The organism is Streptomyces sp. NPDC044002 (assembly GCF_056434525.1).
In genome coordinates, this window is the sequence record NZ_JBWKEZ010000010.1 from 68013 (window position 1) to 115075 (window position 47063).

A 47063-nucleotide genomic window follows, 5' to 3' on the forward strand; every position below is an offset into this window, starting at 1 on the left:
GTCCTCCCCCCCCCCCCCCCCCCCTCCCCCCCCCCCCCCCTCCCCCCTTTCCCCCCCCCCCCCCCCCCCCCCCCCCCCCCCCCCCCCCCCCCCCCCCCCCCCCCCCCCCACCCCCTGGGCGCCGGGGGAGCGGGACGGCCCGGACGCCCGCGGCCTGCCTGGCAGTTCGACGCGGCGACCGGGTGGCACCCCCGCGACGACCCGGAACCGGGCTGGAGCCGCGGCGAGGCGTGGCTGCTCCTGGCCGTGGCCGACGCGCTGCTCCACCCGGAGGTGGCCCGCCACCGGCCGGACCGGCTCGACCGCGCGGCGGAGCAACTGCTGCTGAGTCCGGGAGCGTTGACGGGGCGGCTGGTCCCGCCCGACCGGGCGTCCCGGCCGCGGGGGCCCCTCGACACCTCGGCCGCCGCGATCACGGCCGTCGCCCTGCTCAAACTGTCCCGGTCGCGGACGCCCCTGGCCGGGGCGTGCGCGCCCCGGGCCGAGGCGATCCTGCGCCGGCTGGCCGGGGCCCACCTGACGGGACCGGGTCCGGGCCGCCCGGCCGGAATGCTCCTGGACGGCTGCTACGACGCGGCCAAGGGCCTTGCGGTGCGCCACGAACTGGTCTGGGGCGACTTCTTCCTGGCCCTCGGACTGGCCGCCCTCGACGGCCTCGTGGACCTCACCCGCGTGTAGGCGCGACGCTTCCCCCGCCGTAGCCGCGCAGCACCCTGCGGGCCACCGAGGTGACGTGCAGCTCGTCCGGACCGTCGAGCACGCGGGCCGCCCTTCCCGCCCGGAACAGGGCCGGCAGTGCCGTGTCCGGGCCGAGGCCGGCGGCGCCGTGGACCTGGATGGCGGAGTCCGCGACCTGCTGCAGCATCCGCGCGGCCGCGACCTTGGCCAGCCCCACCTCGGTACGGGCGTCCCGTCCGGCCGCGATCAGCGCGACGGCCTCGTGCACCAGGGGGCGGGTGGTGCGCAGCGCGAGCAGTGCGTCGAAGACGTGCTGCTGGACCAGCTGGTGGCCGGCGAGCGGTCCCCGGGACCCGTCGCGGGTGGCGGCACGTTCGCACATGAGGTCGAAGGCCCGCTGGGCCTGACCCAGCCAGCGCAGGCACCGCAGGGTACGGCCGAGCGCGAGCCGCTCGCCCGCGATGTCCAGGGCGTCGCCGCCCGTACCGAGGAGGTGGTCGGCGGGCACGGACACCCGGTCGAACTCGATCTCGTACTGGCCCGCCGCCCCGAGGACGGGGAGTTCCCGTACGACGCGGAAACCGGGCGAGTCCGTCGGGACCAGCAGGAGGGACAGCCCCTCGCGGTCGCCGGCCGCGCCGCCCGTGCGCGCCATGACGGTGACGAGACCGGCGCCGGCGGCCCCGGAGGTGAACCACTTGCGGCCGCTGACGCGCCAGCCGCCGCCGGGCCGGGCCTCGGCCCGGGTGGCGGTGCGCAGCGGGTCGGTGCCCGGCACGTCCGGCTCGGTCATGGCGTAACAGGCGCGCAGCTCGCCCGCCACCAGCCGCTCCAGGTACGCGCCGCGCACCCGGTCACTGCCGTGCCTCTCCAGCATGGTGACGTCGAGCAGCGGGGCCGAGCCCAGCGCGGCGGGACCGTGGTCGCTGGCGCCCTCGGCCTCGGCGAGCGCCGCGTACGCGGGGAAGGCCAGACCGCCGCCGCCCAGCTCCGCGGGGAGCGGCAGCGCCCACAGCCCGGCGGCCCGCGCCCCGTCCCGCAACCCTTCGAGGACGGCGGCGGCGTCCTCCCCGCCCGTGTCCAGCACCGGCTCGGACGGGACCACCCGGGTACGCACGAACCTGCCGACCCTCTCCCTCAACTCGGCTGTCTCCGCGTCTAGTTGAGACATCCCTCCGTATGCCGCGCCCGCATCCGTCACCGCGTTCCTCCTCATTTCCCGGGAACCCATGGGAACTGCCGTCCGACTCCCTGTCCGAGGAACTGGTCGGGTGCGCACCCCTCGGAGTTCCCGCGTTCCGTTCGACCTGGGCGACGGCCACCGCCGCGCCGGGAGAGGAGAGGCATGGCGTCCCCCGCAACCACGCAGACGGTCCGGCCGCTCGCCGCACTGGGCTTCGCCGTCTCGGGGCCCCCGCAGATCACCGACGTCGTCGCCGAGCACCTGCGGCTGCTCGGAGCGGACCGGGACGGGCCCGCCGCCGACGGCCCGGAGGGCGGCATCACGCTCTCCGGAGGCGGCTTCGAGCCCGCCCGGGCCACCGTCCGCTGGGCGGACCCCGGCAGCGGGCTCGTCGACGAGGCCACCGTGCAGGCCGCCACCGGCATGATGGCGGTCCACGGCCGGCGCGACGGCGCCCCGCGCGGCCTGGCCGCCGACTACGCGGCGACGGCCACCGCCGTCCTCACCGTCCAGGGACTGCTCGCCGGCCTGGTCGGACAGGCCCGCGGCGCCGGGCCCGCCCACGTCACCACCACCGCCGACCGCGCCGGGCTGCTCACCGTGTCCCAGTACCTCGCCGCGGCCGGCGCCGACGAGGGCGAGGCCGCCGAACTCGCCCCGGGAGGACCGCCCTTCACCTCGGCCGAGGGCGTGCTCTTCGAGCTGGAGACCCTCGACCCCGGTGCCTGGGCCGGGTTCTGGCGCGCCCTGGGGGCCCCGGCCGACGCCATGCGCGCCGGATGGCGGCCCTTCCAGTTCCGCTACGCCACCGCCTGCGCCCCCTTCCCGCAGGCCCTGCACACCGTGACCCGCTCCCATCCCCTCCCGCGGATCCGGCAGGCCGCGGCGGCCTCCGGCGCCGAGGTGTGCGTCCTGCGCACCCTGGCGGAACGCGCCCTGGAAGCCGACGGCGCCGCCCCCTGGTCGCTGCGGCCCCTGCCGGGCGGCCCCGCTCCCACGGGAGCGCCCGGCACGGCCGCTCCTTCCGCCCGCCGGCCGCTGGCCGGGCTGACGGTCCTGGAGGCGGGCCGCCGCATCCAGGCGCCCCTCGCGGCGCACCTGCTGGGCCTGCTCGGAGCGGAGGTCGTCAGGATCGAGCCGCCGGGCGGCGACCCGCTGCGCGGCATGCCGCCCGCCTGCTCCGGGATCTCGGCGCGCTGGCTCGCCCTCAACCGGGGGAAGCGGGCCGTCGAGATCGACATCAAGGACGGGGCCGACCGCCGCCGGCTCCGCGAGATGACCGCCGAGGCGGACGTCTTCCTGCACAACTGGGCGCCGGGCAAGGGCGCCGAACTCGGCCTGGACGCCGACGACCTGGCCCTCGTCAACCCCGCCCTCGTCTACGCCTACACGAGCGGCTGGGCCGGCCGGCTCCGGGACGCCCCCATGGGGACGGACTTCATGGTGCAGGCCCGGACCGCCGTCGGCGAGGCGGTACGCCCCGAGGGCGAGCCCCCGGCACCCTCACTGATGACCCTGCTCGACGTACTCGGCGGCCTGCACGGAGCCGAGGCCGTGCTCGCCGGACTGCTGCTGCGCGAACGCACCGGCCACGGCGTCCGGGTGGACTCCTCGCTCCTCGGCGCCGCCGACACCCTGACCGGCCCCGCCCTGCGCCGGGCGGCACGCGGAGAGGACCCGCGGCGGCCCGCCCGCTTCCGGTACCCGCTGCCGACGGCCGACGGCTGGATCGCCCCCGCCGACCGGAGCGCGGCGGCCGCGGCCGCGTACGACCTGCGCGACCTCCCCACGGCAGACGCCCTGGACCTGCTGGACGCCCACGGCCTCGCCGCCACCGCCGTCACCACCGACCTCGCGGACCTGCACCACGACAGCCGCCTCGGCGGCCCGGTCAGCCGCGACGCGCACGGCGCCCCCGCCGTTCCCGACCCCTGGAGCTTCGCATGACCGTCGACCTGCACGACCTGCTGCCCGCCGGACTCCGCCGCTCCTGGGTGGTCGACGGCACCTGCCCCGACCTCGACCTCTACAGCCTCTTCCGGGCCCGCCAGATCGCGGACCTGCACCACACGGCCGTCGTGGACGCCAAGGGCACGCTCTGCTACACCGCACTGGACCGCAAGGTGCGATGTCTGGCCACCGGCCTCAGAGACCTCGGCATACGCGAGGGCGACGTGGTCGCGGTACAGCTGCCCGACACCAGGAACGCCGTCGTCGCCGACCTGGCCCTCGCCGCCCTCGGCGCCGTCGCCCTGCCCTTCCCCGTGGGCCGCGGCACCCTGGAGGCCGAGTGCCTGCTGCGCCGGGCCGAGGCCGTCGCGGTCATCGCCGCGACCGAACACCGGGGGCTGCGCCACGCCGCCGACCTGCAGGCGCTCTCGCGGGCCCTGCCCGCCCTCCGGCACGTCGTCGCGGCCGGCCCAGGCCCCGCACCCGCGGGGACGGTCCCGTGGCAGGCGCTGGTGCGCCGCGATCCCGCGGGCTTCGTCCCCGCCCGCCCGGACCCGGACGGCGCGGCCCGGATCCTGGTCTCCTCGGGCTCGGAGGCCGAGCCGAAGATGATCGCCTACTCGCACAACGCGCTGGCCGGCGGGCGGGGCAACTTCCTGGCCTCCCTCATCCCCGACGCGACCCGGCCGCGCTGCCTGTTCCTCGTACCGCTGGCATCGGCCTTCGGGTCCAACGGGACCGCCGTCACCCTCGCCCGGCACGGCGGGACGCTGGTCCTCCTCGACCACTTCTCGCCCGACGCCGCCATCGCGGCGGTCCGCGAGCACGGGCCGACCCACGTCCTCGGCGTGCCCACCATGGTCCGCATGATGATCGAACGCCTCGACGCGACGGGCGAGCGCCTGCCGGCACCGACAGCGCTGGTCCTGGGCGGCGCTCCCCTCGACGAGACGACCGCGGCCGCCGCAGCGGAGGCGTTCGGCTGCCCGGTGGTCAACCTCTACGGGTCGGCCGACGGGGTCAACTGCCATACGGGACTGGCCCGTACGGTCCCCCCGACCGACGCGTCGGGCGTCGTCGCGGGCCACCCGGACCCCAAGGTGGCCGAGATCCGCATCGCCGATCCCGAGACCCACGCCCCGCTGCCCGACGGCGACATCGGGGAGATCGTCTCCCGGGGGCCGATGACACCGCTGTGCTACGTGGGCGCCCCCGACCTGGACGCCCGGTACCGCACGCCCGACGGCTGGGTCCGCACCGGGGACCTGGGCTACCTCGACGCCGACGGCGTCCTGCACGTCGTGGGCCGCCTGAAGGACATCGTGATCCGCGGCGGCGCCAACATCAGCCCGGCCGAGGTCGAACGCGAGCTCAGCTCGCACCCGCAGGTCCGCGACGTGGTGTGCGTGGGCGTCCCCGATCCGCTGATGGGGGAGCGGCTGGCGGCCTGCGTGGTGGCCCGGGGACCGCAGGCTCCGGACCTGGACTCCCTGGGCGAGCACCTGTCCGGGCGGGGTCTGGAGCGGCGCAAGCACCCCGAACGGCTGCTGGTGCTGGAGTCGGTACCGCTGACGGCGGCGGGCAAGCCGGACCGGGCGGCCCTGCGGGAACGCCTGACGGGAAGCGGGCCGGGGGCCCTCCACGGGCTGCCCCGGGCGGTGCCCCTCGCCCAGGCCGGATGACCGACGGGCCCGGCAGCCAGGGGCTGCCGGGCCCGTCGAGGTGGGGCGCCCGGGTCAGGAGCCGCCCATGGCCTTCTTCAGCTCGGCCGCCGCGTTGCGGTAGACGGGCAGCAGGTCGAGGTCCTCGCCCGGGTAGTTGACGATCTTGACCTGCCGGGCGCCGGAGTCGGGCAGGACCGTCCCGGTCGACATGTGGGCGTTGTCCAGGACGAGGGCGGGCCTCTTCGCCGAGAGCTCCGCGAGCTGCGCCGGGGTGACCGCTTCGGGTCCGTACGTGCCGGCCACCGTGGCGCCCGCGAGCTTCGCCGACCACGCCGTGAAGACCTGGGAGACGACGGCGGGGCTCTTCCCGCCGGGCCAGGCGGCCTGGAGGTCCTTGTTCAGCTTGCCGTACTCGGTGTCGAAGCCGGTCTTCCACCGCGTGGCGGCGTCCGCCGTGCCGAAGAGGGCACCCAGCCTGCCGACCTCGGCCTTGACCTTGTCGGGGTCGTTGTCGAGGCCGACCTCGACCAGCTTCGCCTTGGAGCCGGCGGCTTCCTTGATCTTCGCGGCGTACGGCTCGAAGGGTGCGTAGAGCACGAAGTCGGCCTTCGCGACGGCGGCGAGGTCGGAAGGCTTCGGGTCGTAGTCGGGAGCGTGGTGCACCGACTGGGGGACGATGACCTTCACGTCCTCGGCCCCGGCGGCCTTGGCGAAGGCACCTTCCCAGGTGGTGGTCACGACCACCACGGGCTTGCCCTTCCCCGGCTCGCCACCGCTCTCGGCCGGCGCGTCGCCGGAGGCCTTGTCGCTGCCGCACGCCGCGGTCAGCAGGAGTGCCGCGCTCAGTGCGACGAGGGCAGGGATACGGACGCGGGTGCGCGCCATGAGCTGATTCTCCGTTCGGGAATGAAGTGCACGGCGAGGACGAGTGCCCCCGCCGTCAGGACGAGGACCGGCCCGGGCGGCCAGTCCAGCCACAGGGCCAGCAGGAAACCGGCCAGGTTGACGACGACGCCGATGCCCATGGCCCAGAGCGTGATCGACTTCAGGGAGCCGCCCAGGCGGCGGGCCGCCAGCGCGGGCAGCAGGGTCAGGGCGTCGACCAGCAGCGCACCGGTCAGCTTGATCGCTCCGGCGACGGCGATGGCGACCAGGACGAGCAGGGCGGCGGTCAGGGCCCGGACCGGTACGCCCGAGCACTGGGCGAGCTCACGGTCGTGGAGCAGCAGACCGATCTCGCGCCGACGCCACCAGAAGAGGCCCGGCACGGCGACGGCGAGCACGCCGAGGACGACCAGATCCGGCGTCCCGACCGACAGGACCGATCCCCAGAGCAGGGCGAAGGCGCCGGACGCGTTGACCCCCGACACCGCCATGAGGAGCAGAGCCGCGGCGATCGCCAGGCTCATCAGCAGACCCATCGCACCGGACATCCCGTCCGGTGTGCGGGCCAGCGGCGCGACGCCCGCACCGGCGAGGGCGCACGCGACGAGCGCGCACAGCATGGGGTCGAGACCGGTCAGCAGGCCGACGGCGATGCCGAGCAGGGCGACGTGCATCATCGCGAACCGCACCGGCATGATGTCCAGCCCGACGATGACCACCCCGATCACGGGCAGCCCGACCGCCGCCAGCAGCAGGGCGGTCCCGGCCCGCTGGACGGGGACGAGCTGCAGCAGCGCGCCGAGGTCGGCGGTGGCCAGGGTCACCGAGGTCACCGGACCTCCCGCAGCCGGCCCGCGGCCATCTCCAGGACCCGGTCGCAGCGGTCGGCCAGGGCCCGGTCGTGCGTGACGACGACCAGGGTGACGGGGAGGGACAGCAGGACGTCCGCCGCCTCCGCCTGCCCGTCGAAGTCGAGGGCGGCGGTGGGTTCGTCGGCCAGCAGCAGCTGGGCGCCCGCGGCGACGCAGCCGATGGCCCGGGCCAGGTACATCCGCTGCAACTGCCCGCCCGACAGGGTGTGCAGGGGGCGGTCGGCCAGCGCCCCGACACCCAGCCGGGCGGCGGCCTCGTGCGCCGGCCCGGGCGCCGTGCTGCTCGCCAGGAGCTCGCGCCCGAGCAGCGGGAAGCGGCCCGCGGCCGGCTTCTGGGGTATCCAGGCGCAGGCGCGCCGCCGCCAGGCCCACTCGGCGGCGGAGCCGGTCTCCCGGCCGCCGACCGCGATGGAGCCGCTCGTCCGGCGGTGCAGCCCGAGCACCGCGCGCAGCAGGGTGGTCTTGCCCGAGCCGTTGGTCCCGGTCAGCGCCACGCGCTCACCGGCGGCGATGTCCAGATCCACGTCCGAGACCGCCTCCACCCGGCCGTGCCGGCAGGCCACCGCCCTCATGCGCACGTCCAGGCCGCCCATCCCGTACCTTCCCGTCGTTCCGCCCCGCGTGGAGCGACGGGTGTTCGCCGCTCACGTACGGGTAGTCGGGCGGCCGGGGGCGGGAGTTCCCGCGGACCGGGATCTCGTGCGCGGGACCGTCAGCTGCCGGTCAGGCCGGTGCCGAGGGCGGTCGTGGCGGCCGGTACGTCGCCCGCCCAGTCCACGATGCGCACCGCCGCGCCGGCGGCCTCCGTGCCGCGGCACTGCGCGTGGTGGCGCAGGGCGATGCCGTCCAGGTCGAGGTGGGGCGCGAAGGCGGGGTGTGCCGCCAGGCGCCGCGCGTACGCCCACACGTACGGGTGGTCGGTGAGGCGGTACACCGCGGCCGCGTCCAGGTGCCAGCGGTGAACGGTGTCCAGCTGTACCAGCGTCACCCACAACTGCACGTCGGCGGCGGTGAGTTCGGTACCGAGCAGGTACTCGGCGCAGGAGAGGCGGCGCTCCAGGGCGCCCAGCGCGCGCAGCAGGGTGGTGAGCGCGGTGTCCCGCGCCGACGGGTCGGTGCCCGACTGGCCGGCGTGCTGCGCCGCCGCGTTGATGCCCTGCTCGCAGAGGCGTCCCACGGCCTCGATCCGGTCGTCGGTGCCGGCCGGGTACAGGTGCCGGCCGCCGGTGTCGAAGAGCCGGCCCATGTCCTGCAGGATGTCCGGGGCGTGCGTGCTGACGATCCGTCCGGTCCAGCAGTCGGCGAGTACGGGTGCCACGGCCGGTCCGGGGTACCGGTGGGAGCTGGCCTGGTAGAGCGGGCGCAGTGCCAGGTGGCCGCCGTCGGGTGCGTCGGGCACGGCGGGGAGCAGCGTCATCGGGAGGGCGTCCCGCAGGCCGAGCAGGCTGTGCGTGACCGCGATGCGCAGACAGGACGGACCGGACGGGGAGAGGTGGAGGCGGTAGCGGTGGGGGACGGCGGGGTAGCCGCTGCGCGCGTCACGGCCGATCCTGCTCCGGAAGGACGGGCCGGCTGTCGGGCGAGTGGTGGACATGCTTCTCCCTGGGAGTGCTCGGGCACGGGGCATGCGACGACGACTGCGACGGCCGGCGCCGGATGCGGCGCGGCCGGGACCCTGGGGGTGGGTGGGCGCGGGTCAGCGGAGGGCGGGCGCGGGGCCGCCGGGGTGCGGGGGATTCGCCGCACTGCACACGCGCAGGAGGTCGATGTGGCGGCGGGAGGTGAGCAGCGGGAGCGCGGGCGCGGCGGCGCGGACGCCGTCGGTGCCGCGGTCCAGCGCTGAACAGCCCATGATTCCCTACCGGTTCACCAGGATTCGCCGTTCTGGAGTGTCGGTGCGCGTGCGGGCGGGTGTCAAGGCCGCCGTCCGGTCCGCGCACCTGCCGCGGCCACGCACGACGGCACCGGCCCCGGGAGGCCGTTGCCTCGGTGGAGCCGGTGCCGTCGTACGCGGTGTGCCGGGGACCTACTTGGCGCCGAGGCCGGCGTCGGAGACCTCGGGCTTGCCGGCGGCCTTGAGGACCTTGTTCAGGAGCGTCAGGTCGTAGATGCCGGCCAGGTCGGGCTTCTCCAGGAGCTTGGCCTTGACGGCCCAGTCCGACTCGGTCTTCAGCGTGCTCGCGAGCGGGTCGTCGGTGACGAGGATGGACTGCCAGGCCGGGTCGAGGACCTTGGCTTCGAGCTCCTTGCCGCTCTCGGCCTTGAGCTTGGCGTTGGCGGAGGCCTTCGCCTTGTCCGGGTTGGCGTTGATCCACTCGTTGGTCTTGACGGTGCCCTTGAGGACGGCCTCGACGACGTCCGGGTGCTCCTTGAGGAACTTCTGGGACACGATGATGTTCGTGATGACGAACTTCTTGTCGGGCCACAGGGCGGTCTCGTCGAGGAGGACGGAGCCGCCGTCGGAGACGAGCTTGGAGGCGGTGGGCTCGGGGACCCAGGCGCCGTCGATGGAGCCCTGCTTGAAGGCGTCGGGGGTGACCTTGTTGTCGGTGCGGACGACGGAGACGTCGCCCTTGCCGGACTCGGGGTCGACCGTCCAGCCCTTCTCGGAGATCCAGTTGAGGAACGCGACGTCCTGCGTGTTCCCCTTCTGCGGGGTGGCGATCTTCTTGCCCTTGAGGTCGTCGAGGGTCTTGATCTTGTCCGGGTTCACGACGAGCTTGACGCCGCCGGATGCGGAGCCGGAGATGATCCGCAGGTTGGAGCCCTTGGACTTGACGTAGCCGTTGATGGACGGCGAGGGGCCGATGAAGCCGATGTCGAGGGAGCCGCCGTTGAGGGCCTCGATCTCGGAGGGGCCGGCGTTGAAGGACTGCGGCTTGACCTTGGTGCCGCCCAGTTCCTTCTCGATCAGGCCTTCCTGGAGGCCGACCAGGGCGGTGGCGTGGGTCAGGTTCGGGAAGTACCCGATGCGGACCTCGGACGCGGACAGCTTCTGACCGCCCCCGGAAGCCGTGGCGCCGGCCGGCTTCTCGTCCTTCTTCTCGGCCTCGGAGCCGTAGCCGCAAGCGGTGAGCAGCAGGGGGAGCGCGGCGGTGGCGGCGATGGCGCGCAGGGCGGTGAGCGATCTTGCGGCAGACACGGAGGTGTCCTTTCACGGGATGGGTTCAAGAGCTGAGACAGGCGTCTCAAAGCCACCGGTACACACGGCACCCGCGCGCGGCGGTCGGTGGCCGGATCACGGTCGCAGGCTGGGGAACGGTGGGCCGTCGGGCGGCCCCGGGAATCGGGGTCCGGCCGGCGTGAAGAGCGGGCGGCACGGCACCGGCTGTGCCCGGCCGCCGGGTCGGGCCCGGTGGGGGCGGTGAGGGCGGTCAGGCAGGCTGACAGATGGCGCTGGACGTGCGGACCAGATCGATGTGCCGGCGGGAGATCAGCGACGGCGTCCGGTGTACGTGGTGCAGTGTGCGCACGGCCGTCCTCCCCCCGGATCCCTAGTTTTCCCACCTGGTTGGTAGGCATCTTGGCAGACCGGGGCACCCGCCCCAAGAGGTTGACCAGATGATGGACGCCGCCGTCTCGTGCTGCGAGAAATCGCAGGTCAGTGGCTAGGGATTGGTCCAGGCGCCGGGGGCCTGCGTCAGCGCGGACACCGAGGCGGGCAGCTCCGAGGACGCGACGTCGGCGATCGAGACGCCGTCGAGGATCTCGCGCACGTTGGCCCGCAGCGCGATCCACAGGGGGAGCAGCGACTGGGCGGGGCCGGTGTAGGAGAGGTCGGGCGGGCGGACCCCGCGGACCGAGACGAGCGGTCCGTCCACCACGCGGATGACGTCCGCGATGCTGATGGACCGGGCCGGCCTGGCCAGCCGGTAGCCGCCGTTGCCACCGCGCTGGCTGAGCACGAGGCCGCCCCGGCGCATGTCGTTCAGGATGCCTTCGAGGAACTTGTGCGGGATGTCCTGGGCGTCGGCGATGGCCTCGGCCTTGAGCGGCCCGTCGTCCTGCGACGCGGCAAGCTGCAGCGCGGCCCGTACCGCATAGTCCGCCCTGGCTGAGATCCGCATGCGGACATTATCCCGTACGGCTCCGGCCGTCGTAGCGCGCGGGCCCCGCGTCAGCGGAAGGCCGCCGCCACCGCGCGGTGGGAGCCGTTGAGGTAGTGCTCGCCGATCGAGCGCAGCCGGTGCGCGACGGGGCGGTGGGCCGTCAGGACGCGGGCGTTGCGCCAGAACCGGTCCAGGCCCGGGGCGTCGGCGAATTCCAGCACCCTGGCGGTGATGTGCAGGGCGGCCTGCGACGTCACCGTCTCGGCGGTCGCGACCAGGGCGGCGACCCCCGCGGGATCCTCGGCGTCGAGCTGCTCGCCGGCGTCGAGGGCCTGCGCCATCACCTCCGTGGCCCGGTCGACCACCGCGGTGGCGGTCTGGGCGGCGGAGGCGAGCTCCCCGTAGGCGAGGAAGAGGTCCGGGTCCTCGCCGGGCAGCCGGTGCGCGCGGCCGCCCCTGCTGAGGTCGCGCGCCTCGGTGAGGGCGCCCTCGGCGATGCCGAGGCCGACGTGGCAGAGGGCGAGCCGGAGCGCGGGCTCGGCGAGCGCGGTGAACGGCGGGGTCGACTCCTCGTCGTGCGGCCGGCGGCCCAGCACCTGCCCGGGCGGGACCGCGACGCGGTCGAACACGACGGCGCCCGCGCCCGCGACGCGCTGGCCGAGGCGGTCGTGGGCGGGTTCGAGGGTCACGCCCCGCGCGCCGGGCGGGATCCGCACGACCAGGACGTCCCCCGTCACGGCGCACACGGCGTCCACCGCGATCTGGTCGGCGGCGGCCACCGCCGTGTCCACGGGGCGGCGCCCGCTCAGCACGTACCCCGGGCTGCGCGGCCGCAGCGTCAGGTCCGGCCGGTCGGCTTCGCCGCCCGGCGCGGGAGCGCGCACCGCGCCGGTCCACAGCCACTGCTCGCGCGCCGACTCCTCTTCGAGGGCGGTGGCGCGGTGGTCGGCCGCGTAGAAGCGTCCGCCCCACGTGTGCACGTAGTGGCGGGCGAGCACCTCGCCGAGCGAGCTGTCCGCCGCGCCGATCTCCCGTATGACGGCGCATCCGGTCCGCCAGTCCGCGCCGCGCCCCGGCCGGGGCGGGGTGAGCGCGGCGAGCAGCCCCGCCTCGCGCAGCCGGGCGGTCTCGTCGACCGGCGGCCTGCCCGCCTGCTCACGGGTCACGGAGTCGGCGGCCAGGTCCTCCGCCACGTCGCGGGCGGTGCGCAGGAGTGCGCGGCGCCGTGCGGCGTCGGACGGCTGGCCCGTGGTGTTCGTGGTGTTCGGGGTGGTCGGCACCGGCGTCACCGACAGACCCGGACGCCGCGGCACCGCGCGGGGGAGGGGCGTGGGGTGTTGCCGGGAGGGAGGGCGGTGGTCATGTCGGCTGCTCCGGGACGTTGTCGGTGGCGCCGGCCGGTGGCCGGGAGGCCTGGGCGCGCACGAGGGGTGGAAGCCGGGCGGCGCCAGATCCCCACTTTTCCCATCGGATTGATAGGAATACTTGCCCGGAAGCGCCGTCCCGGCAAGACCGCGACCGGATCGTGGACAAGCCGGTCTCGCGATGAAAGACATCGCAGGCAAGAAGCCTGCTGCGGCCGTCGATTGACGGAGCGGCCGTACCCGCCCGGACGGGGTCGCGCGCCGGCAACACGACTGCCAACTTCCCTTAACAGGGCGGTCATTGTATGGCGCAACGGCCGGACATAGCGTTTTCGGCGGATATCCCGACAGGAATCGGCCACCTCCGCGCGGCCGACCGGAAAGCCGCTACCGGAAAGGCGTAATTCGACGTGCCCGCATCCGCATCCCCATCGGCGGCTTCCGAACCGCTGCACCTCGCCGTCGCGCTCGACGGCGCCGGCCGGCATCCGGCCGCCTGGCGCGAACCGGGTGCCCGGCCCGGCGAACTCCTCACGGCCCGCTACTGGGCCGACCTCGTGGCCGAGGCCGAAGCCGGACTGCTCGACTTCGTCTCCTTCGACGACGCCCTCACCCTCCAGTCGTCCTCCCCGGACGGGCCCGACGGACGTACGGACCAGGTCCGCGGCCGGCTGGACGCGGTGCTCACCGCCGCCCGCGTCGCACCGCTGACCCGGAACATCGGACTCGTCCCGGCCGTGACCGCCACCCACACCGAGCCCTTCCACATATCCAAGGCCATCGCCACCCTCGACCACGTCAGCCGTGGCCGTGCGGGCCTGGCCGTCCAGGTGTCGCAACCGGCCCACGAACTGCGGCACTTCGGACGGCGCGCGGCCGCCCTGCCCGAGGCGGAGGCCTACGGCGAAGCCGCCGACCACGTCGAGGCGGTCCGGCGGCTCTGGGACAGCTGGGACGACGACGCCGAGATCCGGGACGTGGCCACCGGCCGCTTCGTCGACCGCGACAGGCTGCACCACATCGACTTCGAGGGCCGCCACTTCAGCGTGCGGGGACCCTCGATCACCCCCCGCCCGCCCCAGGGACAGCCGGTGGTCGCCGCCGCGGGCGCCGCCGCCGCGGCGTACGGCCTCATCGCCCGTTCCGCGGACGTGGGCCACGTCCCCGCGCACGACACCGACGGCGTGCGCGCCGCGGTCGCGGAGGTCCGGCGGGCCCGGGAGGCCGCCGGACCCGCGGCGGAGCCCCTGCACCTCTTCGGGGACCTCACCGTCTTCCTGGACGAGGACGCCCCTACGGCCGGCGCCCGCAAGGAACGCCTCGACGCCCTCGCGGGCACCCCGTACGGCGACGGTGAGGCCGTCTTCACCGGGACCCCGGCACAGCTGGCGGACCTGCTCCAGGACTGGCGGACGGCCGGCCTGACGGGCTTCCGGCTGCGGCCCGGCGGCATCTCCCACGACCTGCCCGCGATCACCCGGGCCCTGGTGCCCGAGCTCCAGCGGCGCGGGGTCTTCCGCCGCGCGTACGAGGCGGCCACCCTGCGCGGACTGCTGGGCCTGGAACGCCCGGCCGGCCGGTACGCCGCCCGCCCCGCCGCCTGATCCGGACCCGGAAGGACCACCATGAGCACCAAGCCGCTCAAGCAGATCCACCTCGCGGCCCACTTCCCCGGCGTCAACAACACCACCGTGTGGAGCGACCCGGCGGCCGGCAGCCACATCGACTTCGACTCCTTCGTCCACTTCGCCCGCACGGCCGAGCGTGCGAAGTTCGACTTCCTCTTCCTCGCCGAGGGACTGCGACTGCGCGAACAGGGCGGGCAGATCTACGACCTGGACGTCGTCGGCCGGCCCGACACCTTCACCGTGCTCGCCGCGCTCGCCGCCGTCACCGAACGCCTCGGCCTGACCGGGACCATCAACTCCACCTTCAACGAGCCCTACGAGGTGGCCCGGCAGTTCGCCACCCTCGACCACCTGTCCGCCGGACGCGCCGCCTGGAACGTGGTGACCTCCTGGGACGCCTTCACCGGGGAGAACTTCCGGCGCGGAGGGTTCCTGCCCCGCGAGGAGCGCTACTCCCGCGCCAAGGAGTTCCTGGCCGCCGCGACCGGGCTGTTCGACTCCTGGGACGGCACCGAGATCGTCGCCGACCCGGACTCGGGCACCTTCCTGCGGGACGCCCGGGCGGGCGCCTTCACCCACCGCGGACCGCACTTCGACATCGAGGGCCACTTCAACGTGCCGCGCAGCCCGCAGGGCCGGCCCGTGTTCTTCCAGGCGGGCGACTCCGACGAGGGCCGCGAGTTCGCCGCCGCCCGCGCCGACGCGATCTTCGGCCGGTACGGCACGCTCGACGCGGGGCGCGCCTTCTACGCGGACGTCAAACGCCGCCTCCCCCGGTACGGGCGCACGCCCGGCCAGCTGAAGATCCTGCCCGCGGCCACCTTCGTACTCGGCGACACCGACGCCGAGGCACACGAGACCGCGCACGAGGTGCGGCGCCTCCAGGTCAGCGGACAGACCGCGATCAAGTACCTGGAGCACGTCTGGAACCGCGACCTGTCCGCCTACGACCCCGACGGGCCGCTGCCCGACGTCGACCCCGACCCCGGTGAGAACACCATCGCCCTCGGCCGGGCCAGCGTCCGCCAGTTCCGCGACCCGATCGGGACCGCCCGGCAGTGGCGCGAGCTCGCCCGCGCCAAGAACCTCTCGATCCGCGAACTCGTCATCGAGACCACCGCCCGCCAGACCTTCGTCGGCTCCGCCGCCACCGTCGCCCGGGCGATCGACGACCTGGTGCAGGCGGACGCCGCCGACGGGTTCATCCTCGTCCCCCACATCACCCCCGGCGGCCTCGACGCCTTCGCCGACACCGTCGTCCCCCTGCTCCAGGAGCGCGGCGTCTTCCGCACCGAGTACGAGGGAACCACCCTGCGCGACCACCTCGGGCTCTCCGTGCCCGCCCCCGCCCACCCCGACCTGTAAGGAGCCCGGCATGTCCGGCATCCCCCTCGGCGTCCTCGACCTCGTCCCCGTCCCGTCCGGCTCCACCGCGGCCGAGGCCCTGCACCACAGCATCGACCTCGCCCGGCAGACGGAGGCCTTCGGCTACGCCCGCTACTGGTTCGCCGAGCACCACCTCAACCCGGGGGTCGCCGGGACCTCGCCGGCGGTCCTCCTCGCGCTCACCGCCTCCGCGACCACGACCATCCGCCTCGGCTCCGGAGCCGTGCAGCTCGGGCACCGCACCGCCCTCTCCACCGTCGAGGAGTTCGGCCTGATCGACGCACTGCACCCCGGCCGCCTGGACCTGGGACTGGGCCGCTCCGCCGGCCGGCCGCCGCAGCGCGTCCCCGCGGCACCCGAGCCCTTCGAGGGGTGGACGCCGAACGGGCTGCGCATCCCGCCTCGCTTCTCCTTCGCGCACCTGCTGGGCCACCCGAGGGTCGCCCTCCAGCAGCGGCTGCTGAACCTGCCCGGCGCCCGGCCGCAGGAGTACGCCGAGCAGGTCGACGACGTCCTCGCGCTGCTGCGGGGCGACTACCGCTCCCCGGAGGGCGTGGAGGCGCACGCCGTCCCGGGGGAGGGGGCGGACGTACAGGTGTGGATCCTGGGGAGCAGCGGCGGGGTCAGCGCGGAGACCGCCGGCCGCAACGGGCTGAGGTTCGCGGCCAACTACCACGTCAGCCCCGCCACCGTGCTGGAGGCGGCGGAGGGCTACCGGGCGGCCTTCAAGCCGTCGGCCGAGCTGGACCGCCCGTACCTGACGGTGTCCGCCGACGTCGTGGTCGCCGAGGACGACGCGATCGCCCGCGAACTGGCCGCCGGATACGCGCCCTGGGTGCGCAGCATCCGCACCGCCGAGGGAGCCATCCCCTTCCCCACGCCCGCCGAGGCGCGCGCCCTGCCCTGGACCGAGGCCGACCGGGAACTCGTCGCGGACCGGGTCGACACCCAGTTCACCGGCTCGCCGCGGACCGTCGCCGACCACCTGGAACGGCTCCAGGAGGCCACGGGAGCGGACGAACTGCTGATCACCACCGTCACGCACGACCACGCGGACCGGGTCCGCTCCTACCGCCTGCTGGCCGAGGAGTGGCAGCGCCGCTGACCTGCCGCCCGGCGTCCTGGTCGAGGCACCGCCCGCGGACTCGTAGACTCGACGGTTGTGGCGGACACCCAGTACGAAGACCTGTTGCGGCATGTGCTCACCTCCGGGACGGCGAAGGCCGACCGGACGGGCACCGGCACCCGAAGCGTGTTCGGGCACCAGCTGCGTTACGACCTCTCCCAGGGGTTTCCCCTGGTCACCACCAAGAAGGTGCACCTGAAGTCGATCGTGTACGAGCTGCTGTGGTTCCTCCGCGGCGACTCGAACGTCGGCTGGCTCCAGGAGCACGGCGTCACCATCTGGGACGAGTGGGCCGACGCCGACGGCGAGCTCGGACCGGTCTACGGCGTGCAGTGGCGGTCCTGGCCCACCCCCGACGGCCGGCACGTGGACCAGATCACCGAGGTGCTCGACACGCTGCGGCGCGACCCGGACTCCCGCCGGATGATCGTCTCCGCCTGGAACGTCTCCGAGCTGGACCGGATGGCGCTCGCCCCCTGCCACGCCTTCTTCCAGTTCTACGTGGCCGACGGCAAGCTCTCCTGCCAGCTGTACCAGCGCAGCGCGGACCTGTTCCTCGGCGTGCCGTTCAACATCGCCAGCTACGCCCTGCTCACCCACATGGTGGCCCAGCAGACTGGCCTCGAACCGGGCGACTTCATCTGGACCGGCGGCGACTGCCACATCTACGACAACCACGTCGAGCAGGTGACCGAGCAGCTCTCGCGCACCCCGTACGACTTCCCCGGACTGCGCCTGCGCAAGGCCGACTCGATCTTCGACTACGCCTACTCCGACGTGGAGGTGCTCGACTACCGGCACCACCCCGCCATCAAGGCACCGGTGGCGGTATGACCGTCGGACTGATCTGGGCGCAGACCCTCGACGGCGTCATCGGCGCCGGCAACACCATTCCGTGGCGGCTGCCCGAGGACATGGCGCACTTCAAGGCCACCACCCTCGGCCACCCCGTGGTGATGGGCCGCAAGACCTGGGACTCGCTGCCCCCGCGCTTCCGCCCGCTCGCCGGCCGGCGCAACATCGTCGTCACCCGAGACCCGCACTGGCAGGCCGAGGGCGCGCTGCGCGCCGGCTCGGTCGCCGAGGCCCTGGAGCTGGCGGCCGGTGCCGACGAGACGTGGGTGATCGGCGGCGGCGAGATCTACCGGGCCGCCCTGGAGCACGCCACGGTGCTCTCGGTGACCGAGATCGACGCGTCGGTGGACGGCGACACCCACGCCCCCGTGCCCGGCCCGGAATGGACCGCGGGCGCGGACGACGCCTGGCACGCCTCGACGTCCGGGCTGCGCTACCGCATCCGCCGGTACACGCGGTAGCGGGACCGCGGGCGCGTCAGCGCCCCCCGTGCCGCGCGGCCTCCTCGCACAGGGCCCGGACGAGGGCCGCGACGCGGGGCCGGCCGCCGCGGCCGAGCACGGCGGCCCCGATGTGGCGGACCGGGCCCGGCGCCGCGACCGGGACCGCGCACAGGCCCGGGACCTCCGGGCCGAGCGCGATGGACGGGATCAGGGAGATCCCCAGACCCGCGGCCACGAGCGAGCGCGCGAAGAAGTAGTCGGTGGTGGTCCCGCGCACCTCGGGATCGAAGCCGGCGATCCCGGCGTACCGGCGCAGGTACGCCTCGGTGCGCAGGCAGCCGAGCACCCAGGGTTCGCCCGCCAGCTCGGAGAGGTCCAGGGCGTCGCGCCCGGCGAACCGGTGCTCCCGCGGCAGGACCACGTACAGCGGGTCCTCCATGAGCGGGGTCCACTCCAGGCCGGAGCCGGCCCCGGGCCCGCCGGGCAGCGGGCCGTCGAAGCGGTAGGCGAGGGCGAGGTCCACGGCGCCCTGGCGGACCAGCGGCAGGGTGTCCTCGGGTTCGCCCTCCCTGATGTGGATCACCGTACGGGGATGCTCCGCCGCCAGCCGGGCGAGGGCGGCGGGCAGCAGCAGCCTGCCCCCGCTGGTGAACGTGGCCACGGTGAGCCGGGTGAGGCCCGTGCCGAGCCGGTCGACCTGCTGCCGCGCGTGTTCGAGCTCGGCCGCGACGGTCTCGGCGGCGCCGACCATGATCCGGCCGGCCCGGGTGAGGGTGACGCCGCGCGTGCTGCGGTCGACGACCTGCGCGCCGATGCCCCGCTCCAGCGCGGCGATCTGCTGGGAGACGGCGGAGGGGGTGAGGCGCAGGGCCGTGGCCGCCCGGTTGAAGCTGCCGTGCTCCGCCACCGCCCGCAGGACGCGCAGCCGCTGTACGTCGATCAACAGTTTTCCTTACTGCGGGATCAGCAGATCATGACTTCTGCTGGTGACGATAGGCCTCCACGATGAGGGCATGCAAAAGATCATCGTCATCGGCGGAAGCCGGTACTTCGGAAGGCTCCTGGTCGAGCGCCTGCACGCCGCGGGGCACCGGGTCACCGTGGTCAACAGGGGCTCCACCCCGCCGCCCGAGGGGGTCGAGCACCTCGTCGTCGACCGGAACGACGAGGCCGCCCTGACGGCCGCGCTCGACGGCCGGACCTTCGACGTCGTGGTCGACCAGGTCTGCTACACCCCGGTGCAGGCCGCCATCGCCGCCCGCGCATTCGCCGGCCGCACCCGGCGCTACGTCATGACCTCCACGATCGAGGTCTACGACCCCGCCACGGCCGCCCTCCCGGCCGTACCCGCCGGGACACCGGTGCCGGAGCCGGCCGTCGACCCGGCCGCCTGGCGGGTGGCACTCGACCTCCCCTGGCACGACCCCGCCTACCTGGAGGACCACTACGCCGAGGGCAAACGCCAGGCGGAGGCCGTCCTCACCGGCGCCGCCGGCTTCGCGTTCGCGAGCGTACGCAGCGCCCACGTGCTCGGCGGCGGCGCGCTGGAGTTCACCGGCCGGCTGGCGCACTACACCGGCCGCATCGCCCGCGGCGAGGAGATCACCGTGCACGCCGAGCCGCTGCCCACGGTCTTCATCCACCACGAGGAGCTGGCGGACCTGCTGCTGTGGGCGGCCGCGGCCGACTTCACCGGCCCCGTCAACGCCTGCTCCGACGGCCCGCTCGACGTGCACGGCCTCCTTGCCGTCATCGCCGCGCAAGCCGGCCGGGAGCCCGTCCTGCGGACCGTCCCGGCGGGCGCGGACGCCTCCCCGTTCTCCTTCGACCGCCACTACTCCATGAGCAACTCCCGCGCGAAGGAGCTGGGCTTCCGCTTCTCCCGCACCGCCGACTGGCTGCCCGGGGCCGTCGCCGAAGCCCTCACCGCCTGAACGAACGGAGCCACCATGCGCTACCGCACCATCGGCCGCACCACCGTCAGCGCCGTCGGCCTCGGCGCCATGCCCCTGTCCATCGAGAACCGCCCCGACGAAGCACGGGCCGTCGCCACCGTCCACGCCGCCCTCGACGCCGGCGTCACGCTCATCGACACCGCCGACAGCTACCACTGGCACGCCGGCGAGGAGGGCCACAACGAGCGGCTGATCGCCCGCGCCCTGGCCCGCTACGGAGGCGACACCTCGGGCGTCCTGGTGGCCACCAAGGGCGGCCGCGGCCGCCCCGGCGACGGCAGCTGGACCGTCGACGCCACCCCCGCACACCTCAAACGCGCCGCCGAAGCCTCCGCCCGGCGCCTGGGCGCCGACGCCATCGGCCTCTACCAGCTGCACAAACCCGACCCGGCCGTCCCCTGGGCGGAGTCCGTCGGCGCGCTGCGCGAACTGCTCGACGCCGGCACGATCCGCGCCGCGGGAATCTCCAACGTCACCTCCGCCCAGATCCTCCAGGCCCACCGGATCCTCGGCGACGGACTCGTCTCCGTGCAGAACCAGTACTCGCCGGCCGTCCGCGACAGCGAGGAGCAGCTGCGGCTGAGCACCCGGCTGGGGCTGGCCTTCCTGCCCTGGAGCCCGCTCGGCGGCATCTCGCGCAGCTCCCTGGACGGCCCCTCCGGCGCCACCTCCGCCGGCACCCCGTTCCACCGCGTCGCGGCCGGGCGCGGCGTCAGCCCCCAGCAGGTCGCCCTGGCCTGGCTGCTCGCCCGCTCCCCGGCCGTCATCCCGGTACCGGGAGCCGGCCGCCCGGCCTCGGCCACCGACTCGGCCGCGGCGGCCGAGCTCACGCTGACCGGCGAGGAGCTGGCGCGGCTGGACGCCTTCAGGAGTGCAGCCGGCTCGTCCAGTCCTGCGGGACCCGCTCGGAGGGACCCGGCGCCGGCTGGGTCGGCGGGTGCTCGGACGGCGGGGTGAGCGCCGGGCCGCCCTGGAACAGGGCGTTCGTGGCGTAGTTCCAGAACCAGTCCTCGCCCGGCTCGAAGCTCTGCACCAGGGGATGGCCGGTGGCCTTCCAGTGGGCGGTGGCGTGCTGGGCCGGCGAGGAGTCGCAGCAGCCGATGTGGCCGCACTGGGCGCAGCGGCGCAGGTGGAACCACCAGCCGTGCACCTCCTCGCACTCCACGCAGCCGGTGCCGGAGGGCGCGGCGCCCGGGTCGATCCCGTCGATCTCGGTCATGCGGTCTCCTCGGGGGTGTCCGGCGGCGTCAGCGGCAGCAGCACCTGGAAACGGGTGTCGCCGGGGACGGATTCGACCTGGAGGCTGCCGTGGTGCTTGCCGACCACGATCCGCCAGGAGATGTCCAGGCCGAGCCCGGTGCCCTCGCCGACCGGTTTGGTGGTGAAGAAGGGGTCGAAGATGCGGCTGCGGATCTCGGCCGGCACCCCCGGGCCGGTGTCGCGGAACTCCACGAGCAGCCGGTCCCCCTCCCGTGCCGTGCGGACCGTCAGCGTGCCCCCGCCGCCGGTCTCCGCGATGGCGGACACGGCGTTGTCGATCAGGTTCGTCCACACCTGGTTGAGCTCGGCCGGATAGGCGGGCACGTCCGGCACCGAGCGGTCGTACTCCTTGACCACCCGCACCCCGGGCCCGATCTTGCCGGACAGCATCACCAGCGTGCTGTCCAGGAGCTCGTGGACGTCCACGACCCGGTGCGGGGCCCGGTCGAGCTGCGCGTACTGCCTGGCCGCGTCGACGAGGTGGGAGATGCGGGCCGTGGAGTCCTCGATCTCGGCCATCAGCAGCTCGGTCTCGACCGTGTAGCCGAGCCAGCCGACCGCCGCCGGCAGCAGGTCGCCGGACACCGCCGCCGCGACCTGGTCCAGCCAGTCCGTGTCCAGCCCGGCCTGCACGAAGGCCGGCGCGACCCGCCAGCCCTCGGGGAGGCCGTGGTCCTCCAGCCAGTCCGCCAGCTCCTCCTCCCGGTCGGAGGCCTCCAGCGGGCTCAGCGCCGGGGCCTTCGCGACCCGTTCGACCGTACGCTCCTGGATCTCGATGAGATCGGCGATCGCCTCGCCCGAATAGCGGCCCTGGGAGATGTGCGCCAGCTTGTGCCGCACCTTGCCGACCCGCTCGCGCAGCGCCGCGGTGGCCCGGACGGCCGCCGCGGCCGGGTTGTTCAGCTCGTGGGTGAGCCCGGCGGACAGCGAACCGAGCGCCAGCAGGCGTTCGCGCTGCCCGATGGCCCGCTGGGTGTTCTTCGAACCGAAGAACAGCCCCTCCAGCAGGTGCGCCGCCATCGGGAACCACTCCCGCATGACGTCCGCGAACGACTGCGCCGGCAGCACGAAGAACCGCGTCGGCTCCGTCACCCGCATGGAGTTCGTGTACGTCTGCGGCACCCGCTCGCCCAGATAGGCCTGCATCGCGCCCGAGTACACCCCGCGCTGCGAGGTACGGCTCACCTCGACGTCGTCGCCGCCGACCCGCCGAGACAGGACCACGGTCCCCTCGATCATCACGTAGAAGCAGGTGGCCGGCTCCCCCTCGGCGTACACCGGACCCGCCTCGAAGCGCTCCACCCGCCCCTCGGCGCACAGCCGCCCCAACTGCTCCGGGGACAGCTCCTCGAACAGGAACAGCGACGCGATCTCGTGCGGCGCGCAGGGCATGACCTGCCCGCCGCCGCCCCGCCCGTTCACGACTGCTCCAGGTACCGGTGGACGAGCATGACGGCCATGGCTCCCTCTCCGACGGCGGACGCGACGCGCTTGGCCGACTCGGCGCGGGCGTCGCCCGCCACGAACACGCCGGGAACGCTGGTCTCCAGGTGGTACGGCAGCCGGTCCGGCTCCCACCCCTCCGGCGGCCGGCCGTCCGCCGTGAGGTCCGGTCCCGCCAGGATGAAGCCGTGCCCGTCGCGCAGCACCGTGCCGCCCAGCCAGTCGGTCAGCGGGGCCGCGCCGATGAACACGAACACGTACTGGGCGTCGACGAGTTCCGTCGCGCCGCCGTCCACGTCCCGCAGCACCAGCCGCTCCAGGTGGTCGTCACCCTGCGCCGCCTCGACGACGGTCCGGGTGCGCACCGTGATGTTCGGGGCCTCCTCGATCTGCTGGACCAGGTAGTGCGACATCGACGCCGTCAGCGACTCCCCGCGCACCAGCAGCGTCACCGACTTCGCGCCCCGCGCCAGGTACACCGCCGCCTGCCCGGCCGAGTTCGCGCCGCCCACGACGTACACGTCCTGCCCCGCGCAGGAGGCCGCCTCCGTGAGGGAGGAGCCGTAGTACACCCCCCGCCCGGTCAGCTCCTCGCAGCCGGGTGCCCCCAGCTGCCGGTACGAGACCCCGGTCGCCAGGATCACGCTGTGCGCGGCGACCGCCGAACCGTCGGAGAAGCGGACCACCCGGGCCGGCCCCCGGACCTCCAGGCCCGTGACCTCGCGGGCCGTGAGGATCTCGGCGCCGAAGCGGGCGGCCTGGCGGCGGGCGCGCTCCGTCAGCTGGGCGCCCGAGACGCCGTCGGGGAAGCCGAGGTAGTTCTCGATGCGGGAGCTCTGGCCGGCCTGCCCGCCGGTCGCCGACCGCTCGACCAGCACGGTACGCAGCCCCTCGGAGGCCCCGTACACCGCGGCGCCGAGCCCGGCGGGGCCGCCCCCGACGACCACCAGGTCGTAGAACTCGGCCGCCGGGGTGGTGGCCAGCCCCACGTGGGCCGCCAGCTCGGCCGTCTCCGGCTCGATCAGCGCCTTGCCCTCCGGGGTGACCACCAGCGGCAGGCGCTGCCCGTCGGCCCCGGCCGCCTCCAGCAGCCGCCGGCCCTCGGGCTCGTCGGAGGAGTACCAGCGGTACGGCACCTGGTTGCGGGCCAGGAACTCCCGCACCCGCGAGGACGGCGCCGACCAGCGGTGCCCGACCACCTTGGTGGCGGGCACGGGCCGGTGGTCGCTGGAGCGCCAGGCCGTGAGCAGGTCGTCCAGGACCGGGTAGAGCTTCTCCTCCGGCGGGTCCCAGGGCTTGAGGAGGTAGTGGTCGAGGTCGACCACGTTGATCGCGTCGATCGCCGCGTTCGTGTCCGCGTACGCGGTCAGCAGCACGCGCCGCGCGCCCGGGTACACGTTCAGGGCCTGTTCGAGGAACTCGATGCCGTTCATCCGCGGCATGCGGTAGTCGGCGAGGATCACGGCCACCAGGTCGCCGCGCAGCTTCAGCTCGCGCAGCGCCTCCAGCGCGGACTCGCCGGACTCGGCGCGCACGATCCGGTACCCGCCGCCGTAGTGGCGCCGCAGGTCACGGGCGATGGCGCGGGAGACGCCCGGGTCGTCGTCCACGGTCAGGATGACGGTCCGCGCGCTCTCCACGGCCTGTGCCATACGGCCCATCGTAGGGTCGGCGGGCCGTGACCGCTCCGGAACCGCTCCCGGGACGCGGCGGGCGCCCGGGCCCGGTGGTGCGGGTGCCCCCGACACCCGCACCGGCCCGGCCCCGGGCGCCCTGGTTCCCCGTCCTGCGCGGCCCGGCCCTCAGGGGCTGTTCCGGCAGGCCGGGGCGCTCTCCAGCCTCACGGCGGTCAGTGTGAACCCGGGCTGCACCGGGGCCCAGGTCTTCCGGGGGCCGATGCAGGTGGTGTACGACCTCCCGCCGTCGAGGAAGCGGATCCGTACCAGGCTGCCGCGGTTGTTGACGACGGCCTTCGCCCCCTTGCCGCGGGCCCCCAGGGTCACGAAGCCGCTGGTGACGTCCCGGTACGTCGCGGTGGGGCGGTTGGCGTCGTAGTCCGTCTTCTTCAGGTAGAAGCAGACGGACCCCGAGGCGCAGCCGTGGGGCGCGGCCGCCGAGGCCGGAGCCGCGGCGAGGGCCAGCAGGCCCGCGGCGGCGGCGATGCCGGCCGTGGCGAAGGCGGTGGTGCGGATGGTGTTCACGACGGTGTTCTCCTCCGGAAGGTCGCGGTCAGCACCGGTAGGCGGCGCTGGGGTGGGCGGGCTCGCAGTAGCGCACGTGCAGGTGGTTGTCGTGGCCGGCCCACGAGGTGGTCAGGCCCTCGGAGATCAGCTGGGGGTCGTTGAAGAAGACGGTCTTGACGTGCCCGGGCGCGGCCCGGCGGATCTCCTGGACGAGGCGGCGGGTGGCCGCCCGGTCGTAGGCGGCGGACTTCCACGTGATCCGGGCGGCGGTGCACTGCGCGCCGTCGTCGCGGACGGGCCACAGGTCCGCGTCCAGGCCCTGCTCGTGGCTGGCGTGGCCGGGGATGTTCCCGCCCAGTTCCAGCCCGAGGTCGCCCACCGGGACCCGGCCGCGGCCGGCGGAGGCGAAGGCGCGTCCGGCGGCCTCCAGCTGGGCGACGGCCGCGGCCGTGCCCCAGTTCGCCGTCTTGTTCCCGTCCGGGTTCTGGTCGCACAGGTTGTTCCCGGAGAAGGTGACGCGCTCGTAGTGCCAGAGCAGGTTCTTCCAGGTAGCCGGGCCCACGACGCCGTCGGCGGTCAGCCCCGCCGCGGTCTGGAACCTGCGCACCGCCGCCTTGGTCCCGTCCCCGAACTTCCCGTCCACGCCGAGGCCGGCCCCGGCCTTGGCGTTGAGCTCGCTCTGCAGGGCGGACACGGCGGGCCCCGAGGCGCCCTCCCTCAGCGTGGGGGCCAGCGCCGCCCAGGTGGCGGCGCCGACGATGCCGTCGGCGGCGAGCTTGTGCGAAGCCTGGAAGCGCTTGACGGCCGCCGTGGTCGACGCCCCGAACACCCCGTCGGCCGGGGCGGACTGCCCCTTGGCGGCGAGCAGCCGCTGGAGGGCCAGGACGTCGGTGCCCCGGTTGCCCGCGGACTGCGCGGGGTACTGGGCGCGCCCGTAGGCGAGGGACTCCTGGGCGGGCCCGGCCAGCGCCATCAGGACGGCGGCCGGGACGACGAGCGCGGCCGCCCTCCGGGAGGTTCGGGACCAGCGCATCGCGGTCACCGGCTGGCCTCGGCCGTGCAGGCCGCGACGCCGCCGCAGAAGGTGATGTCCCAGTGGTTCTTGTTCTTCTCCCAGGTGTAGACGTTGCCCGCCGAGGACCGGTAGCGGGGGTAGGTGCCCCTGGGGGCGAGGCGGGTGAAGCTGCGCTCGATGTAGTTCTTCAGGCAGTCGTTCGGAGTGCCGATGTCCACCTTGTAGCCCTTCTCGTGGCTGTACCGGAAGGTGCGGTCGTGGCCGACCTCCGTGGCTCCGGTGACGTTGATCGCGCACCTGCTCGCGCTCTTGAGGGTCTTGAGCCCGGTGACGGAGGCCTGGTTGATCTGCTCGAAGGAAGTGCAGGTGGGGTTCTGCCGGTCCGTGCAGTTGCCGCTGGAGGACCAGGTGACGCCGGCCGCCCGCAGCTGGGAGGCCGCCTGGGACTGGGAGAGCTTGGAGACGGCGAACGCGTTGCCGGGCAGGGCCAGTACGGTGGCCGCGCCGATGGCGCCCGCGGTCACGGCGAAGCGGTGCAGGGTGCGCATGGAGTACTCCTCGGATGGTGTGGTCGGGGTTCGTGCGGAAGGGCGGAAGGGCTAGTACCAGTGCGGTGAGCGGGACTTCCAGGCCTTGTACGCGTTGCAGGGCGTCCCGTACCGGTCGTCGATGTACTTCAGGCCCCACTTGATCTGGGTGGCCGGATTGGTCTTCCAGTCGGCGCCGGCGCTCGCCATCTTGGTGGCCGGCAGCGCCTGCGGGATCCCGTACGCACCGCTGCTCGGATTGGTGGCGTACACCCGCCAGCCGCTCTCGCCGTTCCAGAGGTCGTTCAGGCAGCCGAACTGCGCCGCCACGGTCCAGCCGTGCGCGCCGAACTGCTTCTGCGCCGCGATCCTGACGGTGCGGGCCACCCCCATCGCGGACATCGTCGCCGGCCCCGCGGTCCCGTCGGCGCCGAGCCCGTGGGAGCTCTGCCACCGCTTGACGGCCGACCTGGTGCCGGCCCCGAAGACCCCGTCGGCCGCGACCCCCGCCCTGGCCTGCACGGCCTCGACCTGCCGGTGCAGGGCGAGTTCGCTTCGGGCGCCGTACTTGCCGTCCGCGTCGAGGCCGTTGTAGCCCTGGAAGTCCCGCAGCGCGGACCGCGTCGCGGGGCCGTCGACCCCGTCCACCCGGTCCGCGGCCAGGTAGCCCAGCCCCGCCAGGTTGGACTGCTCCACGCGGACCGGGTCGGCCGCGTTCGCGTCGTGCGCGCCCAGCATGGTGACCAGCAGGGCCGCCGTCGCACCCCCGGAGGCCAGGAACGGTATTCGGACAGCGGAAATCGGCCTCACTCGTGGCTCCTCGGGAAGGGGACCGGGACCTTCGGCCCCGGTGGCCGCCGGACTTGACGGTGAGAAGGCTAGGAGCGGGCCCCCCGCCCGGACGTCCGCTGACGGTTTGAGCTTCGCGACGCCCGCCGTCAGCCGAGGAGTTGACGTCCGGGCCCGCCTCAACCCGGCGGTTGACGTCCGGGGCACACCCCCGGGTTGACGTCACCGGTCCGCCCCGCCGCCCCCGCCGGGATCAACCCCACGGTGGACGACGCCCCCGCCGGATCCGCATACCTTCCAGCGATGAGCACCCGGTCACGCCTGCGGCAAGCCCTCCTCGACAGCGCGCTCCCCGTCGTCCTCGCGGTGGGCGGGTGCGTCGCGGGGGAGGAGTACCCCCACGCCGACTGGGCGCCGTTCGACGTCCCGGCGTACCTGCTCACCTGCCTCACGGCGCTGCCGCTGATCGTCCGGCGGGCGCGGCCGATGACGGCGCTGGCCGTCTGCTGCCTCGGGTACTCGCTCTACCTCGCCGCCGGCTACCAGCCCTCGCTGAACTGGTGGGCGATCCCCGTCGCCCTGGTCAACGCCGCGTCCAGGTGCCCGCTGCGGGTGTCGGCGCCCGGCGCCGGCCTCGCCGCGGCGACCGTCCTGTTCAGCGGGTTCGCGGGCGGCCTCAGCCCGCTGCTGGTCCTCGCACAGGCGGTGATCGTCCCCGTCGTCTGCCTGGTCTTCGGCCGCGGACGGCGCCAGGTCGCCCTGCAGAACCTCGAACTGGTCAGGCTCACGGAGGCGCTCGCCCACGAGCAGCGCGAACGGGCCCGGCGCGCGGTGGTCGACGAGCGGATCCACATCGCGCGCGAGCTGCACGACGTGGTCGCCCACCACATGTCGGTGATCTCCGTCCAGGCCGGACTCGCCGACTACGTCTTCGCCTCGGACCCCGCCACCGCCCGGTCGGCCCTCACCACGATCGCGGGCGCCAGCCGCGACGCGCTGGGCGAACTGCGCCGGCTGCTCACCGTGCTCCGGGTCGACCTGGGCCCGGCGGGGGACCCGTCGTCCGCACCGCTCGGCCCGCTGCCGGAACTCAGCCGGGTGGACGAGCTCGCCCGCCGCGTCGGAGCGGCGGGAGTGAGCGTCGACATACGGACAACGGGTGTGCCCCGGAAACTCGATCCGGGCCTGGAGGTGTGTGCCTACCGGGTGCTCCAGGAAGCCCTCACCAATGTGGTGAAACACGCCCGTTGCGCCCGCGTGGAGGTACGGATCGCCTATCTGCCGGACCGGCTGGCCATCTCGGTGCGCGACGACGGGGGCGAGGGGAAACCGGCCATTGCCGCTCCGGGGTCCGGACACGGGTTGATCGGCATGCGGGAACGGGTGAGGATCTGCGGCGGCAGGCTGTCCGCCGGGCCTCTGGGTGAAGGGGGATTCGAGGTCCGCCTCTCCCTTCCGACCGGCTCGGAGCTCCCGGAGGACGCGTAGCGCCCGGCCGTGACCGGACATGAGGGGGACGACAGTGACGGACGTGCTCGTTGTCGACGATCAGGACCTGATCCGGGGAGGCATCGCCGCACTGCTGCGCGCCGCACCCGGGTTCACCGGGGTCGCGGAGGCCTCGGACGGCGAATCCGCGGTGGCCGCCGCACTGGCCCACCGGCCCGACGTGATCCTCATGGACATCCGGCTCCCGGGCATCGACGGCATCACCGCCGCCGAACGCATCCTCGCCGGCCAGCAGGGCACCCGGTCGCGCATCATCGTGCTCACCACCTTCGACGTGGACGAGTACGTGTACGCGGCACTGCGCGCGGGCGCGAGCGGCTTCCTCCTCAAGGACACCCCGCCCGAGCGGCTGATCTCCGCGGTGACCACGATCGCCGGCGGCGACATGCTGTTCGCGCCCGCCGTGACCCGGCGCCTCATCGAGGCCTACAGCGCGCGCACCGAGGGCCCGCGCGGCGACGACCGCACCCTGTCCCGGCTCACCAACCGGGAACAGGACGTGCTGCGGCTGGTGGCCAGGGGGCTCGGCAACGACGAGATCGCCGCCGAACTCGTCGTCACCGAGGCCACCGTCAAGACGCACCTGCACCGCACGATGACCAAGCTGGGCCTGCGCAGCCGTGCCCAGGCGGTCGCCGTCGCGTACGAAGCCGGACTGGTGGTTCCCGGCAGGCCCGTCGGCCACCCCTGCTGAGCCGCTGCCGGGGTCCTTTCCGGGCCCCCCGCCGCCGCGCCGAAGCGGAAGGGCGGGGCGGCCCGCACCCCATGGCCGTCCTTGATCATCAAGGCGGAAGCGGAAGCCGGCGGCCGTCCCAATCCGGCTGCCCCGCAAGCGCGTTGGGGGAAGCGTCCCTTTGTGCGCACCTCGGTGACATGACCAGCAGGTTCGTGTGTTCCGCCAGTACGAAGTCCCGTCGCCCACGGAGCAGACTTCCCGCCGAGGGCCGCGGCTCGTCATGGGAGCCGACGCCATAGAACGATGGGGGAACCACTGCGATGAGTGGTCAGCTGTACGACGGAATCGGCGAAGCGTTCGAAGGCTTCAAGACCCTGCCCATCATCCGCTACGCCGAGGTACCGGGTTTCCTCGGCCTGGTCGGCGACGTCACCGGCAAGTCCGTGCTCGACATCGCCTGCGGCACCGGCTTCTACAGCCGTGAGCTCAAGCGCCGCGGCGCCTCGCGCGTCTTCGGCTTCGACATCTCCGGCGCGATGGTGGACGCGGCCAAGGCGATCGAGGACGCCGAGCGCCTCGGCATCGACTACGAGGTCGCGGACACGACCACCCTGCGCGAGTTCGACGAGCCGTTCGACGTGGCCGTCGCCGTGCAGGCGTTCAACTACGCGGGCGACGTCGCCGAGATCGAGCAGATGATGCGCAACATCCGGCGCAGCCTCGTGCCCGGCGGCGCGTTCCACCTGTTCGTGCAGGACCCCGGCTACGACTTCGGCGGCCCGTCGCTGGAGAAGTACGGGTTCCTGCTCGAATCGACCGGCAAGGACAACGAGATCGGCGTCGGGATCCGGCTCACGGCCCTGCTCGAACCGCCGGTCTCCTTCGAGGCCACCGTGCCCTCGAAGGAGACGTACGAGCAGACCCTGAAGGCGGCCGGGTTCACCGGGGTCGAGTGGGTCACCCTCGAAGTCTCGGACACCGGCCTGGAGAAGTACGGCGAGGAGTACTGGGCGGACTACACCTCCAACCGCCCGCTGACGATGATCCGCTGCACCGCCTGACCGAGGTACCGGACACCGGCCCGGCCCCCTCGGGGGCCGGGCCCGTCCGCCGTTCCGGGGGCCGCCGTCATCCACTCCCTGCCTGTCCAGCGGCATGGAGGGCTTCTCCGACCTCGCCGAGTTTCGCCGGGGACAACACGCCCGCCCGCTCGACCAGGTCGTCCCGGGCCACAGTGGTCAGCCACGTGCAAGGAGTGAAGCCCGGACGCGGGAGCGCGAACCGCAGCACGCCTTCGAAGGGCACTCCTTCCAGGGGGCCCACGGCCACTTCGACGGCGAGGCCGCCGATGTCGACGCCCGCCGGAGCGACGACCTGCATCGCTCGGAACCCGGACGACTCCTCGTCCGACAGCAGCACGACCGGGCGTCGCTCGTCGAAGTCGACCCACCAGATTTCGCCGCGTCGCATGTGTCCTCCTGGCCCGAGCCGGCGGGTGAACGCCGTGTGCCCCGAGTGGGACACGGAAGGGATGTGGCCCAGCTTCGCACGTCGTGACCGGGCCCTGGCCGGCCACTGCCACCGGCAGGCCGTGAACCGGACATGAAGATCACGGTCTACGGCCGGGGCACTAGGCTGGTCCGGTGACCATGGAGCTGACCACCCTCACGACGGTCGCCTTCCGGGGCAGGGAGATCACGGCACCCCGGATGCGGGCACTGATCGCCCTGCTCGCCGGCGAGTTGCGCGCCGGATGCGGTACCGCGCGGCTGATCGACGGGCTCTGGCCCGACGAGCGGCCGGCGCATCCGGTCAAGGCGCTCCAGGTCCTCGTCTCGCGGGCGCGCACGCAGCTGGGGCCCGAAGCCATCGCCAGTACGCCGGGCGGCTACCGGCTCGCCCTCGGGGCGGAGCGGGTCGACGCCTCGGCCGTCCTGCTGCACACCGCCGCCTGCGCGACGAAGTCCCGCTCCGGCGACCACGCCGGGGCCCTCGCCGAAGCCGAAGCGGGGCTGGCGCTCTGGGGTGCGGGCGGCCCCGGGCACGGGGAGCCCGTACCCGGCGATCCGCTGTCCGCCCTCAGGGCCGGACGCCGCCCGGCCCACCGCTCGCTGCTCCGCGCCCGGGCACTCGGACTCGCGCGCACCGGCCGGGAGCCCGAGGCGCTGGAACCGCTGGCCGAACTCGCCAGGGAACTGCCCCGGGACGAGGAACTCCTGCTGGAACTGGTCCGGTGCGAGGCCGCCACCGCGGGCGCCCCCACCGCCCTGGCCACCTACGACCGCCACCGCCGCGCACTCCGCGACGACCTGGGCACCGACCCCGGGCCGGCCCTGCGCGCCCTGCACCGGGAACTGCTGCGGGCCGGCACCCCGGCGGTACGCCGCGGAGTACCTCACGAGCCCAACGAACTCCTGGGCCGCGCCGAGGACATCGCCGCGGTGGCGCGGCTGCTGCGCACCTCCCGCGTCACCTCGATCGTGGGACCCGGCGGGCTCGGCAAGACCCGCCTCGCCGCCGCCGTCGCCCGGGACGCGCCCCACCGCACCGTCCACCTGGTCGCCCTCGCCGGTGTCACCGGCGACGCGGACGTGGCGGGCGAGGTCGCCTCAGCCCTCGGCGTCGCCGAGCCCCGTCCCGGCGGGCCCCCGGGCCGCCCCGGCCCGCGCGCCGACCTGCCGGCCGGCATCGCCTCCGCCCTCGGCCCCGGCCCGGCCCTGCTGGTGCTGGACAACTGCGAACACGTGCTGGACGGCGCCGCCGAACTGGTCCGGGCCCTCGTCGCCATCACCCGTGACCTGCGGATCCTCACCACCGGCCGGGCACCGCTCGGCCTGTCCTCCGAAGCGGTCCACCCGCTGCCCGAGCTCGATCAGGCCACGACGGTCCGGCTGTTCGAACAACGGGCCCGGGCCGCGCGCCCCGGCGTGGAACTCCCCGCCCGGCAGGTCGGGGAGCTCTGCCGCCGCCTGGACGGGCTGCCGCTCGCCGTGGAGCTGGCGGCCGCGCGGGTCCGGGTCATGTCGGTCGCGGACATGACCCGCCGCCTGGACGACCGGTTCGGGCTGCTCCGCGGCGGCGCCCGGGACGCGCCCCCGCGCCACCGCACCCTGCACGCCGTCGTCGACTGGAGCTGGAACCTCCTCGAACCCGCCGGGCGGACGGCCCTGCGCGCCCTGTCCGTCTTCCCCGGCGGCTTCACGGCCGAGGCCGCCGCGCACGTGCTCGGTGACGGCCTCCCCCCGGCCCCGGAGGTCCTGGACGTCGTGGACGTCCTGGCGGACCTGGCCGACCAGTCCCTCCTCAAGGTCACCGACACCGGCACCGACACCGACACCGGCACCGGCACCGACACCCGCTTCCGGATGCTGGAGACCGTACGGGAATTCGCCGCCGCGCACCGGGACCGGGCCGGCGAGACGGAACACGTCACCGGGCGGTTCCTGCTCTGGGCGCGCGGCTTCGGCCTCGCCCGGCACGACGCGCCCTTCGGCCCCGACCCGTACACCGCGTGGCGGGGGATCAAAGCCGAGCACGACAACCTCGTCCTCGCCCTGCGCCTCGCCCTCGCCCGCCGCGACACGCCCACCCTCGCGGCGGCCGGCGCCGCGCTGTGCAGCGTGTGGGCCACCGAGGGGAACTACGCCCGGCTGATCCCCCTCGCGGCCGAAGCCGGCGCAGCGCTCTCGCACCACCGGCCGGAACCCACCCACGTCGAGGCCGCCCGCACCGCCGCGGTGCTGCTCGCCGTCGGCCCGCTGCTGGGCGGAGCCCCCGCCCCGCCCCGCCTCCTCGCCCTCCTGCGCCGCCTGCCGCCGGCCCCCGCGGACACCCTCCCCAGGGCCCTCGCCACCCTCCTGCGCGCCGCCCCCGAGGTGTTCGGCAGCGACCGCGGGCGGCTGGACGCCTTCCGCGGCAGCGGCGAGCCCCTGCTCGCCGGGGTGGCCGAGGGACTGGCCGGATACCTGTGGGAGAACGAGCACGAACCGGAGCGGGCCCTGGCGGCCGCCCGGCGGACGCTCGCCGCCGTCGAGGACCACCGCATCCCCTGGCTCCAGGTCACCGCCCTGTCCCGGCTGGGGGAGCTGTGCCTGCGCGCGGAGCGGGGGGAGGAGGCACTGCGCCACCTGGCCGAGGCCGTACGCGTCCTCGACCCGCTCGGCGACTGGCCCGACACCCTGGGCCTGCGCTGGGGCATGGTGCTGGGCCACCTCCAGACGGGGGACGTGGACGAGGCGGAACGGTGGCTGGAGCCGGCCGCGCGGAACCGGCCGGAGGAGACGGGAGACGTACCGACCCCCGAACTGGGAGCCCGTGCCGAGATCGAGCTCGCGCGGGGCGGGACGGAGCGGGGCCTGACGCTCTGGCGCCGTGCCGCGGCCCTCCCCGGGCGGGCCGGCGGACCGGTCCTCGGCCTCGACGTGGACCTGGAGCCCTGGGCCCTGGAGCTGCGCGCCGCCGCCGTGGCCGCACACGCCCACCACGGCCGGCTCGGCCCGGTCGAGGAGCTCACCGCCCGCCTCCCGGAACGCGCGCGGGACCGGCTGGAGCGGGGCGCCCCGGCGGACCTCCCCGTCTGCGGCGCGCTGCTGCTCGCCCTGGGGACGGCCGACCTCGTCCGGGGAGCCGCGGAGGACCGCGCGGCCACGGTCGGCGTCGGCGTACGGCTGCTCGCCCTGACCGAGTCCTTCCGGTGCCTGCGGACCTTCCAGCCGACCATGTCCTCCGCCCGCGCCCGGGAGGCGGCCCGCCGCGCCGACCGGGCGGCGTACGAGGACGCGAGGTCCGGGTACGCCGCCCTGGACCGGGACGGACTGCGCCGGGCGGCCCTCGGCCTGCTGCGGGAACGGGAACGGGAACGGGAAGAGGAAGGGGAGGGGGCGGGGGAGCGCGGCTGACCGGCTCACCCGGCCGGGTTCACAGCCGCACCGGCAGCCGCACCAGGTGGAAGCCGTCCCCGGGCCAGTGGCCGAACTCCAGCTCCTCGCGGGCGACGGCCAGTTCCGGCACGGGCCGCCGCACGAGCAGCCGCTCGAACACCACACCCGTCACCAGGCTCCCGAGCGCGGCGCCGATGCAGAGGTGCGCACCGTGCCCGAACGCGAGGTGGCCCCGGCCCCGCCCGGGCTCCCTGGTGACGTCCAGCCGTGCGGATGCCTCCCCGTACACGGCCGGGTCGTGGTTCGCGGCCAGCAGCGCCACGGTCACGGAATCGCCCCTGCGCAGACCGGTACCGGCGAAGGCGAAGTCCTCGGTGGCGTACAGCGTGGCACCGATCCGCAGGAGCGTGACGTGGCGCAGGAGTTCGGGCACGGCCCGGCCGAGGAGTTCCGGTTCCGCGCGGAGCCGGGCCAGCTGGCCGGGGTGGTCGAGCAGGGCCAGGACCGCGTGGGCGAGGAAGAGGGCGGGAGGGGTGATCCCGGTGTTGATGAGCAGGAACACCATGGCGGTGATCTCCTCCTCGTCGAGTGCGCCGGCGCCGCCCTCGCCGGCCCCTTCGAGCAGGGAGCTGATCAGGTCGTCGGCCGGATCGGCCTTCCGCCTCGCGATCAGCGACCTGACGTACTCGACGACACCGGCGAGCCCGTCGCCCATCCTGCTGCCGTCGCCGTAGGCGAAGTCCCGGATCCAGTCGCAGACCCGGGCCCGGTCCGCCCCGTCCACACCGACCAGCTCGCAGATGACGGAGGTGGCCAGCGGGTACGCGAACTCGTTCAGCAGGTCGGCCTCCTCCCGGCCGGCCAGCTCGCCGATCAGCCGCGCGGCGCTCTCCTCGACGAAGGGCCGCAGGGCCGCGACGCGCCGGGCGGTGAAGGCACGGGTGAGCGGGGTCCGCAGGCGGGCGTGCTCCGCGCCGTCGAGGAAGGCCAGGTGCGCGGAGACGTAGCGCGCGTACTCGGGCGGGAGGTCACCCAGCGGCTCCAGCAGCTCGTCCTGCGCGTCGGGCCCGTCCGTGCCGCCGGGCACCTTGCTCCGGTCCCGGATCAGCCGGGGTTCGGTGAGCGCGGCCTTGACGTCCTCGTAGCGGGTGACGAGCCGTACCGGCGTACGCAGGCCCGGGAGGACGACGCGGGGCAGGCCGTCCCCGCCGTCGAGGCCGGCGTAACCGGTCGCGGGGTCCTGGAGCCGGTCGGGGGACAGGTGGTGGACGGTCTCGTTCATGGCGGCCTCTCGTGGCGTCCGTCGGATGTCCACGGAGCTTGCGGCCCGCCGGCTTCAGCGCGGCTTCACGCCGGTTTCATCGATGCCGCCCGGGGGAACGCGGCGTTGGTTAGGGTTTTGGCGTGTTTGGAATCGTGCAGAAGGACCGCGGGCCGGCTCCCGCGGTGGTGCCCCCGTCGTTACGCCTGTGGCTCGGGCTGATCGCCCTGCTCGCCGCCCTGGCGGTCCTCGGGCTCGGGGTGCTGTACGCGGACGCCGGCGAGCCCGGCGCGGTGGACGAGCGGATCGGGGCGGCGGTGTACGGGGTCGGGCCGTCCTGGCGGTACGTCGCCCTGGCGACCGACTTCCTGGGGGAGCCCGTGGGAGCCGCGGTGCTGGTCGGGGCCGCCGTGACCGGCTGCCTGCTGCTCCGCAGGCCCCGCGCGGCGGTGCTCGTCGTGGCCGGCGCCGCGCTGGCCGTGGGGACGGCGACGCTGCTCAAGTCCGTGGTGGGACGCACCATCCACGGCGACAACCTGTCCTTCCCCAGCGGGCACACCGCCTTCGCGACCGCGCTCGCCCTCGTGGGGGCCCTGCTGGCGAGCGGCCGGCTCGGCCTCGGCAGGACGGCCGGCACCTCGCTCGTGCTCGCCGCGGCGCTGCTCGCCGGCGCCGCCATGGGCTGGGCGCAGGTCGCCCTGGGCGCCCACTACCCGACCGACGTGCTGGGCGGCTGGTGCACCGCTCTGGCGGTGGTCCCGGCGGCCGCGTGGCTGGTCGACCGGACGGCCGACGCCGGCCGGCGCGAGCGCCGCTGACGCCACGCCACGCCACGCCCGCCGCGCCCGCCGACCGCCTCACCTCACCTCACCTCACGGAACCTCACACCAGGCGGCGGAACACCGGCTTCACCGGCCGTCCCCCCAGCCAGGGACCGGGGTCGCCGGCGTCCAGCGCCTTGCGGTACACCGCGCACGCCTGGGCCACCACGTCGACGGTGTGGTCGATGTCGGCGTCACTGAGCGCGCTGCTCACCACGAACGACGGGGCCAGCACCCCGCCCGCCAGCAGCCGGCGCAGGAACAGGGTGCGGTACTCCTGCGACGGCTGCCCGTTCTCGTCGAGGGTGGCGAAGACCAGGTTGCTGGCCCGGCCCCGGACGACCAGGTGGTCGCCGACGCCCATGCCGGCCGCGGCTTCCCGGACACCGGCCGCCAGCCGCTCGCCGAGGGCGTGCAGCCGCGCCGTGACCCCCTCCTCGGCGTAGGCGGCCTGCACGGCCATCGCGGCCGCCAGGGAGTGCGTCTCCGCGCCGTGCGTGGTGGACAGCAGGAACACCCGGTCGCCGGAGTGCCGCAGTCCGCCCCGCTCCATCAGCTCGCGGCGCCCGGCCAGCGCGGAGACGGCGAACCCGTTGCCCAGCGCCTTGCCGAACGTGGAGAGGTCCGGGACCACGCCGTACAGGCCCTGGGCGCCGGCCTCGGACCAGCGGAAGCCGGTGATCATCTCGTCGAAGACCAGGACGCAGCCGTGCCGGTGGGCCAGTTCGCGCAGCCCGGCGAGGTATCCGGGCGGCGGCTCGCTGTGGGTGGCGGGTTCGAGGATCAGACAGGCGACTTCGTCCCGGTACCGGCTGAGGACCTCCTCCGTGGCGGCCAGGTCGCCGTAGGGGAACCTCACGGTGAGCTCGTTGACCGAGTCGGGGATGCCGGCGGACATCGGCGTGGTGCCGATGAACCAGTCGTCCGTGGAGAAGAACGGATGGTCGGCGCAGATCGCCACCCGTCGGCGCCCGGTGGCGGCGCGGGCGAGGCGTACCGCGGCGGTGGTGGCGTCGGAGCCGTTCTTCGCGAACTTCACCATCTCGGCGGTCGGCACCGTCGCGAGGAACCGCTCCGCGGCCTCGACCTCCACCACCGACGGCCGTACGAAGTTGCCGCCCCGGTCGAGTTCGCGCCGTACCGCCTCGGTCACGCGCGGGTGGGCGTGCCCCAGGCTGACCGACCGCAGGCCGGAGCCGTACTCGACGTAGCGGTTGCCGTCGACGTCCCAGACGTGGGCTCCGCGGCCGTGGCTGATGACCGGGGCCAGGTCCTCGGGGTACTGGTCGTCGCCCTTGGCGTAGGTGTGCGCGCCCCCCGGGACCAGGGCGTGCAGGCGCTCGTTCGCCGCCCGCGACCGCGGCAGCGCGAACTCTCGGATGTCTTCGGTGTCCACGCCGGCCTCAGCTCTCGTTCTGCTTCAGGACCTCGGCGAGGCTCGGCGCCTCCCGGTCCCGCTGGGACATCAGGGTGACCGGCAGCGGCCACGGAATGGCCAGCTCCGGGTCGTCGTAGGCGATCGTCACGTCCTCGGCGGGATCGTGCGGACGGTCGATCCGGTACGAGGTGTCGGCGGTCTCGGTCAGCGCCTGGAAACCGTGCGCGCACCCCGCCGGGATGTACAGGGTCGCCTGCGTCTCGCCGGACAGCTCGAAGAAGGCCCGGCCCAGGTACGTCGGGGAGTCCGGCCGCAGGTCCACGACCACGTCGAACACGCTCCCGTACGAGCACCGCACCAGCTTGGCCTCGCCGGCGCCGGAACGCAGGTGGAGGCCCCGCAGCACGCCCCTCACCGAACGGGAGACGCTGTCCTGGATGAACGCGTGCGGGTCCAGGCCCACCGAGCGGACCACGTCGGCGTCGAAGGTGCGGCAGAAGAAGCCGCGCTCGTCGGCGTACGGCGTCGGTTCGAAGAGGTACGCGCCGGCGATCGCCGGGACTTCGGTCGCTTTCATCGGGTCTCCCGCGTGGCGTGGGCGTGGGCGTGGGCGTGGGCGCGGCCCCGGGCGGCGCGGCCGGCCGCCGGGAACAGGGCCGCGGTCAGGGCGGCGAACTGGTCCTTCAGGAGCCGGGACGCGACCAGGTTCCGTTCGGCGAGGGTCTCCCGCAGCTCCTTCGACCGCTCCTCCAGCTCCCGGAACTGGCCGAGCAGCCGGTCGGCGTCGACCTCGCGGGCCGGGTGGCGGAACGCGTCCAGCCCCATCCGGGCCATCAGCGCGTCGCTCTTCGCCGCGTAGCTCACCGCGAGCGTCGGCGTACCGGCCTTCAGCGCGCAGACCAGGTTGTGGTAGCGGGTCGCCACCACGGCGTCGGCCGCCGCCGCCTCCCTCATCAGGCCGTCCAGCGAGGCCGCCCCGGCGGCGGTGACCAGCGGCGAGTCCACCGCTTCGAGGACCGCCTCGACCACCGGGACGTCGCACGCGTCGCCGGTGAGCAGCCGGACCGGCCTGCCCTCCGCGACCAGCGCGCGGACGAACCGGATCGTCCCGTCCAGGTAGCGCCGGTGGATCTCCGCGGCCCGCGCCCGGTCGTCGTTGCCGCCGTGGAAGTCCATGACGCCGACGCACACCACCCCCGGCGCCCCGGATGGCGTACCCGCCGGCGGCGTCGGCAGGGCGAACGCGAGGTCCGGGTAGACCTCGTCGCGCGAGGTGTCCACGCCCATCTCCCGCATCGCCTCGCGCGACAGGCCGTCCCGGTACGACCGGTACGCGGCCAGCCGCGCCGACCAGCGCACCACCGCCCGGGTCGCCCGGTCGCCGATCGGGGCGGCCCCCACGCCGACCAGCGCGACCGGGGTGCCGAGCAGCCGCCCGCTCGCGCACAGCAGCAGCAGCGAGTACGGGAAGCCCCACGGCCGCAGCGGCAGCGTGGCCTCCAGGACGCCCATGCCCGGCACGATCACCACGTCGTGCCGGCGCACCCAGGCGGCGGTCCGGACGACGTCGACCAGCTTGCCCAGCCCCTTGCCGGCGACCGCCCCCGCGCGGGACGCGGTCCGGTACTCGCCCCGGTACCAGTGCAGCCGCGTCGCGGGGATCCCGTACCGGGCCGAGACGACCTCGGGCCCGCCGCACAGGGCGTCCACGGCCGCCTCCGGGTGCGCCTCGCGCAGGTACCCGAGCACGGCCTCCAGCGACCCGTCGTTGCCGAGGTTCCCGGAGCCGAGCAGCCCGAACACCCCGACCCGCACCGGGGATCCGCCCGCGGCGCTCACGCCCCCCTCCCCTCACGGCCGGCGACGAGGTCGTCGACGGAGACCGCGAGGCGGGCCGGGACGACCGGGGCCCGGTCCTCGACCCGCTCGCCGGCGCCCGGCCGGGCCCGGCTGGCCATCCACACCGCCAGGTGGCGGTAGCAGGCCCGCCGGTCGGCCGCGGACAGCGGCGCCCGCCCGATCGCCCCGAGGAACCCGAGGACGTACTCGGCGAGCAGCCGGGGCGTCGGGTGCAGCGCACCCGCCCGGCGCGGGTCCAGGTTGACGCACCGGGAGCGCTTGCCCGGGTTCGCCCGCTCGGCCCGCGTGGGGTGGTCGCGGCGGAAGTACAGCAGCTCCGGCACCTGGTGGAAGGGCCCGTTCAGGACGATCTCGGCGACGAAGGTGCGGTCCGCGTGGTGGTAGCTGTCGTGCGGTTTCACCCGGCGCAGCACGTCGGCCCGCATCACCCCGTAGAAGTCGTCGCCGCCGGGCTCGAACAGGAAGCTGCGGAAGCGCTCCGGCGCGCTCGGCGAGTCGGTGGCGATCCCGTACTCGTACGGGACCTTCACCCGGCCGTCGCCGTCGATGACGGCCTGGCCGCTGTGCGCGAGGATCACGTCCGGCCGCTCGTCCAGCGCCTCCACGCAGCGCTTCAGGAGGTCCCGGGCGTACAGGTCGTCGTGCGAGGCCCACTTGAACAGCTCGCCGCGGCACTCGGTGAACACGTGGTTGTGGTTGGGCGCGGCGCCGATGTTGCGGGGCAGCCGCAGGTAGCGGATGCGCGAGTCCCGCGCGGCGTACTTGAGACAGATGTCCCGGGTCCCGTCGGTGGAGGCGTTGTCGGAGATGACCAGCTCGAAGTCCTCGTAGGTCTGGCCGAGGAGGGCGTCGAGCGACTCGGCGAGGTACTCCTCGCCGTTGTAGACGGGCAGGCCGATGCTCAGCCTGGGACGGTCGTTCATGAGGTCCTCACTTCGCGGATCGAATGCGTGCGCTCGCGCAGGGCGGACCGCAGGTGCAGCCACCACACGGCCGAGCCGCAGGCGGTCGCGGCGGCGACGCCCCAGGCCGAGCCGACCGTGCCGGCCAGGGCGGCACCGCCGAGCCCGCCCGCGGCGTAACAGGCGGAGGCGAACAACTGGCTGCGCAGACTGCGCCGGGCCGCGCCGAGCGCGCGTAGCCCGGCCGCCGCGCCGGTGCCGAGGCCGGCGCCCGCGACGCCGAGGGTGGCCGGCACGATCAGCTGCGAGGCCCCCTCCCAGACGTCGCCGAGGACGAGCCCGCCGAGCCCGTCCGGCACCAGCAGCAGGGCCGCGCCCCAGAGCAGCGCGGCGACGGCCTGCACGCCGCCGAGCAGGAGACAGAACACGCCGAGGCGGTGCGGGGCCCGCCGCAGCACCCGGGCCGCCTCGGCGACCGTGACCAGGGACAGCCCCATCAGCACGGCGAGGAACGGTCCGAGCAGCAGCTCGGCGCCCCGGACCACGCCCACCGCGCTGACCCCGACGATCGCGCCGAGCCCGTACGCCCGCAGCTGGCCCGCGCCGCTGACGCAGGTGTTCTCGACCAGGTACCGGTAGCCCAGGTCGCGGTGGTCGCGGACCCACTCGCGGGCACCGGCCAGGCGGGGCCGGATCCCGGACTGGAGGCAGCCGTACGCCGCGGCCACCGCGGCGGACGCGCCCCAGGCGAGCACGAACGCGGCCACGCTGCCCACCCGCGCCGCGACCACCATGGCCGGGACGAGCGCGACGCCCCACACCACGTCGTTGACGAAGGCCTTGCGCCCGTTCCCGGCGGCGAAGAACGCGTACCGCCAGGCGTCCTGGAGCAGCAGCCCCGGCAGCACGACGCCGAGGCAGGCGAACGCGGTGCCCACGAGCCCGCCGAGGCCCAGCCCGACCGCCAGGCAGACGGCGCCGATGGCGGTGCCGACGCCGAGCGCGGTACCCGAGGACCGGGCCACCGCCCCGCGCCAGGACGCCTCCGGCACCCCGCTGAAGCGCACCACGAGCGGGTCGGTGGCCAGCCCGCGGGAGACGCTCAGCACCACCCCGTACGTCACCCAGGCCAGGCTGAACACGCCGAACGCGGCCAGCCCCAGCGAGCGCGCCACGTAGATGCCCACCGCGAAGTTGGACACGCTGGAGGCCGCCTGGTCGGCGAGCCCCCAGGACAGCCGGCCGAGGACGGCCCGCTTGGCGGTCCGCGGGGCGGTGTCCGCGTCCGGGGCCGCCGGGGCCGCCTCTGCCGCCGGTGCCGTCGTCTCTTCCCCCTCGGTGGGCACCTGCGTCATGCCTTGATCAGTCCGGCGTCGTGCAGCGCGCCGGCCGCCGCGGCCACGGTGTCGAACGCCAGCCCGGATCGCTCGGCGACGTCCAGCAGGCTGTGCTCGCCGTCGGAGAGGCTGAGCACCCACAGCATGGCCATCTGGGCCTCCTTCGCGTCGCTGCGGCCGCCGAGCGAGTCGTACAGCCCGCGCCGGCCCAGCTGCGGCTCGCCGTACGGGCTGAGGTTCTGGTACCGCCGGTTGCGGTCCAGCACGGCGAACGCCTCCTGGCAGAGGTCCAGGGTGTCCGCCATCGCCTCCGGGGTGACGAAGTCCGGGTTGTCCGCCGAGGTGTGGTACTCGGGGTACCCGGCGTACGGGGTGCGGCTGAGCGAGCCCACGCCGAGGTCGAAGCCCGGCGAGCAGAACTGCCGCTCGTCGTACCCGTACGGGGTGAACTCCTTCACGCTGTGCGGGCGTCCGGAGGATGCCAGCACGTGCCGCAGCACCCGGTCGATCTCCGCGTCACCGCGCCGGCTCTGCTTGTACGTCAGCTGCCCCCGGTCGCCGGCGCAGGCCAGCACCAGGCCGTGCTTGACACGGTCGATCCGCTCCGCGTTGCGGGCCAGCCAGGTGATCGCCCCGATGGTGCCGGGCGCGAACAGGAACCGGTAGGTGTAGTACGGGTTCCGCTCCGCGAGCAACCGGGCCAGGTGGACCGCCACCGCGATGCCGGCCAGGTTGTCGTTGGCCAGCGACGGGTGGCAGACGTGGCAGGAGACGATCACCTCGTCGGCGACCTGCCCGGGGACCACGTGCTCGGCGTAGGTGAGGTGGCCGTCCGCGAGCGTGGAGTCGACGCGCACCTCGTACTCCCCGTCCGGCAGCGCGTCCAGGGTCTCCTGGGCCAGGCAGAACCCCCACTCCGGCTTGTAGTAGCTGGTGCGGTACGGGACCCAGGACGGCTGGTCGGGCAGGGTGTGCAGGTGCGGGCGCAGTTCGGACAGCGGCATGACCGCTGACACCGGCACGCTGTAGCCGAGCACGTGCAGGCTGGACGCGGCGAAGTCGACGACCCGCTTCCCGGAAGCGTCGGCGACGTACGCGTCCCGGATGTTCCACTCCTGCGGCACCGTCCAGTCCAGGACCCGCGTCCCGGTCGGCACCTCGTGCACCTCCAGCGGCAGGTACTCGCCGACGATGTCCAGGGTCGCGCGCACGCCGTCGCCGGTGATGCTCCGGCACAGCGGGTACAGCCGCTCCACCAGGGCGTGCATCTCGCGGCCGGGCGCGGTCACCGGCGCCACCGCAGGGTGTCGTCGACCGTGCCGGCCTCGGACGCCGCGCGCAGCACGGCGAGCCGGGTGAAGCGCTGCTCGAAGGACTCCCGGGTCAGCCCGTGCTCGCGGTAGGCGTCGGCGAGTTCGAGCGCGCCCTGCTTCACCGTCCACGCGCACTCGAAGCCGGGCACGGCGTCCCGGAACCGGGAGAAGTCCACCCGGTAGGAGCGCGGATCGGCGCCGGTCTCCCCGGTGATCACCACTTTCGAGCCGGCCACCGCGTCGGCGACCTGCCCGGCGATCTCGGCGACGGTGACGTTGTTGGCCTCGCTGCCGATGTTGAACGCCTCGTCGTGTACCGCCTCGCGCGGTGCCTCCAGCGCGGCCGTGAAGGCCCGCGCGATGTCGGCGGCGTGCACCAGCGGCCGCCACGGGGTGCCGTCGGACATCACCAGCACCTCGCCCGACAGCAGGGCGTGGCCCACCAGGTTGTTCACCACGATGTCGGCGCGGAGCCTGGGGGAGTAGCCGAAGGCGGTGGCGTTGCGCATGTACACCGGGCTGAAGTCCCCGTCGGCCAGCTCGTGCAGGTCGTCCTCCACCCGCACCTTGGACTCCGCGTACGGGGTCACCGGCCGCAGCGGGGCGTCCTCGGCCACCAGGGCGTCGCCGCCCGCGGCGCCGTAGATCGAGCAGGTGGAGGCGTACAGGAAGCGCCGCACGCCGGCGTCGCGGGCCAGCCGGGCCAGGTGCACGGACGCGTGGTGGTTGATGTCGTACGTGAGCTGCGGCGCCAGCGATCCCAGCGGGTCGTTGGACAGCGCGGCCAGGTGGATCACCGCGTCCACCCCGGCCACGTCCTCGGCGGTGACGTCGCGCAGGTCCACCCGCCGCCCCGGCGGGTCCGCGGGCCGCGGGCCCAGCAGGCAGTCGGCGAACAGGCCGGAGTCCAGGCCGGTGACCTCGTGGCCGGCGGCCGTGAGGACCGGGGCCATCACGGTGCCCAGGTAGCCCTGGTGTCCGGTCAGCAGTACGCGCAAGGTTCAATCCCCCAGGTTCAGAGTGAGTTTGGTGACGGCGAACGCCTCGGCGTAGCGCGCGTGGCATTCGATGCCGCGGATCCGGGCCAGCCCGAGGAAGGCCTCCCGGTCGTACCAGGGGCGGTGCCGCTGCGAGGGGTAGTGCTCCTGCAACAGCCGCACCTTCCGCTCCGCGGTCTCCGGCGACAGCGGCTGGTACGCCGACGGACGGCCGAGGTCGCCGTCCCACTTGACGATCTCGTAGCCGAGGACCAGGTGGTCGCGGAACGCGGTGGGCACCAGTTGCGCGAGGCCCCGGTGGTCCTGGTGCGCGTCGTCGGTGCGCGGGGCGAGGATCAGGTCGGGGTCGGTCCGCCCGCGCAGCTCCTCGACCGCGGCCTTGGCCTCGTCCCAGTGCGTCGGCATCCGGCCGTCGGGCAGCTTGAGCACCGTCAGCCGCAGGTCGGCGCCCGGGCAGAACGCGGCGAGCGCGGCCCGCTCCTCCTGCTCCCGGTCGCTGCCGCCGCCGGAGAGCACCAGCGCGTCCACGCGGACGCCCGGCCGGGCGTCGCACAGGGTCAGCAGGGTGCCGCCGGCGCCGATGGCGATGTCGTCGCAGTGCGCGCCGACCGCGACGACCCGGTCCACGCGCCCCGCACTGAGCTTGATCACGCGGTCCCCGCCCCGGCGCCGTCGCGCTCCCACACGGCCCACGGGCGGTCGCCGCGGGCGTAGGCCTCGTCGAGCGCGGCCCGCTCCTTCACGGTGTCGGTCGGCTTCCAGAAGCCCCGGTGCTGGTGCGCCACCAGCCGGCCCTGCTTGGCCAGCGCGGCGCATCCGTCGGCGACCAGGTCCCCGTTCTCCGGGATGTGGTCGAAGACCTCCTGGCGGAGCACGAAGTAGCCGCCGTTCTCCCACAGCGGCAGCTCGCTCACCGGGGTGATGCCCCCGACCAGCCCGTCCTCGCCCAGGTCCACGCAGTGGAACGAGGACTGGGGCGGCACCACCGTCATCGAGGCGCCGGCGTCGCGCTGCGAGAACCGCTCGATCATCTCCGGCAGCGGGGCGTCGGTGAGCACGTCGGCGTAGTTGGCGAGGAACATCTCGTCCCCGTCCAGGTGGTGGCGTACCCGGCGCAGCCGCTCCCCGATCGGGGACTCGACGCCGGTCTGCGCGAAGGTGATCGTCCAGTCGGATATGTCGGTGGACAGCAGCTCGGTCCGCCCGCCCCGCAGCACGAAGTCGTTGGACGTGGTCTCCTCGTAGTTGAGGAAGAAGTCCTTGATGTGGTGGGCGCCGTAGCCCAGGCACAGGATGAACTCCTTGTGCCCGTAGTGCGCGTAGTAGCGCATGACGTGCCAGATCAGCGGACGCGGACCGACCATCGCCATCGGCTTCGGCACGTCGTCCGCGGCCCCGCTGCGCATCCGCATCCCGTAACCGCCGCAGAACAGTACGACCTTCACGACTTCACCTCGACGATGCTCAGTTCCGGGATGGGGAAGACCAGGCGGCCGCCCCACTCGTGCACGAAGGACAGCTGCTCGACCAGCTCCGCCCGCAGGTTCCACGGGAGGACCAGGACGTAGTCCGGCCGGTCGGCGGCGATCTGCTCGGGCGCCAGGATCGGGATGCGGGTGCCCGGGGTGAACCTGCCGTGCTTGTAGGGGTTGCGGTCGACCGTGTACGCGAGCAGGTCGGGCCGGACGCCGCAGTGGTTGAGCAGGGTGTTGCCCTTGCCGGGCGCGCCGTAGCCGACCACCCGCTCACCGCGCTCGGCCGCCTCGATGAGGAAACGCAGCAGGTCCCGGCGCACCTTCGCCACCCGGGCGGAGAACTCCGCGTACCCGGACAGCTCCTGGAGCCCGGCCGCCTTCTCCCGGTCCAGCACCTCCGCCACACGCCGGGACGGCTCACCGGCCACTTCGGCCGGCCGCGCCCACAGCCGGATGGAGCCGCCGTGCGTGGGCAGCAGCTCGACGTCCACCAGCGAGAGTCCACCGCTCGCCAGTGCCCGCGCCGCGGACGCCACCGTGTAGTACTGGAAGTGCTCGTGGTAGATCGTGTCGTACTGGTTCTCCTCGATCAGGGTCAGCAGGTGCTGCACCTCGATCGAGACCCAGCCGTCGTCGGCGACCAGGGAGCGCAGCCCCTGGGTGAACCCGACCACGTCCGGGATGTGCGCGTACACGTTGTTGGCCACGACCAGGTCCGCGGGACCGTGCTCGGCGCGGACGGCGGCGCCGGTCGCCGGGTCCAGGAACTCCGTGAGCGTCGGCACACCCGCCTCACGGGCCGCGGCGCCGACGTTCACCGACGGCTCGATGCCGAGGCAGCGGATCCCCCGGTCCACCACGTGCCTCAGCAGGTACCCGTCGTTGCTCGCGACCTCGACCACGAAGGAGTCCGGGCCGAGCCCCACCCGCTGCGCGGCGTCCGCGACGAACGTCCGCGCGTGCTCCACCCAGGAGGTCGAGAAGGAGGAGAAGTACGCGTACTCCTTGAACGTCTCCTCCGGCGTGATCAGCGGCGGGATCTGCGCCAGCCAGCAGTCCGTGCAGACCCGCAGGTGCAGCGGGTACGCGGGCTCCGGCAGGTCCAGCTGGTCCGCGGCGAGGAAGCTCTCGCACGGCGGGGTCGCCCCCAGGTCGACGACGCTCGCCAGCGCCGCCGAACCGCAGAGTCGGCATCGTGTCATCTACTGCCCCCATCCCGCCCGCGGCGGGTTGCCCCGCCCCGGGCCAGTCCTTTGTTCCCCAGCGGGCGGCGGGACCTCCCCGCCGCCGGACCGGGGGGGGGGGGGGGGGGGGGGCCCCCCCCCCCCCCACTCCCCCCCCCACCCCCGACCCCAACCCCCCTCCTCCCCGTTCCCGCCCACCCCCACCCCCCCCCTG

Annotated in this window: 45 protein-coding genes; 15 read left to right on the forward strand and 30 right to left on the reverse strand. The window is 74.4% G+C overall.

The features are described from left to right. The first annotated feature begins 246 nt into the window (after nucleotides 1–246). Complete coding sequence (locus AC07A6_RS10525) at nucleotides 247–678, forward strand: hypothetical protein (protein ID WP_478776838.1); 432 nt, start codon at nucleotides 247–249, stop codon at nucleotides 676–678. On the opposite strand, the gene AC07A6_RS10530 is transcribed toward AC07A6_RS10525, so the two are convergent. Next, nucleotides 665–1849, reverse strand: coding sequence for an acyl-CoA dehydrogenase family protein (locus AC07A6_RS10530; RefSeq protein WP_478776839.1), 1185 nt, complete (start codon nucleotides 1847–1849; stop codon nucleotides 665–667). The genes AC07A6_RS10525 and AC07A6_RS10530 overlap by 14 nt on opposite strands. A gap of 174 nt (nucleotides 1850–2023) precedes the next feature. Here AC07A6_RS10530 and AC07A6_RS10535 point away from each other — a divergent pair, with 174 nt between their 5' ends. Beyond that, a complete protein-coding gene (locus tag AC07A6_RS10535) occupies nucleotides 2024–3808 on the forward strand; it encodes a CoA transferase (RefSeq protein ID WP_478776840.1) in 1785 nt (594 codons plus the stop codon). Next, complete coding sequence (locus AC07A6_RS10540) at nucleotides 3805–5493, forward strand: class I adenylate-forming enzyme family protein (RefSeq protein WP_478776841.1); 1689 nt, start codon at nucleotides 3805–3807, stop codon at nucleotides 5491–5493. Before AC07A6_RS10535 ends, AC07A6_RS10540 begins: the two co-directional genes overlap by 4 nt. A gap of 54 nt (nucleotides 5494–5547) precedes the next feature. Here the strand turns inward: AC07A6_RS10540 and AC07A6_RS10545 are convergent, their stop codons facing one another. From AC07A6_RS10545 to AC07A6_RS10585, 9 genes are all read right to left on the reverse strand, one after another. After that, nucleotides 5548–6360: a metal ABC transporter solute-binding protein, Zn/Mn family gene (locus tag AC07A6_RS10545; protein ID WP_478776842.1), complete on the reverse strand. Its 813-nt coding sequence runs from the start codon at nucleotides 6358–6360 to the stop codon at nucleotides 5548–5550. Beyond that, on the reverse strand, nucleotides 6318–7193 hold the full coding sequence (locus tag AC07A6_RS10550) for a metal ABC transporter permease (RefSeq protein WP_362465615.1): 876 nt from the start codon (nucleotides 7191–7193) through the stop codon (nucleotides 6318–6320). Before AC07A6_RS10550 ends, AC07A6_RS10545 begins: the two co-directional genes overlap by 43 nt. Then, nucleotides 7190–7825 (reverse strand): metal ABC transporter ATP-binding protein, encoded by a 636-nt coding sequence (locus AC07A6_RS10555; RefSeq protein ID WP_386275118.1) that lies wholly within the window; start codon nucleotides 7823–7825, stop codon nucleotides 7190–7192. The genes AC07A6_RS10550 and AC07A6_RS10555 overlap by 4 nt, the downstream gene beginning before the upstream one ends. Nucleotides 7826–7944: 119 nt before the next feature. Continuing rightward, nucleotides 7945–8826, reverse strand: coding sequence for a glutathione S-transferase C-terminal domain-containing protein (locus AC07A6_RS10560; RefSeq protein ID WP_478776843.1), 882 nt, complete (start codon nucleotides 8824–8826; stop codon nucleotides 7945–7947). Nucleotides 8827–8928: 102 nt separating this feature from the next. Then, entirely contained in the window at nucleotides 8929–9084 is a 156-nt protein-coding gene (locus AC07A6_RS10565; protein ID WP_362465624.1) for a hypothetical protein, read from the reverse strand. A gap of 174 nt (nucleotides 9085–9258) precedes the next feature. Next, nucleotides 9259–10374, reverse strand: a complete 1116-nt coding sequence (locus AC07A6_RS10570; RefSeq protein ID WP_478776844.1) for an aliphatic sulfonate ABC transporter substrate-binding protein — start codon at nucleotides 10372–10374, stop codon at nucleotides 9259–9261. A 232-nt stretch (nucleotides 10375–10606) separates the two neighbouring features. Then, nucleotides 10607–10705 carry a putative leader peptide gene (locus tag AC07A6_RS10575; RefSeq protein ID WP_362465630.1) on the reverse strand — a complete coding sequence of 33 codons (99 nt, stop codon included), beginning with the start codon at nucleotides 10703–10705 and terminating at the stop codon, nucleotides 10607–10609. Between the two features lie 135 nt (nucleotides 10706–10840). Further along, complete coding sequence (locus AC07A6_RS10580; protein WP_362465633.1) at nucleotides 10841–11299, reverse strand: RrF2 family transcriptional regulator; 459 nt, start codon at nucleotides 11297–11299, stop codon at nucleotides 10841–10843. A 50-nt stretch (nucleotides 11300–11349) separates the two neighbouring features. Continuing rightward, nucleotides 11350–12561 carry an acyl-CoA dehydrogenase family protein gene (locus tag AC07A6_RS10585; RefSeq protein ID WP_478776845.1) on the reverse strand — a complete coding sequence of 404 codons (1212 nt, stop codon included), beginning with the start codon at nucleotides 12559–12561 and terminating at the stop codon, nucleotides 11350–11352. A 494-nt stretch (nucleotides 12562–13055) separates the two neighbouring features. Here AC07A6_RS10585 and AC07A6_RS10590 point away from each other — a divergent pair, with 494 nt between their 5' ends. From AC07A6_RS10590 to AC07A6_RS10610, 5 genes are read left to right on the forward strand one after another with little or no spacing between them, the layout of a single operon-like run. After that, nucleotides 13056–14249, forward strand: coding sequence for an LLM class flavin-dependent oxidoreductase (locus tag AC07A6_RS10590; protein WP_478776846.1), 1194 nt, complete (start codon nucleotides 13056–13058; stop codon nucleotides 14247–14249). A 21-nt stretch (nucleotides 14250–14270) separates the two neighbouring features. Then, nucleotides 14271–15638: an NtaA/DmoA family FMN-dependent monooxygenase gene (locus AC07A6_RS10595; protein ID WP_386275100.1), complete on the forward strand. Its 1368-nt coding sequence runs from the start codon at nucleotides 14271–14273 to the stop codon at nucleotides 15636–15638. 10 nt (nucleotides 15639–15648) lie between these two features. Continuing rightward, a complete protein-coding gene (locus AC07A6_RS10600) occupies nucleotides 15649–16764 on the forward strand; it encodes an LLM class flavin-dependent oxidoreductase (protein ID WP_478776847.1) in 1116 nt (371 codons plus the stop codon). 57 nt (nucleotides 16765–16821) lie between these two features. Beyond that, the gene (locus AC07A6_RS10605; RefSeq protein ID WP_362465651.1) at nucleotides 16822–17619 is read left to right on the forward strand and encodes a thymidylate synthase; all 798 of its coding nucleotides are present in this window, start codon (nucleotides 16822–16824) and stop codon (nucleotides 17617–17619) included. After that, complete coding sequence (locus AC07A6_RS10610) at nucleotides 17616–18101, forward strand: dihydrofolate reductase (RefSeq protein ID WP_362465654.1); 486 nt, start codon at nucleotides 17616–17618, stop codon at nucleotides 18099–18101. The genes AC07A6_RS10605 and AC07A6_RS10610 overlap by 4 nt, the downstream gene beginning before the upstream one ends. Nucleotides 18102–18117: 16 nt before the next feature. Here the strand turns inward: AC07A6_RS10610 and AC07A6_RS10615 are convergent, their stop codons facing one another. Further along, a complete protein-coding gene (locus AC07A6_RS10615; RefSeq protein ID WP_386275104.1) occupies nucleotides 18118–19026 on the reverse strand; it encodes a LysR family transcriptional regulator in 909 nt (302 codons plus the stop codon). Nucleotides 19027–19096: 70 nt separating this feature from the next. On the opposite strand from AC07A6_RS10615, the gene AC07A6_RS10620 reads away from it, so the two are divergent. Both AC07A6_RS10620 and AC07A6_RS10625 read left to right on the forward strand, forming a co-directional pair. Next, a complete protein-coding gene (locus AC07A6_RS10620; RefSeq protein ID WP_478776848.1) occupies nucleotides 19097–20017 on the forward strand; it encodes an NAD-dependent epimerase/dehydratase family protein in 921 nt (306 codons plus the stop codon). Between the two features lie 15 nt (nucleotides 20018–20032). Next, a complete protein-coding gene (locus tag AC07A6_RS10625; RefSeq protein WP_478776849.1) occupies nucleotides 20033–20995 on the forward strand; it encodes an aldo/keto reductase in 963 nt (320 codons plus the stop codon). On the opposite strand, the gene AC07A6_RS10630 is transcribed toward AC07A6_RS10625, so the two are convergent. The 7 genes from AC07A6_RS10630 to AC07A6_RS10660 form a co-directional block, all read right to left on the reverse strand. Then, nucleotides 20904–21257: a UBP-type zinc finger domain-containing protein gene (locus tag AC07A6_RS10630; RefSeq protein WP_362465666.1), complete on the reverse strand. Its 354-nt coding sequence runs from the start codon at nucleotides 21255–21257 to the stop codon at nucleotides 20904–20906. The genes AC07A6_RS10625 and AC07A6_RS10630 overlap by 92 nt on opposite strands. Further along, nucleotides 21254–22690, reverse strand: coding sequence for an ATP-binding protein (locus tag AC07A6_RS10635; RefSeq protein ID WP_478776900.1), 1437 nt, complete (start codon nucleotides 22688–22690; stop codon nucleotides 21254–21256). Before AC07A6_RS10635 ends, AC07A6_RS10630 begins: the two co-directional genes overlap by 4 nt. Before the next feature lie 26 nt (nucleotides 22691–22716). Beyond that, nucleotides 22717–24393: an NAD(P)/FAD-dependent oxidoreductase gene (locus tag AC07A6_RS10640; protein ID WP_478776850.1), complete on the reverse strand. Its 1677-nt coding sequence runs from the start codon at nucleotides 24391–24393 to the stop codon at nucleotides 22717–22719. 150 nt (nucleotides 24394–24543) lie between these two features. Continuing rightward, nucleotides 24544–24942, reverse strand: a complete 399-nt coding sequence (locus tag AC07A6_RS10645) for a hypothetical protein (protein WP_478776851.1) — start codon at nucleotides 24940–24942, stop codon at nucleotides 24544–24546. A gap of 28 nt (nucleotides 24943–24970) precedes the next feature. Beyond that, complete coding sequence (locus AC07A6_RS10650) at nucleotides 24971–25957, reverse strand: penicillin-insensitive murein endopeptidase (RefSeq protein ID WP_478776852.1); 987 nt, start codon at nucleotides 25955–25957, stop codon at nucleotides 24971–24973. 5 nt (nucleotides 25958–25962) lie between these two features. Beyond that, nucleotides 25963–26487, reverse strand: a complete 525-nt coding sequence (locus tag AC07A6_RS10655; RefSeq protein WP_478776853.1) for a hypothetical protein — start codon at nucleotides 26485–26487, stop codon at nucleotides 25963–25965. Between the two features lie 51 nt (nucleotides 26488–26538). Then, nucleotides 26539–27276, reverse strand: coding sequence for an aggregation-promoting factor C-terminal-like domain-containing protein (locus AC07A6_RS10660; protein ID WP_478776854.1), 738 nt, complete (start codon nucleotides 27274–27276; stop codon nucleotides 26539–26541). A gap of 282 nt (nucleotides 27277–27558) precedes the next feature. Between AC07A6_RS10660 and AC07A6_RS10665 the strand changes: the two genes are divergently transcribed. The 3 genes from AC07A6_RS10665 (at nucleotide 27559) to AC07A6_RS10675 (ending at nucleotide 30501) form a co-directional block, all read left to right on the forward strand. Next, nucleotides 27559–28743: a sensor histidine kinase gene (locus tag AC07A6_RS10665; RefSeq protein WP_478776855.1), complete on the forward strand. Its 1185-nt coding sequence runs from the start codon at nucleotides 27559–27561 to the stop codon at nucleotides 28741–28743. A 19-nt stretch (nucleotides 28744–28762) separates the two neighbouring features. Then, nucleotides 28763–29458, forward strand: a complete 696-nt coding sequence (locus AC07A6_RS10670) for a response regulator (protein ID WP_478776856.1) — start codon at nucleotides 28763–28765, stop codon at nucleotides 29456–29458. 302 nt (nucleotides 29459–29760) lie between these two features. Next, the gene (locus AC07A6_RS10675; RefSeq protein ID WP_362471722.1) at nucleotides 29761–30501 is read left to right on the forward strand and encodes a class I SAM-dependent methyltransferase; all 741 of its coding nucleotides are present in this window, start codon (nucleotides 29761–29763) and stop codon (nucleotides 30499–30501) included. Nucleotides 30502–30568: 67 nt separating this feature from the next. On the opposite strand, the gene AC07A6_RS10680 is transcribed toward AC07A6_RS10675, so the two are convergent. After that, complete coding sequence (locus AC07A6_RS10680; protein WP_478776857.1) at nucleotides 30569–30910, reverse strand: type II toxin-antitoxin system PemK/MazF family toxin; 342 nt, start codon at nucleotides 30908–30910, stop codon at nucleotides 30569–30571. A 179-nt stretch (nucleotides 30911–31089) separates the two neighbouring features. Between AC07A6_RS10680 and AC07A6_RS10685 the strand changes: the two genes are divergently transcribed. Next, nucleotides 31090–34338, forward strand: coding sequence for an ATP-binding protein (locus AC07A6_RS10685; RefSeq protein WP_478776901.1), 3249 nt, complete (start codon nucleotides 31090–31092; stop codon nucleotides 34336–34338). 19 nt (nucleotides 34339–34357) lie between these two features. Here the strand turns inward: AC07A6_RS10685 and AC07A6_RS10690 are convergent, their stop codons facing one another. Beyond that, nucleotides 34358–35602 carry a cytochrome P450 gene (locus AC07A6_RS10690; RefSeq protein WP_478776858.1) on the reverse strand — a complete coding sequence of 415 codons (1245 nt, stop codon included), beginning with the start codon at nucleotides 35600–35602 and terminating at the stop codon, nucleotides 34358–34360. A gap of 122 nt (nucleotides 35603–35724) precedes the next feature. Between AC07A6_RS10690 and AC07A6_RS10695 the strand changes: the two genes are divergently transcribed. Further along, a complete protein-coding gene (locus AC07A6_RS10695; RefSeq protein ID WP_478776859.1) occupies nucleotides 35725–36399 on the forward strand; it encodes a phosphatase PAP2 family protein in 675 nt (224 codons plus the stop codon). Between the two features lie 64 nt (nucleotides 36400–36463). Here AC07A6_RS10695 and AC07A6_RS10700 read toward each other — a convergent pair whose 3' ends face one another. From AC07A6_RS10700 to AC07A6_RS10745, 10 genes are read right to left on the reverse strand one after another with little or no spacing between them, the layout of a single operon-like run. Continuing rightward, entirely contained in the window at nucleotides 36464–37798 is a 1335-nt protein-coding gene (locus AC07A6_RS10700; protein WP_362471707.1) for a glutamate-1-semialdehyde 2,1-aminomutase, read from the reverse strand. 7 nt (nucleotides 37799–37805) lie between these two features. After that, nucleotides 37806–38357 carry a dTDP-4-dehydrorhamnose 3,5-epimerase gene (gene rfbC / locus AC07A6_RS10705; protein ID WP_362471704.1) on the reverse strand — a complete coding sequence of 184 codons (552 nt, stop codon included), beginning with the start codon at nucleotides 38355–38357 and terminating at the stop codon, nucleotides 37806–37808. Beyond that, nucleotides 38354–39619 carry a polysaccharide pyruvyl transferase family protein gene (locus AC07A6_RS10710; protein ID WP_478776860.1) on the reverse strand — a complete coding sequence of 422 codons (1266 nt, stop codon included), beginning with the start codon at nucleotides 39617–39619 and terminating at the stop codon, nucleotides 38354–38356. Before AC07A6_RS10710 ends, rfbC begins: the two co-directional genes overlap by 4 nt. Further along, entirely contained in the window at nucleotides 39616–40563 is a 948-nt protein-coding gene (locus AC07A6_RS10715) for a glycosyltransferase family 2 protein (protein WP_362471698.1), read from the reverse strand. The genes AC07A6_RS10710 and AC07A6_RS10715 overlap by 4 nt, the downstream gene beginning before the upstream one ends. After that, nucleotides 40560–41897 carry an MATE family efflux transporter gene (locus AC07A6_RS10720; RefSeq protein WP_386271803.1) on the reverse strand — a complete coding sequence of 446 codons (1338 nt, stop codon included), beginning with the start codon at nucleotides 41895–41897 and terminating at the stop codon, nucleotides 40560–40562. The genes AC07A6_RS10715 and AC07A6_RS10720 overlap by 4 nt, the downstream gene beginning before the upstream one ends. Continuing rightward, nucleotides 41894–43177: a DUF4910 domain-containing protein gene (locus AC07A6_RS10725; protein WP_478776861.1), complete on the reverse strand. Its 1284-nt coding sequence runs from the start codon at nucleotides 43175–43177 to the stop codon at nucleotides 41894–41896. Before AC07A6_RS10725 ends, AC07A6_RS10720 begins: the two co-directional genes overlap by 4 nt. Further along, the gene (locus tag AC07A6_RS10730) at nucleotides 43165–44190 is read right to left on the reverse strand and encodes an NAD-dependent epimerase/dehydratase family protein (RefSeq protein ID WP_478776862.1); all 1026 of its coding nucleotides are present in this window, start codon (nucleotides 44188–44190) and stop codon (nucleotides 43165–43167) included. Before AC07A6_RS10730 ends, AC07A6_RS10725 begins: the two co-directional genes overlap by 13 nt. A gap of 3 nt (nucleotides 44191–44193) precedes the next feature. Next, the gene (locus tag AC07A6_RS10735; RefSeq protein ID WP_478776863.1) at nucleotides 44194–44841 is read right to left on the reverse strand and encodes a PIG-L deacetylase family protein; all 648 of its coding nucleotides are present in this window, start codon (nucleotides 44839–44841) and stop codon (nucleotides 44194–44196) included. Then, the gene (locus AC07A6_RS10740; protein WP_478776864.1) at nucleotides 44838–45635 is read right to left on the reverse strand and encodes a sugar phosphate nucleotidyltransferase; all 798 of its coding nucleotides are present in this window, start codon (nucleotides 45633–45635) and stop codon (nucleotides 44838–44840) included. The genes AC07A6_RS10735 and AC07A6_RS10740 overlap by 4 nt, the downstream gene beginning before the upstream one ends. Further along, nucleotides 45632–46867 carry a class I SAM-dependent methyltransferase gene (locus AC07A6_RS10745; RefSeq protein WP_385766418.1) on the reverse strand — a complete coding sequence of 412 codons (1236 nt, stop codon included), beginning with the start codon at nucleotides 46865–46867 and terminating at the stop codon, nucleotides 45632–45634. Before AC07A6_RS10745 ends, AC07A6_RS10740 begins: the two co-directional genes overlap by 4 nt. Nucleotides 46868–47063 lie beyond the last annotated feature (196 nt).

Bases quoted from the DNA above. Each gene is read 5' to 3' on its own strand.
- AC07A6_RS10580 (WP_362465633.1), bottom strand. From the start codon at position 11,299: ATGCGGATCTCAGCCAGGGCGGACTATGCGGTACGGGCCGCGCTGCAG.
- AC07A6_RS10600 (WP_478776847.1), top strand. From the start codon at position 15,649: ATGTCCGGCATCCCCCTCGGCGTCCTCGACCTCGTCCCCGTCCCGTCC.
- AC07A6_RS10675 (WP_362471722.1), top strand. From the start codon at position 29,761: ATGAGTGGTCAGCTGTACGACGGAATCGGCGAAGCGTTCGAAGGCTTC.
- AC07A6_RS10635 (WP_478776900.1), bottom strand. From the start codon at position 22,690: ATGCCCTGCGCGCCGCACGAGATCGCGTCGCTGTTCCTGTTCGAGGAG.
- AC07A6_RS10665 (WP_478776855.1), top strand. From the start codon at position 27,559: ATGAGCACCCGGTCACGCCTGCGGCAAGCCCTCCTCGACAGCGCGCTC.
- AC07A6_RS10720 (WP_386271803.1), bottom strand. From the start codon at position 41,897: ATGACGCAGGTGCCCACCGAGGGGGAAGAGACGACGGCACCGGCGGCA.
- AC07A6_RS10715 (WP_362471698.1), bottom strand. From the start codon at position 40,563: ATGAACGACCGTCCCAGGCTGAGCATCGGCCTGCCCGTCTACAACGGC.
- AC07A6_RS10530 (WP_478776839.1), bottom strand. From the start codon at position 1,849: ATGTCTCAACTAGACGCGGAGACAGCCGAGTTGAGGGAGAGGGTCGGC.
- AC07A6_RS10555 (WP_386275118.1), bottom strand. From the start codon at position 7,825: ATGGGCGGCCTGGACGTGCGCATGAGGGCGGTGGCCTGCCGGCACGGC.
- AC07A6_RS10680 (WP_478776857.1), bottom strand. From the start codon at position 30,910: ATGCGACGCGGCGAAATCTGGTGGGTCGACTTCGACGAGCGACGCCCG.
- AC07A6_RS10565 (WP_362465624.1), bottom strand. From the start codon at position 9,084: ATGGGCTGTTCAGCGCTGGACCGCGGCACCGACGGCGTCCGCGCCGCC.
- AC07A6_RS10655 (WP_478776853.1), bottom strand. From the start codon at position 26,487: ATGCGCACCCTGCACCGCTTCGCCGTGACCGCGGGCGCCATCGGCGCG.
- AC07A6_RS10595 (WP_386275100.1), top strand. From the start codon at position 14,271: ATGAGCACCAAGCCGCTCAAGCAGATCCACCTCGCGGCCCACTTCCCC.
- AC07A6_RS10540 (WP_478776841.1), top strand. From the start codon at position 3,805: ATGACCGTCGACCTGCACGACCTGCTGCCCGCCGGACTCCGCCGCTCC.
- AC07A6_RS10560 (WP_478776843.1), bottom strand. From the start codon at position 8,826: ATGTCCACCACTCGCCCGACAGCCGGCCCGTCCTTCCGGAGCAGGATC.
- AC07A6_RS10690 (WP_478776858.1), bottom strand. From the start codon at position 35,602: ATGAACGAGACCGTCCACCACCTGTCCCCCGACCGGCTCCAGGACCCC.
- AC07A6_RS10620 (WP_478776848.1), top strand. From the start codon at position 19,097: ATGCAAAAGATCATCGTCATCGGCGGAAGCCGGTACTTCGGAAGGCTC.
- AC07A6_RS10630 (WP_362465666.1), bottom strand. From the start codon at position 21,257: ATGACCGAGATCGACGGGATCGACCCGGGCGCCGCGCCCTCCGGCACC.
- AC07A6_RS10745 (WP_385766418.1), bottom strand. From the start codon at position 46,867: ATGACACGATGCCGACTCTGCGGTTCGGCGGCGCTGGCGAGCGTCGTC.
- rfbC (WP_362471704.1), bottom strand. From the start codon at position 38,357: ATGAAAGCGACCGAAGTCCCGGCGATCGCCGGCGCGTACCTCTTCGAA.
- AC07A6_RS10625 (WP_478776849.1), top strand. From the start codon at position 20,033: ATGCGCTACCGCACCATCGGCCGCACCACCGTCAGCGCCGTCGGCCTC.
- AC07A6_RS10535 (WP_478776840.1), top strand. From the start codon at position 2,024: ATGGCGTCCCCCGCAACCACGCAGACGGTCCGGCCGCTCGCCGCACTG.
- AC07A6_RS10545 (WP_478776842.1), bottom strand. From the start codon at position 6,360: ATGGCGCGCACCCGCGTCCGTATCCCTGCCCTCGTCGCACTGAGCGCG.
- AC07A6_RS10650 (WP_478776852.1), bottom strand. From the start codon at position 25,957: ATGCGCTGGTCCCGAACCTCCCGGAGGGCGGCCGCGCTCGTCGTCCCG.
- AC07A6_RS10685 (WP_478776901.1), top strand. From the start codon at position 31,090: ATGGAGCTGACCACCCTCACGACGGTCGCCTTCCGGGGCAGGGAGATC.
- AC07A6_RS10610 (WP_362465654.1), top strand. From the start codon at position 17,616: ATGACCGTCGGACTGATCTGGGCGCAGACCCTCGACGGCGTCATCGGC.
- AC07A6_RS10640 (WP_478776850.1), bottom strand. From the start codon at position 24,393: ATGGCACAGGCCGTGGAGAGCGCGCGGACCGTCATCCTGACCGTGGAC.
- AC07A6_RS10670 (WP_478776856.1), top strand. From the start codon at position 28,763: ATGAGGGGGACGACAGTGACGGACGTGCTCGTTGTCGACGATCAGGAC.